We start from the raw sequence: 43,223 nt of genomic DNA, 5'->3' as shown, positions 1-43,223 counted from the left end.
GGGACATCCATGTCCCGGTGGCGCACGGCGTGCATCCTGCACGCCGCCCTTCGGGTGTGCTGTTGCTAACGCGAGTTCGATGCCTCGCAGCGCTGGATGAACTGCGCGGCTTCCAGCCCAAGCGGAAGCTACAAGCCTACCTGTAGGAGCGGCGCAAGCCGCGACCACGCCACAGCGGCTACGACGAGCCTAACGCCACCCTCAAGCCGTCATCCCCGCGAAGGCGGGGATCCATGGCTCCATCGCGGCATTCCTATGAAGTCGAGCGCACGCATGAACACGCGGCGTGCATGCATTCGCAACCATATTCATCACGGCCGAACGAAAACCCAAACCCCAAAACGAAACAGCCCTCCCTCGCTTGCGCGAGAGAGGGCCGCATAGGCAAAGCAACCCGACCCTCAACGCCCGTCGAGCAACACGTTCAACGTCGTCGCATCCAACGCACCCCGCTTCTGCCCGAGCTTGAGCAACATCGCCTCCAGATCGCCCGCCGCCGCCGAAGTGCGCGTCGACGCCGTTGCCGACTTCAGCTCGGTCGCCGGCGCGGTGTCGATACGCACCTGCCGGCCCTTGATCACCAGCGGCTGCGGCTTGGCCTTGGCACTCGAACCGCCGACATGCTCGATCAGGATGCCGTTGTAGCCCAGCACCGGGTCGGGCGCGGCGCCGGACTGCGCGGGCGCGGCCATCGCATTCGCCAAACGGGTTTCGATCGCGCGTAGCGAGGCTGCGTCGGTCACGGTGATGGTCGGGTCGGGGCGACCGGAATAGACCAGGTAGGTGATCTTCACCCCGGGCGCGTCGGCGGCCAGGGCGAAGGCGGGCGCGGCCAGCAACAACAGGCCGGCGAACAGGGTCTTGAACGAGCGCTGGGACATGGATCCTCCGTGAGCCGCGAACTGGGATGAGGCGCGTGCAGTCGGTCGACGCTTAGTTGATCTGTTCATGGCCGCTGCCCTCGATGCTGTCGGACCACACGCGGAAGAATCCGCAGAAATCCGTGTAGGCACCGCGATTGGCGGTGCGCGGGTCGGTGATCTCGTTGCCGGAATTGTCGCGGTTGGTCGCCGCGGTGCCGCCGGGTTTGTGGGTCCACTTGTTGTTGGCATCGCGCCGGTACCAGTGATAGTCGTAATTCGGTCCGACCACCAGCGCGGCGATGTTCTTGTAGCTGCTGGCGTTGATCAGCGTGTCGGCGACCGGTTCCAGGCCGTCGCGCACCGCCGCGGCGTGCACTGCGGCGCAGGTGATCGAGCTGTACATCGAACCGGCGGCGCGGCCGGGCTGGGCGAAGGTGTTGGTGGCGCGCGCGTTGGCGTAGTTGTAGCAGTTGTTGTTGCGCTGGCGGGTGCTGCCGTCGTTCCAGTACGTCGGCTGGAAGGTGGTGCGGCCCGGGGCCATGATGTCGCCCAGGCCGCCGCTGGCGTCGGCCGGCAGCGCGCGGTTGTAGACCAGCACCTCGTCGGCGCGGTCGTTGAAGCGGTAGGACGGGAGGTTCATGTGCCCGCCGATCTGGAACGGCAGGGCCGTGTTGTCGATGTTGGCCAACATCGGCGAGGGCTGCGTGGTGGCGCGGCGGCCGTCGATGTAGAACGAGATGGTGTACGGCGCGCTGCTGCGATTGACCACCGCGGCGACGTGATGCCAGCGGTTCGGCGACATCGTCAGGCTGCCGTCGGAGACGTAGTTGGCCCAGGTGGTGCCGTCGTTGAGTTGCAGCAACACATTGCGACCCTGGTCGACACCGAACGCATAACCGCGACCGCTGCCGCCGCCGCGGTTTTCGATCAGGGTCTTGACGCCCGATGACGTCGGCGCGGCCATACGGATCCACGCGGCGAGGGTGAAGCTGCCGGTGCCGAAGTTGAGGTTCGACGAATTAGGCACTTCCACATACTTGCCACCGCTCAGATCGGCCGACGTGCCCAGCCATCCCCACGACGACGCGGTACCGCCGAGCACCGTGCCGTTGCGGCCGTAGCCGCTGGTGTCGTAGGCGGTGTTGCCCGACAGGTCCAGATGCCACTCGCCGACCAGGCCGTTGGTCACCCGCGGTGGCGCCGCCTGGGCGGCGAGCGAAGGCGCGAGCGCGAGGCTCAGCGCCAGGAACCATGACGATCGATTCATACCGACTCCCTGGTGATCGCCCACGTCGGGCGTGGCGGGAATCTAGAAGCCGGATCGGGCCGCGACCGTGACTGCGCGCGCGGATCGCGCCGGTGTCATCGCTTCCGCTTATTGCGCTTCGCGCTTATGTGAGCGGCGGCGGCTTTGGAGCGGACCTGCGGGGTGAATGGTCCCGGGCGGTTTAGTTTTTTTGCTGCAGCCGAATTGCGCCCGTCAGGCGGCATCTGCGACATTCAGCGGCGGCGCCTTCCGATCGTTTCAAATCTGCCGGCGCTACGCCGATAACGAAGTATCTAGGCGGAACATCCCCCGCCAATAGACCTTGCGAATTCCGCAGTGGCGGAGAAGGACGCGCCCGGGATCGCCCGGCTTCGTGCATTTGTCGCGATGAAGCCCTGGATCCCCGCCTTCGCGGGGATGACGGTCAGGGAGAAATTTTCGTCGTAGTCGCGGCGGCGCGGTCGCGGCTCGCGCCGCTCCTACAGGTAGGCCATGCGGCTTTCGAGGTCAGGTTTCATTTCCAGCGCTGCGAAGCCAGTGACTTGCGAGAACAAAAGCACACCCGAAGGGCGGCGCACAGGGATGTGCGCCGTGCGTCACCGGGACAGGATGTCCCGTGTGGCGCATGCCTGCGGAAGCATTGATCGTGCGGGCCCTTGAGAGTGCAGTTAGCTTTCTTTTGTTGCTTTTGATCCTGCTTCAAGCTTTGAAAGCCTCAACATCCGCAAGGCCCGATTGTCTTCAACAAAAAACGAAACCGGAAAACCCAACGAATTGCCCGGCAATGGATGGCGGCACTTCCGCGAAAGCAGCCGCGCCAATAAGTCGCAGACCGCCAAACCCAGCCCGACTACACAACAGCTCGATGAAAAGCGGGCCGGCGTCCGAGGGATTACGCCGGCCCGCTCATTCAATGGTCGACCGCCGCCGCAGCGACAGTCACCGTCCCCAAGCTCAAACGTCCACTGGTGTCGCGCCCCACGTTCTGCGGCGCGATGCCCGGCCGCTCGCGCCAACTGTCGGCGAACGCCAGACGCAACGAATAACTGCCCGGCGCCAACGAAGCCGGCACCGTGGTCGCGCTGACCTGAGTGCTGGCCGCGGCGCCCGGCAACAACGCATTCAACGGAAAATCGAACGCCGCGCGAGCGCGCGTCGCGCCGCCCGCATCGACCCAGTGCAGTTCGGTCTGATAGACGTGATACAGCGGCGCCGAACCGGTGTTCTCGACGCTCAGCGTGACCGAGATCGGTGCGCCCGCGCGCATCGCATCGGGCCACACCGCTTGGCGCACGGTGAATTCGTAACCGAGCGCGCGCTTGATCGTGCGCATCTTGGCCGGAAACCCGCTGCCGGTGTTTTCGTGCTGACCGGCCGGGCCGAGCCAGCTGAAGTGATAACGCTTGAGCAGATCGACGATGTCGGCGGTGCGCGAGGTCCAGGTCTTCTTCTGATCCGCGTACGGGCTTTCGCCGCCGATCGGGTTGTGCTTCCAGTTTTCGCGCGCGGCCGGCACTTCGTTGCGCAAACCCCATTCCAGATTCCACCAACCGGTGTCGTCGCAGCGCGGCAGCTTCGGGCTGTAGGCGTTGCACATCGCGGTGAACGACGGAAAGAAGTCTTCGCTGATGCCGAAGTTCGTCCCGTCCAGATCGCTGCTGCGCGCGTAGCGGGTATGCACCGGCGTGAGCGTGAACGCGGCCGCGTAGGCGTTGCGCACCAGCGCGCGCGTGGTCGCGTCGGGCTCCCAGGCTTCGCAGCCGGAGGTATGCCATTCGCCCCAGAAACCGAGCAGGCCGACGTGGATCGCGGTGATGCGCGGGTCGCCGTCGTAGCGGCGGCCGAAGGCCTGGACGAACTGCTGCAACTGCTGGCGCATCGCCGGCGAATTGTATTCCGGCGCGCGTCCGGGACCGTCGCCGCCGCAACTGGTGTAGTCGTGCGCGGCGATGTTGAGCGGCGCGAGCTCCAGGAACTTCGGATAATCGCGTTCGAGCTGCCCTTCGGCCTGGTCGAAGTAATAGCTGATGTTGTTGGACGCGCCGTCGGGATAGTCGGCGACCGGGCGCAGCACGAAGGTCGCGTTCGGGTTTTCCTTGAGGATCGGTTCGAGATGGCGCTTCTCGAAACCGGCCCAGTCGTACTGTTCGTCGGCGGTTTCGATTTCGCGCCACGGCACGTAGATCTGGTACATCGACGCGCCGTAGTGATTGTCGGGCAGGCCGCCGTCGGCGCCGACGGTGGTGCCCCACAACAGGAAACCGCGATGCGGGTTGGACAGGTCGTCGTTGCTTTGCGGGGGCCGCAGTTCGCCGCAATGCGCGGGCATCATCGGCGACATCGAGGCCGCGGCGAGCAACGCCGCGGCCAGGATGCCGACGTGAGGCGGGGCAGGGGATCGCAGGCGCATGTTCGGTCCGCGAAACAGGGGGGAGGTGGCGCGCATCCTGGAGCGCGATCGCAACGCAGAGTTGGCGCGTGATCACATTCCCACGTGTCGAATGTTTTTATGTTCGGCTTCGGCGATGCGCATCACTTTTTGCTCTGGATAAACATTTCCAAAGGGCTTTGCCGGTTTCAGTTGCTGCCAATTTTCGGCGAGTCGCGTGCGTGCGATCCGTTGTCGCGATCGGCGGCGCGGACACGATGCGCGCCTGTGCGCCGATCCGATTCGCTTGATCCGATTCACGAGAACACCGTGTCGCCGCCGGTCGCACGCGTCGTCGCGCGCCGCCTCAGCCGCGATCGCAACCTGACCGGCGCTTGAAGTCGCGGCCCCCTCGACCGCGCGGGTCGCTTGGATCGCAAGCGCGCGGCCCGATGTCTATGCTGGATCGAACGGACGCGAGAGATGCAGATGGCAAAACCGACCGACACCCGCAAAGTGTTGCTGCTGCACGGCATCTGGATGCCGGGCGTGTCGATGGCTTGGCTCGGCGCGCGGCTGGCCGCGGCCGGCTTCGAGCCCGAGGTGTTCGCCTACGCCGGGGCCGGCGGCGGCCCGGAGGCGACTCTGCCGCGGCTGGTCGAACGGCTGCGGCGCGAACCGGCCCACGTGCTCGCCCACAGCCTGGGCGGGTTGATCACCCTGACCGCATTGCGCGAACACCCCGAGCTGCCGGTGAAACGGGTGGTCTGCCTGGGCTCGCCGCTGTGCGGCAGTTCCGCCGCCGACGGCCTGGCCCGGCATGCCTGGAGCGCGCCGATGCTCGGCCGCGCCGCGCAACTGCTGCAGGCCGGTTGCCCGCCGTGGCAGGGCGCGGCGCAGATCGGCCTGATCGCCGGCTGCAGCCCGCGCGGCCTGGGCCGCTATTTCGGCCGTTTCGACGGCGACAGCGACGGCACCGTGGCGGTGTCGGAGACGCGCCTGCCCGGTCTGGCCGCGCACGAGGTGATCGAGGCCAGCCACAGTGGGTTGCTGTTTTCGGCTCAGGCCGCGCGCATGGCCGAGACCTTCTTCCGCCGCGGCCGCTTCGCCGACTGAGGCGGGGCGGGCCTTCGCGGCCGATCCGGTCGCCCGGCGGACGGCGGACGGCGGCTTTCGGCCCGGCGCGAGCCCGGTTTGGCGGCCCGACCGGGACAAACCCAAACCCGCCGAGCGAAAACCGCATTCCAAGCCCCGGCGGACAGGCCCGATCGAGTAAAATCGCCGGCTTGTTCACACGACACGTCCGGTCACGCCATGGGTAGAGGTCCTTCGATCGAAGCACGCAAGAACGCCGAAGACGCGCGTCGCGGCAAGATCTTCACCAAGATCATCCGCGAAATCAGCGTCGCGGCGCGTTCCGGCGGCGGCGATCCCAACAGCAACCCGCGGCTGCGCAGCGCCATCGACAAGGGCCTGTCGGCGAACATGACCAAGGACGTGATCGAGCGCGCGGTCAAGAAAGCCACCGGCGCGCTGGAAGGCGTGGAATACGAGGAAATCCGCTACGAGGGCTACGCCCCGGGCGGCGTGGCGGTGATCGTCGACTGCCTGACCGACAACAAGGTCCGCACCGTCGCCGACGTGCGCCATGCGTTCGGCAAGTTCGGCGGCAACCTCGGCACCGACGGCTCGGTGTCCTTCATGTTCGCCAAACGCGGCGTGCTGTGGTTCGACGCTGGTTCGGACGAGGAAAAGATCACCGAAGTGGCGATCGAGGCCGGCGCCGACGACGTGGTGGTCTACCCCGAGGACGGTTCGATCGACGTGCTGACCGCGCCCGACGCGTTCGAGGCGGTCAAGGCGGCGATGGAGGCAGCCGGGCTGAGCCCGGGCGAGGCCCAGGTCACCCTGCGCGCCGACAACAACATCGCCGTCGCCGGCGAAACCGGCCAGCAGGTGGTCAAGCTGCTGAACTGGCTGGAAGACATCGACGACGTGCAGAACGTGTATTCGAACGCGGATCTGGCTGAAGACGCATATGTCTGAGGCCGGGATTCGGGAGTCGGGATTCGGGAATCGGGCAAAGCAACGGCTTTGGCTCGCCGATGACCGGCCGATTGCGATGGGTTCCTGAAGCCCGCGATGTCGATTCCCGATTCGCCATTCCCGATTCCCGCTGGCGCCACCCGCATCCTCGGCATCGATCCGGGTTCGCAGCGCACCGGTCTGGGCGTGATCGACGTGGGCGGCGACGGGCGCTGCGCGTTCGTGCATGCGCGCGCGCTCAAGCTGCTCGACGCCGATGACTTTCCGTCGCGGCTGGGCTTGCTGTGCGAGGGGCTGGAAGCGGCGCTGGACGAATTCCAGCCGCAGCAGGTCGCGATCGAAACCGTGTTCATGGACAAGTCCGCGATGTCGGCGCTCAAGCTGGGCCATGCCCGCGGCGCGGCGCTGGCGACGGTGGTGCGGCGGCGGATTCCGATCAGCGAGTACGCGCCGCGAGTCATCAAGCAGTCGCTGGTCGGGCGCGGCGCGGCCGACAAGCAACAGGTCCAGCACATGGTGCGGCTGTTGCTGAATATTCCCGAAGTGAAGCTGCAGGCCGACGCCGCCGACGCGCTTGCGGTGGCGCTGACCCATGCCCACATGAGTGCTACCGCGCGACGTACCGGCATTTCCACCCTCGACCTGCGCAGGCGCGGGACCTGAGTGAGCGCCGCCTTGCGCCAGCTCGCCACCGTTGCCGTCGCCGTCCGATGCGATGCGGTCGCGCCGTCGCCGCGACGGGTAGGGACTCGCGGCCGCGTTCGCGTTGTGGCTGACGTCACCGGGCGTTTGGTCGCTGTGCGTTTGGTCGGCGGGTATTTCGTTTCTTGCGTGCGACGCGCCGTCCTGCGGGCCGGCGGGTCGCCGATCCTATTGGGAGTTCGCGCGTGATCGGTCGTCTCAAAGGCATCATCGTGCACAAGCAGCCGCCGTGGCTGGTGGTCGACGTCCATGGCGTGGGCTACGAGCTGGAAGCGCCGATGAGCACGTTCTACGATCTGCCCGAACTCGGCCGCGAAGTGGCCTTGTTCACTCACTACGCGCAGAAGGAAGACAGCGTGTCGCTGTACGGCTTCCTGCGCGAGGCCGAGCGGCGCCTGTTCCGCGATGTGCAGCGGGTCAGCGGCATCGGCGCGAAGATCGCGCTGGCGGTGTTGTCGGGCGTGCCGGTCGAGGAGTTCGCGCGCCTGGTCCAGGCCGGCGACGTGACCGCGCTGACCCGCATTCCCGGCATCGGCAAGAAGACCGCCGAACGCATGGTGGTCGAACTGCGCGACCGCGCCGCCGACCTGGCCGGCTCCGGCGCCACCTTCACCAGCGCCGGCGTGCCGGCCGATCCGCAGAGCGAAGCCACCGTCGCCCTGCAGCAACTGGGCTACAAACCGGTCGAAGCCGCGCGCATGGCGCGCGAAGCGACCGCCGCCGGCGACGATGCCGCCGCCATCATCCGCAAAGCGCTAAAGTCCGCGCTTCGTTGAGCCAAGGCGGGTCTCCGCCCCGGAACCACGCGAAATGTCCTCCACTGTTCCCTCCAGTCCGAAAGACGCTCACGGCCACAAGGCCGCGAACGGACATGATTCAGGCCACCACGGCTCCAAGAAGGGGCTACCCGGATTGGTCGTGGGCGCGATCGGCGTCGTCTTCGGCGACATCGGCACCAGCCCGCTGTACACGCTCAAGGAAGCGTTCTCGCCGCACTTCGGCCTGACCGGCAACCACGACACCGTGCTGGGCATCCTGTCGCTGGTGTTCTGGGCGCTGATGATCGTGGTCACGCTGAAGTACGTGACCATCATCATGCGCGCCGACAACGACGGCGAAGGCGGGATCATGGCGCTGATGACCCTGGCCCAGCGCACCCTGGCCAAGGGCGGGCGCTCGGCCTATGTGGTCGGCATCCTCGGCATCTTCGGCGCGTCGCTGTTCTTCGGCGACAGCGTCATCACTCCGGCGATCTCGGTGCTCGGCGCGGTCGAGGGCCTGGAGGTCGCCGCGCCCGGCCTGCATCGCTTCATCGTGCCGATCACCGTGGCGATTCTGGTCATGGTGTTCATGGCCCAGCGTTTCGGCACCGAGAAGGTCGGCAAGGTGTTCGGGCCGATCACGATGGTCTGGTTCGTCTCGCTGGCGGCGATCGGCATCTACAACATCGTCCAGAGCCCGGAAGTGTTCAAGGCGCTGAACCCGTTGTGGGCGATGCGTTTCTTCATGGAGCACGGCTCGCATTCGGTGCTCATCCTCGGCGCAGTGGTGCTGGCGGTGACCGGCGGCGAGGCGCTGTACGCCGACATGGGCCACTTCGGCCCGCGGCCGATCCGCTACGCCTGGTACACGATGGTGCTGCCCTGTCTGATGCTGAATTACCTCGGCCAGGGCGCGTTCGTGCTGAACCACCCCGAGGCGGTCAAGAACCCCTTCTTCGAAGCGGTGCCGGCATGGGCGCTGTATCCGATGATCGTGTTGGCGACGATGGCCGCGGTAATCGCCTCGCAGGCGGTGATCACCGGCGCGTATTCGGTCGCGCGTCAGGCCATGCAGCTGGGCTACATCCCGCGCATGCAGATCAAGCACACCTCCAGCGACACCATCGGCCAGATCTACGTGCCCTACATCAACTGGGTGCTGGCGATCACCGTGATCGGCGTGGTCCTGGCGTTCCGCAGCTCGACCGCGTTGGCGACCGCGTACGGCATCTCGGTGTCGGCGACGATGCTGATCGATACCCTGCTGCTGGCCCTGGTCGCGCGCGCGCTGTGGCCGCGCTGGCGCAAGTGGGTGCTGCCGGCGTGCGTGGTGTTCTTCGCCGTCGATGTCGGCTTCGTCATCGCCAACGGCGCCAAGTTCTTCCAGGGCGCGTGGTTCCCGGTGGTGCTGGGCCTGGTGGTGTTCACCCTGCTGCGCACCTGGCGCCGCGGCCGCGAGCTGCTGCACGAGGAAGTGCGCAAGGAAGGCATCCAGCTCGACAGCTTCCTGCCCGGCCTGATGCTGGCGCCGCCGGCGCGCGTGCCCGGCACCGCGGTGTTCATGACCGCCGACAAGGGCGTGGTGCCGCATGCGCTGCTGCACAACCTCAAGCACAACAAGGTCCTGCACGAACGCAACGTGTTCCTGACCGTGGAAACCCTCGGCGTGCCGTACGCGCCCAAGGACAAGCGGCTCAAGATCGAGGCGATCGGCAACGATTTCTATCGCGTGCTGATCCGCTTCGGCTTCATGGAAGTGCCCGACGTGCCGCTGGCGCTGATGCGCTCGTGCGACGCCGGCGGCATTTATTTCGACCCGATGGACACGACCTACTTCGCCAGCCGCGAAACCGTGGTCGCCAGCCGCCATCGCGGCATGCCGATCTGGCGCGACCGCCTGTTCGCCTTCATGCACCGCAACGCGGCGCCGGCGACCGGGTTCTTCCGGATTCCGGGCAACCGGCTGGTCGAGCTGGGCGCGCAGGTCGAGATCTGAACCATGGCGCGCGCGTCGTCGCCGCGGTGGATGGTGTACGGTCGCGCGCCGTCGTTGGACACGTTCTGGGACGAAGAACTCAACCTCGGCCGGGTGCCGGCGACGGATGAGGCGATCGCCGCCGTGCAGGCCCGGTTGGACATCGTCCTGCCGTCCTGGCTGCGCCGCCTGTACGCCCGCTACGACGGCGGCGCGGTGCGGATGGCGCGCGCCGCCAGCCTGGACGCCCCCGACGATTGGATGAAGGCCGATTGGCTGGTGCCGCGCGCGCGCCTGCTGCCGTTGGGCGAATGGTTTTCCTTCGCCGGATTGCGCCTGCGCGAGGAGTATCGCGACGATGCCTACGCCGCCCTGGCCGCCGACGACCGCCGCCTGATCGCCATCGCGATCGACGAGCACAACAAGACCTTGTGCCTGGACTACTCCGCCGATGGCGAACCGGCGATCGTATGGACCGATCACCGGCGACGCCTGCGCGAGTACGCCGATGTCGCGCACTGGCTCGCCGATCTGGTCGACCTGCAGTTCTGGAGCTCGGCGCTGCAGGCGCGGCACGATCCGGCGATGACGCTGGACTGGCGGCCCGAACCGCCGAGCCTGGGCACGTTCTGGAGCGGTCCGGGCTTTTGGACCGACGCCAGCGGCGCGCCCGCGCCCGAGGATGCGATCGCCGCCGCCGAAGCACGACTGGGCGTGCGCCTGCCGGCGTTGCTGCGCGCGCTGTACCGGCGCCAGGACGGCGGCTACACCCGCTTCGAATGGGCGCCGCTGAGCCGCCATCCTTCGCGCAATCACTACGATTGGGAAAGCGTCGTGCCCGATCGCTATCTCTGCTCGCTCGGCCGTCTGCGCACGCTGGCGGAGGTGGCCAGCGACTTCCAGGACGGCACCGAGTTGCACAGCTTCGCCCGCATGCACGCGCGGTGCGAGCGGATCGTGGTGCTGGCGATGCACAACATCAACTGGATGTTGTGCCTGGACTACCGCGAGCGCGGCCCCACGCAGGAGCCGGACGTGGTGTATTTCGAGTACTTCGACGAGCTCGTTCCGCTTTACCGCGCGCGCGATTTCGAGCGCTTCTTCGCCGCTCTGCGCCAGGCCGAGTTGGAATAACCGCCCCGTTGCACGCAGGCAAGCCGCTTCGCGGAACGCTGCGGTGCATTCGCGCCGGCCGGGAATAACCGTTCCACCGGCGGCGGCGACGCGCGCGACGCGCTTGCCTAGCCTCGTGCCGACTCCTATCGATCCCGAGGCCAGACATGTCCGACCCGCGCGCATTCGTCATCCAGCAGGCCGACGCCGAAACCATGGCCGGCAACGGCACCCAGTTGTGGTTGTTGGCCGACGCCAGCGATTGCTGCGGCGCGCTCGGCGCCAACCGGCTGCGCCTGCAGCCGGGCGCGGCCGGGGCCCGGCCGCATCTGCACAAACGCTCCAGCGAAGCGTTCTATGTACTGGAAGGCACCCTGGAGATGGTGATCGACGGCGAAACCGTGCGGGTGGAGCAGGGCGGCTATGCGGTGATTCCGCCCGGCGTGGTCCATTCCTTCGCCGCCACCGCCGGCGAGGTCGCCGATGTCTTCATCACGCTGACCCCGGGCGTGGAACGATTCGAATACTTCCGCATGCTGCCGGCGATTCTGCGCGGCGAGGTCGATGCGCAGACGCTGGCGCAGGTCCACGAGCGCTTCGACGTGCATTTCGTCTGAGCCGGGCGGCCCCCAGGCGGGCCATCGGGTATCGCAGCGCACGCGAGGCCGGCCAGACCGCGAAATCCGCGCCGCGCCGCGATCGGCGCGCGCCAAACCTAGGTGCGCGCGCCGTCCCATGCGAACATATCGGCATGAACGATCCGCGCATCATCGCCCCAGGCGCCACCCGCGAGGACGACGCCATCGAGGCGTCGATCCGGCCCAAGCGCCTGGACGAATACCTCGGCCAGCAACCGGTGCGCGAGCAGCTCAAGATCTACATCGAAGCGGCCAAGCAGCGCGGCGAGGCGATGGATCACGTGCTGATCTTCGGCCCGCCCGGCCTGGGCAAGACCACGCTGAGCCACGTCATCGCCAACGAACTGGGCGTCAACCTGCGCCAGACCTCCGGCCCGGTGATCGAAAAGGCCGGCGATCTGGCCGCGCTGCTGACCAACCTGCAGCCGCACGATGTGCTGTTCGTCGACGAAATCCATCGGCTTTCGCCGGTGGTCGAGGAAATCCTCTACCCGGCGATGGAGGACTACCAGATCGACATCATGATCGGCGAAGGCCCCGCCGCGCGTTCGATCAAGCTCGACCTGCCGCCGTTCACCCTGATCGGCGCGACCACCCGCGCCGGCCTGCTGACCGCGCCGCTGCGCGACCGCTTCGGCATCACCCAGCGGCTGGAGTTCTACAACGCCGAGGAGCTGACCCGGATCGTGCGCCGCTCCTCGCAGATCCTCGGCATCGCCTGCGCGCCCGAGGGCGCGGCTGAAATCGCCCGGCGTTCGCGCGGCACCCCGCGCATCGCCAACCGCCTGCTGCGGCGGGTGCGCGATTACGCCCAGGTCCGCGCCGGCGGTTTCATCGACCGCGACGTCGCCGATGCGGCGATGCTGATGCTCAAGATCGATCCGGAGGGGTTCGACGACCTCGACCGGCGCCTGCTGCGGACCATCATCGAATCCTTCGACGGCGGCCCGGTCGGGGTGGAATCGCTGGCCGCCGCGCTCAGCGAGGAGCGCGGCACGCTCGAAGACGTGATCGAACCGTTCCTGATCCAGCAGGGCTATCTGATCCGCACCGCGCGCGGCCGCATGGCCACGCCCAAGGCCTACCGTCTGATGGGCCTGAAACCGCGGGTGGAAAACGTCAGCCTGTTCGACCAGGAGCCCGAGGCATGAGCTTCGCGGCGATGGCGCAAGGAGCTCGCTCTTGACCTGCGAATCCCCAATCCCCAATCCCGAATCCCGGCTATTCAGTTGGCCGACACGCGTGTATTGGGAAGATACCGACGCGGGCGGTCTGGTCTATCACGCCCAGTACCTGGCGTTCCTGGAGCGCGCGCGGACCGAATGGGTGCGCGCGCTCGGATACGGCCAAGATGGTCTGCGCCGCGATCACGGATTGCTGTTCGTGGTCGCCGGCATGCAGATCGGCTTCCTCAAACCGGCGCGACTGGACGATGCGCTGGAGGTCACGGTGGAACTGCGGCGTTGCCGCCGCGCCAGCCTGATCTTCGCGCAGAGCGTGCTGCGCGGGCCGGATCGGCTGATCAGCGCGGAGGTCCGGGTCGCCGCGGTGGACGCGCAGCATCAGCGTCCCTGCGCGATCCCGCCGGCGCTTTACGCGCAGTTGCTGGCGCGGCAGGTTGCCGACAACGGGGCCTGAGCCTCGCTCATCGGCGCGCGCCGCATCGGCGTCGCCGGCCGGCCACCGCTGCTTCACTGCGATGATTCATACCGACAATTCACGAAAATTGCCAAGAACATTGCTGAAATAGACTCATACGCTGCAACCCCACCACCTCCCGCGGCTCGTTACTCCCCACGGACCGCGCAGCCCCACCACAGGCCCGCGCATCGGGCTACGGAGAACCAAGCATGACGTCATCGCTGATCGCGCTTCTGGCCACCACGGTACAAGCCCTGCCGGAGGAAGCCGTGCAGGCGGTGACCGATGGCGCTCAAGCCGCGGGCAAGGCCACCACCGAATTCAGCCTGTGGCCGCTGATCGCCAACGCCAGCATCCCGGTCCAGCTCATCATGGGCCTGCTGGTGATCGCCTCGATCACCTCGTGGGTGATCATCTTCCGCAAATGGCGGGTGATCCGCCGCGCGCGCATCGAAGCCGATCATTTCGAAGAACGCTTCTGGTCCGGCGCCGAGTTGTCCAAGCTGTATGCCGGCACCACCGAGCGCAGCCGCAGCGTCGGCGGCCTGGAAGCGATCTTCGAAGCCGGTTTCCGCGAATTCAACCGCATCCGCCAGCGTCGCGGCGTCGACGCGCGCGCCCAGCTCGAAGGCGCGCAGCGGGCGATGCGCGCGACCGGTTCGCGCGAACTCGACGGCCTGGAACACAACCTCGAACTGCTGGCCAACATCGGCTCGACCTCGCCCTACATCGGCCTGGTCGGCACCGTGTTCGGCATCATGGTGACCATGCATTCGCTGGTGTCGGCGTCCAAGCAGGTCGGCATCGCCGACGTCGCGCCGGGCATTTCCGAGGCGCTGCTGGCGACCGCGATGGGCCTGTTCGTGGCGATCCCGGCGGTGTGGGCCTACAACCGCTACGCCACCAGCGTGGAGCGCCTGGCGGTGCGTTACGACGCGTTCTCCGAAGAGTTCTCCTCGATCCTGCAGCGCCAGACCCATCTGGACGAGTGATGCGGCCCGCGTCAACTCACCCGCACTGCCGCCCGCGCTCAGCGCGACCGCTGCGTTCCGCCCCGTGCGAACGCGACGCGTAACCGAGGAACCCCGTCATGTCCGGCACTGTCGTCCGCCGCCGCAAGCGTAAGCTCAAGTCCGAGATCAACGTCGTTCCGTACATCGACGTGATGCTCGTGCTGTTGATCATCTTCATGGTGACCGCGCCGTTGCTCACCCTGGGCATCGACGTCGATCTGCCCAAGTCCAACGCCAAGTCGATCGAGACCAAGAACGACCCGGTGGTGGTGCAGATCGACGACAAGGGCAACTTCTTCCTCGCGGTCAAGGCCGGCAGCAACGAAGCGGTGAGCAAGGAAACCCTGGCGACCAAGGTCGGCGCGCTGGTCAAGCAGAACGGCAAGGAAAAGCTGCAGGTCTACATCGCCGGCGATGGCCGTTCGAACTATCAGCCGATCATGGATGCGATGAACATCCTCAAGGACGCCGGCGTGGAGAAAGTCGGCCTGATGAGCCAGCCCGAGAAGGGCGCGAAGAAATGAGGGAAACCCGCGCCGACACCGTGCAGGCGATCGGGCTGGCCTTGCTGTTGCACGGCCTGCTGATCGCCGCCATTTTCCTGGGCATGCTCTGGAACTGGAACAGCAAGCAGGTGTCCGCGGCGGGCTCGCCGATGTCCTCGGAACTGGCCGATGTCAGCGACCTGTCGGCGGCGATGCAGCGCACCTTGCGCAACCGCCCCAAGCCGGTCGATCCGCTGCCGCAGCCCGAGCCCGAAGACAGCGCGCCGTTGCCGCAGCCGATTCCCGAGCCCAAGCCGCAGGACGCGCCCGCGCCGCAGCAGCAATCGCCGCAGGATTTCATTCCGGTGCCGGATGAGACGACGCAGGAGCAGGTGGTCGACACGCCGACCGCGAACCCCAGCGAAGAACAGAGGATCCAGGAAGCCAAGGCCAAGCAGGAACAGGTCGACCTGACCGAGCAGAAGCGCCAGGAAGAGGCGCAGCAGCAAAAGCGCCTGGCCGAGGAGCAGCAGGAGCGCGACAAGGCGCTGGAGAAGATCCGCGCCGAACGCGCCAGGCTGCAGAAGCAGAGCGAACTGGCCGAACAGAAGCTGCAGCAGCTCGCCGACGCGCGCGCCAGCCGCGCCAGCCAGAACGTCGCCGCCGCCACGCCGACGCCGGGCCCTACCGGCAATCAAGGCGTCGATGCCGGCCTGATGGCGCGTTATCAGGCCGCGATCCAGGAAGCGGTGCTGTCGAAATGGTCGCGTCCCGATACCGTGCCGCTGGGCGCGCGCTGTCGCTTGATCATTCGCCAGTTGCCCGGCGGCCGGGTCAATTCAGCCGAAGTGGTCGAACCCTGCGCCTATGACGAACAAGGCCGGCGTTCGATCGAAGCGGCGGTGCTCAAGGCGCAGCCCTTGCCGTATGCCGGATTCGAGTCGGTGTTCAGCCGTCAGCTCAACATCAACTTCACCGCGCAGGATCGCTGAGCATGGACTTATCCGTGGTCGGTCGAAGGGACAGCGCGCGCGCGATCGTCGGCCGGCGCCGCGCGATGGCATTGAGCCTGCTGATCGCGCTGCCGTGGTCCGCGCAGGCGGCCAAGCCATCGAGCCAGACCGCCGAACAGATCTCGCGGCAGGGTCAGGCCAGCCAGAGCGCGCAGTTTTGCCAGGCCTATCCCGAGCGCTGCGTCGCGCAGAACAACCTGCGCTACGCCGAAGTGCTGCGCGACGCGATCCTGGCCAAGTGGAGCCCGCCGGCCGGCCTGGCCGCGGACACGAGCTGCATCCTCGACCTGCGCCAGACCTCGGGCGGGCGGGTGACATCGGTGCAGGCGGTCGAGCCCTGCGGTTTCGATGCGGCCGCTCGCGACTCCATCGAAGCCGCGGTCCTCAAGGCCCAGCCGCTGCCGTACGAGGGATATGAGCAGGTGTTCCGCCCGCAGTTGCGGTTGCAGATCAATGCGCCGGACCCGGACGGCGACGCCAAACCCAGCCGCTGGCGCCGGCTCCGCGACCGCATGGACGCAATCCGCGACCGTTGAGCGCGATCGCGGTCCGCGCAGAAAGTGGATTCAAAACGACTTTTAGGGTCGATTTCGTCACCTGATCCGAACATTTGCGACCGTTTGGCCGAATTTTCGCATCCGGACCGCAAATTGACCCCGGGTTTTGAGCCCACGTTCACCCAGCAGCGTTAACAATGCCGAACCTGAACAAACCCCCGTTGAACCCCACGGAGTGCCGATGAAACGACCCCTGCGCTGGCTGGCTTGTCTGCTGGCAGTCCTGCTTCCCTTCGCCGCCGCGGCCCAGCAGCAAGGGTTGGAGATCGATGTCGTCGGCGGCAACGCCTCGGCCCTGCCGATCGCCGTGGTGCCCATGCCCTACCAGGGCGGCGGCGCCGCGCCGCCCACCGACATCGCCGAAGTGGTGCGCAACGACCTCAACCGTTCCGGCCAGTTCCGCGGCCTGCCGGTCGAGCAGATGACCGCCAAGCCGACCAAGGGCAGCGAGATCAGCTATCCGGATTGGCGCGCGCTCAACCAGGACTATCTGGTGGTCGGCCGCGTCGCCGATGCCGGCGCCGGCACCTATCGGGTCGAGTACGAGCTGTTCGACGTGGCCAAGCAGCAGCGCCTGCTCGGGTTCGCGTTGACCGCGCGTTCCAACGCGATGCGCGACGTGGCGCACCAGATCGCCGACGCGGTCTACGAGAAGATCACCGGCGTGCGCGGCGCGTTCTTCACCCGCATCGCCTACGTCACCGCGACCGGGTTGGGCCGTGGCAGCAACTACGCGCTCATGGTCGCCGACTCCGACGGCTACAACCCGCAGACCGTGGTGCGCTCGCCCGAGCCGCTGCTGTCGCCGTCGTGGAGCCCGGACGGCAACCGCCTGGCTTACGTCAGCTTCGAAGGCGGCAATTCGTCGATCTACATCCAGAACATCGGCACCGGTAGCCGCGAGCTGATCGCCAAGTTCCGCGGCATCAACGGCGCCCCGGCGTTCTCGCCGGATGGCCGTCGCCTGGCCCTGACCCTGTCGCGCAGCGGCAATCCGGAGATCTACGTGATGGATCTGGGCAGCAAGGCGCTGACCCAGCTGACCAACCACTTCGGCATCGACACCGAGCCGACCTGGTCGGCCGACGCCAGCAAGATCTATTTCACCTCCGACCGCGGCGGCAAGCCGCAGATCTACCAGGTCTCGGCCAGCGGCGGCGGCGCCACCCGGGTCACCTTCCAGGGCAGCTACAACGCCAGCGCCAGCGTCTCGTTCGACGGCAAGAAGATCGCCACCGCGCAGGGCGCCGGAAACAACTACCGGATCGCGATGATGGACTCCAGCCTGGGCTCGCCGCGCTGGAGCACCTTGTCGCCCGGTTCGCTGGACGAGTCGCCGAGCTTTGCCCCGAATGCCTCCATGATCATTTATGCTGCGCGCGAAGGACGCCGTGGCGTGCTCTATGCCGTTTCCGCCGATGCCCGGGTGCGCCAGCGCCTGGTGCTGGCCGACGGCGATGTGCGCGAACCGGCCTGGGGGCCGTACAGGCTGCCGCGCTAAGGCGCCGGCCACACCCCAACGCGCAGATTCGCGCCACCCAACGCGCCAGACCCCCGAACAACTCCTGCCCCACCTGACGAGGAATACCCCATGAACAACGCTGCCCGCATCCTGCTCGTCGCCGTGCTCTGCACCGCGGCCGTCGCCTGCTCGAAGAAGGTCAAGGAAACCATCCCGACCGACAACGGCCCGGGTTCCACCACGACCCAGCCCGGCGGCGACACCGGTCCGGTCGCCTCCGGCGCCTACGGCCCGAACGATCTGGACACCGACGCCTGCCTGCGTCAGCGCGTGGTCTACTTCGACCTCGACCAGGATTCGCTCAAGCCCGAGTTCCAGGCCATCGTCGGCTGCCACGCCAAGTACCTGCGCGACCGTCCGTCCTCGCGCATGACCCTGGAAGGCAACGCCGACGAACGCGGCAGCCGCGAGTACAACCTCGGCCTGGGCGAGCGTCGCGGCAACGCGGTGTCCTCGGCGGTCCAGGCCAACGGCGGTTCGGGCAGCCAGATCACCGTGACTTCCTACGGCGAAGAGCGTCCGGTCTGCACCGAGTCCAACGAAGATTGCTGGGCCAAGAACCGTCGCGTCGAAATCGTCTACACCGCCAAGTAATAGGCTGGCGATGAAGTGACCGCGGCGATGCGAATCGCCGCGGCACGACGGGCCGGGGCTCACGCTTCGGCAAGCAGGCATGACCGATAGAACAACGAAGGCTGACCCAGCGATGCGTAAATTCGCACTAGCCTTGGCGATCGTGGCGGCCACAACGGCCGCCACGCCCGCATTTGCCCAGCGCGCCAGCCTCGCCGACCGCGTCGCGGTCCTCGAACAGCGCGCCTCGGACAACCAGGCCAATCTCGATCTGCTCAACCAGGTCAACCAGCTCAAGAGCGAGCTGCAGTCCTTGCGCGCCCAGGTCGAGGAATTGCAGCAACAGCACAAGCAACTGCAAGACAGCAGCAAAGCCGAATATCTGGACACCGACAACCGCTTGAACCGCCTCGAAGGCGGAGTCGGCGCGCCGGTGCCCGGAGCCGCGCCGCAGCCGCAAGCGTCCGTTCCCGCGCCGCCGCCTCCGGCGGTCCGGGACAGCGCGCCGGTGGTGCACGGCGACGCCGGACTGGTCGCCCAGAGCGGCGACGAACGCGCTGCCTACGACGCCGCGTTCAACGTGCTCAAGTCCGGTCAGTACGCCGAATCGGCGCGGCTGTTCCAGGAATTCCTGAGCGTCCACCCGAGCGGCACCTATGCGCCGAACGCGTTGTACTGGCTCGGCGAAAGCTATTACGTCACCCAGAATTATCAGCTCGCGCAGGAGCAGTTCCAGACCCTGCTCGATCGCTATCCGACCCATGACAAGGCCGCCGGCGCCCTGCTCAAGGTCGGCCTGGCCCAGTTCGGCCTGAAACAGATCGATGCCGCCGAGCGCACGCTCGCCGATGTCGCCAACCGCTATCCCGGCACCGACGCCGCCCGCACAGCCGTCGATCGCCTCAACGCGATCCAGCTGAGCCGGCTGCGCAACTAAGGCTCCCATGAACGCCGTTGTCACCCAGACGGCCGATGCGCCGTCCGAGCGCCTGCGGCTGACCGAAATCTTCTTGTCGCTGCAGGGCGAGTCCAACAGCATCGGCTGGCCGACCGTGTTCGTGCGCCTGACCGGCTGCCCGCTGCGCTGCCAGTACTGCGACACCGCCTACGCCTTCCACGGCGGCCAGTGGTGGGACTTCGACGCGATCCTGGCCGAAGTCGCCCAACACGGCGCGCGCCACGTCTGCGTGACCGGCGGCGAGCCGCTGTCGCAAAAGCGCTGCATCCAGTTGCTGGAAAAACTCTGCGACGCCGGCTATGCAGTGTCGCTGGAGACCTCCGGCGCGATCGACATCGGCCCGGTCGACCCGCGCGTATCGCGCATCGTCGACATCAAGACCCCCGATTCCATGGAGGTCCACCGCAACCTGTGGAGCAACCTGCCGCTGCTGACCGCGCACGACCAGATCAAGTTCGTGATCTGCAGCCGCGAGGATTACGAGTGGTCGAAGGCCATCGTCGCCGAGCACGGCCTGACCGCGATCTGCGACGTGCTGTTCTCGCCGAGTTTCACCCAGATCAAACCCAGCGACCTGGCCGACTGGATCGTCGCCGATCGCCTGCCGGTGCGGTTCCAGTTGCAGTTGCATAAGATTCTTTGGAATGACGAGCCGGGGCGGTGAGGGGCCGGGAATTGGGAGTTGGGAATCGGGAATCGTAAAAGCGGTTTCGTCGAGGTTTGACTGACTACCTCGATCCACGATCTACGATCCGCTATCCAATATCTGTCCTGGCGTCATGCCTCACACCGCTTCATATTCGCGGCCTAATCGTCCCCAGTCCCGCGTCACTCCGCTCGTCATTCCCGCGAAGGCGGGAATCCAGAGACTTTAGGTCTTTTGCACGAAGGCTATGCATGTTCGGCTCCACCGGATATCGGGGACTGCTTGGGATGTGGCGCTAAAGTCTCTGGATGTTCGGCTCCGCCGAAGTAAAGCAGAGCCCGCCTTCGCGGGAATGACGTTCTGGATGGGAGCGCGCTGAAGTCTTGAAGTCTTCAGGCCTCCGACTTGATCGAAGCAGGGCAGAACCCGTTTTCGCCAGAATAACGAGCAAAAACGTCAGCCCGCTGGTTTAGCCTTACCCGATTCCCGATTCCCGATTCCCGATTCCCGATTCCCGATTCCCGATTCCCGATTCCCGATTCCCGATTCCCGATTCCCCAATCCAGCGTCCCCGATCCAGAGCCCCGCACCCATGAAAAAAGCCGTCGTCCTCGTTTCCGGAGGCATGGACTCCGCCGTCGTCATCGCCATCGCGCGCGAGCAGGGCTTCGCCGTGCATGCGCTGAGCGTGCGCTACGGCCAGCGCCATACCTCCGAACTCGACGCCGCCGCATTGGTGGCGCAATCGCTCGGCGCGGTCGCGCACAAGACCGTCAGCGTCGACCTGCGCAGCATCGGCGGCTCGGCCCTGACCGACGAAAGCATCTCGGTGCCGCTCGACAACGACGGCCACGCGATCGGCGCGGCCGCGGCCAAGGACGACATCCCGGTCACCTACGTGCCGGCGCGCAACACCATCATGCTGTCGATCGCGCTGGGCTGGGCCGAAGTGCTCGGCGCCAACGACATCTTCTGCGGCGTCAACGCGGTCGACTACTCCGGCTACCCCGACTGCCGCTCCGAATTCGTCGAAGCCTTCGAGCGCCTGGCCAACCTGGCGACCAAGGCCGGCGTCGAAGGCGCCGGGCTGCGCGTGCAGGCCCCGCTGCAGTTCATGAGCAAGGCCGACATCGTCCGCGAGGGTGAGCGCCTGGGCGTGGATTTCAGCCAGACCGTCTCGTGCTACCAGGCCGACGACGCCGGCCGTGCCTGCGGCCACTGCGACGCCTGCCGCCTGCGCGCCGAAGGCTTCAGCGCCGCCGGCGTGGCCGACCCGACCCGTTACGTCTGATCGGCGCTTATCCCGCCGTCTGAACGAGCCCGGTCACCCGGGGCATGACGCCGCACCGCAGGCTTTGTTAGAATGCCCGACCCGGCGCAGGTCGGGACCGAATCACCCCGCATTCGGGCCGTTAGCTCAGTCGGTAGAGCAGAAGACTTTTAATCTTTTGGTCGAAGGTTCGAATCCTTCACGGCCCACCACACTTCAAAGGGTTTCCCGCGAAACCCCGATTTCCGCAATCCGGAAGTCGTTCCGCAATTCACTTCCTCGGCGTGATCTTGTCGTTGCGGCGATTTCGAATGTGCTGCCCCGTCATCGTGGCGGACGCGTGTCCTACTGCTTGTGCGCTTGGCGTGCATCGCCGGCCGATTCCGCCTTCTCGGTGGCCGCCTTCGTGCGCAGATCGCGCACTTGGAATGGTGACTTGTCGGGCATCAAATGCCCCAACTGATTTCATCTCAGCCCAGCGCCTCGCCGCTTCTGGGTACGCCTTGCCCAGTGATACCTCTGCGAACTTCTTCGGGCGCTGGTCGTAGCAGTAATACGTGATCTTGCCGCAAACACGGGCGAGCATACGCGATGGCAGGCTGTGGAATCTGGACCGCTTGCGGCCATCGTCAGCCGCCTTCGAGAGCACTCGCGTGTCCACGTCGGTGCCTTCAATCGCGGAAACTAAAACAACAGGCCATCCTGGCGTGTTGATGGATTGGCGCAATTTGCTTGATAGGGCGGGATAGTTCACTTGGCCGGCGCGTGTCGCGCCATGCGAAGAGCATGGCGCGACTGTTGACGCTGATCAGATTGCACCATGCAACGTGTGTCAGTCGGTGACAATGACTCGATTGATTCGCTTTGGTTCGCCGCTCGGACGTTCCTTCAGCGACCCGACCGGTCTAGTGCATGTGCTCGTATGCTCCACCGCGTTTGTTACGACGCCATTGGCGTCGACCAAGGTTGTGCTCCACTTAAATGTGGCTGTAGGCATTGGATCACCCGGGGTGCACTTGAAATTGAACGTCAGTGGGGAAGGGGCGCTGGTTGAGTAGCTTCCATTGTAATCAGCGCATGTCCATCCGCTCGCGCACTGAATGATCTTCGTCTTCCGTTGCACTGGGAATGCTGGAGTACCGGCGTAGTAAACTTTGGCGGGAATATTGACTTGCTGCGGCCCTGATACATTCGGAATGCTTGTGATCCGAAGGGCCTTGTAATTGTCTATGTATGCCTGTTTCTCGTCTGCGCATAGCGTGCGTTGCATCGCGCCCGGCAGTCCATATTGGTACATCGCGCAACCCGCGCTTGCGTCATGCTCAAAGCCGACAGCGTGCCCGAATTCGTGGAGAATCGCGGATTCCCAGTCAACTTGGTCAATCGCAGGGGGTAGCGTCGAGCAAGATAGCTGCTCGACGGACGGGTCGTGATTCCACACACGTCTATCGTCTACCCTGATATCGGCGTTAGTTATGATTTTGGTTGTAGGGTTGAGGGACCTCTTCGTTCCCATGATGCCGCGAGGGTCCGAGAAGAGTCCGGTGTCGATGGTGATATTCGCGTCGTTGTACTCGGCCGTTTGCTCATCGGGCCGAGGTGTAGAGACGGCGAAGTCCGGCAAAATAGAGAAGTTCGCACCCACTGTGTTCCAAGTTGTAATGGCGTTAGTAGTGGCCTGGACGCAGTTCGGCGGAACTGAGTTGTGCATGCCAGAGATCACAGAGGCGCGGACATAATGTCCCGCCGCGGTGGGGGCTACGGCCTGAGCCAGTCCCGCCCAGGCCATTGTTCCCGCAACAAGAAAAATTCGCAGCGGGATGAGATTCATTGCGCGCCCACCATCTTGCCCTTGGTTCGGGAGAGATTGCTCAGATCTATCTCAACAGATCGAAGGTCCTTGGGGCCGGCGCCAGATTGCATTGAATGTGAGCGACGCAGCAGAGTGCCGTTGTCAGCGACTTCGTAGGCGTCGTAGGGCAGCGCGGTGAAATTGCTTTCGGAACGCTTATCACTCAGGGCGACGAACTGCTCATACCAGTTCTTCGACAGAATCAACAGGTACTTTTTCCCGGCCGTGAAGTTCGTCTCAGAGGAATCACTCTGATAGTTGCCATTCGGCAGAGGACCGGAGTTGCTCGGGACGAGAACTACGTCACTCGGTGCGCGAGAGCCTTTCAGAGATTTCACGACAGTGAAAGGCGTTTCGGATAAGAACCCGTCGCTGCGACTCCGCCCTGCACGTATTTCGCCCGCCGTTGCAACCACGACGGTATCGGCCATTAGCATCGCCTCAGATGAGGAAGTCACACCCTCGAAAAATCTGTGGGCTACATCGAAAAGATTGATGTTTTTCTTCTTATAAGCCTGGACGTCGGCCGCCGTGAACCCCAATGCTGCCAAGTCAATCGCTGCGCTGCGCGATGCTGTCTCGCTAGCGCTCGCGGAAGACGCAATCCGTACTTTACTTGTACCGAGTAGCTGCTCGTAGGTGGTAAGTCGGCCGCGTCGCGTGATCGCTTGAAGACGCTTTTGTTGATTCTTTTCTACCGCTTGTTGCCTGGCCTCTAACGTGGCTTTGTTGGCCTGTGCAAATGTCGGAGTGGACACGCAAAGTCCGACCGTTAAGGCCGAAAATAATAAAGCTCGTAACATTTCACTATTCTCCATGTGAGGTGTGTCACCCAATGCCCAATCACTTCGCGTCCGCCTTGGAGCTCAAGGCTGGAACCGCTTGGCGTTGGCTGTATTCGCGATGGCGTGCCGTCTGAACACGCTTTCGCGAATCCTTTCTATCATTACCTAGTGCCATCGCTGGGGGCGAGACCGAGCGCGTACTTTTCCAAATGAGCGATACCGGGTCGTAATCGCGTCGCGCGGCCCTCTTGGCGCCGATCCTGCGCATGGCGTTGCCGGCACTGCCTTGGTCGATGAGGAATGGGAGCCCGACGACTGGGGCGACCCTGGCCGCTGCGTGCGGCGTCGGGCGCTGGTACAGCTACGCGGTGACGATGGCGGGTGTTACCTCGACCGCTTGCGTGGCCGCTCGGGCTTCTGGCGCATCACGCGGGCAAAGATTGATGGTCCCGTTCGTTGGGCCGGCACTGTTACGCCCGATTGCGACCAGGCTTGATCCGGGTGTAACCCTTTGATTGGCCGACAAATTGTAGTCATTTGGACTTTGCGAATTGTACTTCGGTCGAAAAATTGTCGCTAGCAGACGAAATGATGTTGACTGTGAGCGAACAACGGAGTAGTGTGGGCTCCGGTGATCAGGTACAGGGAGATATCCGGCAGTTGTACCCGGGGCGTCAAAAGCGCCTGTGGAGGCTTCGGCCTCTAACCCCAGCAAAGCACGCGTCTCGGTCCGTCCGTCTTCGGCGAACGTCGAATGATCATGACGAGGTGTGTTGTGATGCGACATAGACCGTCTTCCGACAGAAAGACGGGGTTGGTAATGAAGGGGAAAAGCTCGCAGTTACCCCTGTTATTCGTGGTCCTTAAGGCAATGCCGACAACGGTTAGTAGTCCTTCGAATGGTCGGAGGAGGAAACCCGTCAATGCCGAAAAGGAAACGCTCCACTATGAATAACGACTGCAAAACTGATCCCAACTGTAAGCCGTCCACTACCAGTAGGCATCGACCGAAGAAGAAGTATGTTCTGAAGTTCGTGCTGAACGCGGCATCTCGGATTTACGCCTGTTACAAGGTATTGTCCAAGATGTATGACTTCTATAAGGAGTTCTTGGACTAACCCTTCATCTCCATTCATTTCTTTTTAACTTATTACGGAGGTTGCCATGTTCGGTGAAGCCCTCCGATTGGTACGGGCGTTTCACGACGTAAATCAAACCGATTTAGCGGATGCATTGGGTATTTCGCGTTCGTACCTGTCGGAAATTGAATCAGGAAAGAAGGTTCCGAGTTTAGATTTGCTTCAACGCTATTCGGAACACTTTAATATTCCGCTGTCCTCGCTTGTGTTGTTCTCTGAAAATTCGAACGAATCGCAGCGGGATTTAAGCGTGAAGTCAATGCTGGGGTCGAAAGCCATCGCGATACTTCAGTGGATTGAAAACAAGTCCAGCAAGCGAAGTGCGGCCTAACTAATGAAGCGCCTTCCCAGCTATCCGCTAAATCAGTCCCCTTTGTTTCGCACGACTTCGAAGCGGAAGCTGGCTGAGACACTTCAAATGTCCCTAACGGACCTGCTGTTTCTCGCCTCTCTGGCGGACAGCAACTACCAGATGTGGCCTTTGCCGCAGAAGCGAAGGGATATCCTTGCTGGGTTTCCGCCTTCAAAGCCGCGTGAGATTCAGCGGCCGCTTCCGCTGTTGCGTGAAGTCCATGAACGACTCGCGGCCCTGTTGGCGAAGATTGAGAAACCAGACTTCGTTTACTCCGCAACTAAGGGCCGTTCTTATTTAGAGAACGCGCGCCAGCACATGAATTGTCACGCCGCATTCAAGGTAGATATCAAGAATTTTTACCCATCTGTTAGTTTGAAGTGGATGAAAAGATTCTTTGAACAGGATCTGGAATGCCCAACAGATGTGGCGGTCTTTTTGGCGAAACTCTGTTGCGTCTGCCGGGTGCTACCTACTGGAAGCGCTATCAGCCCGGTACTCTCTTACTTGGCATGCGCGCCCCTGTTCCAGGCTATGCATAAGTTGGCTACCGATAATGGGCTGAAATTTACGCTCTACGTTGATGATATGGTTTTTTCAGGTCCGGGTGCCGATCGTTCCATTTCAAGGAAAGTACTCGCTGAGCTCACGCGCAACGGCTTTGTCGGGCACAAGGTGGCTCATTTCGCGCCCGGTCAAGTCAAGGTCATCACGGGTGTAGCCATCACAGAGAATTCCATCTCGATCCCATTCAAGCGGCAAAAGCGCATTCGACTGTTTGAACGAGCATTTGCCAGAACAACGTTGCCAGAAGATGCGGAGATACTTGGCCGAACCTTGCTTGGGCAATACCGAGAAGGTGAGCGGTTGCAGAAGGGCTCCCGGGAGCGCGCCAAGCCCATTCTTGAGCGCTTAGACGCCATCGGCGCAGCGGTGTTTGCCGATCTAACTCAAGTTAGACCGAAAAAGCGCAGGCGAAGGGCCAAGCGAAATCCTGTCCGCACCGCCGAACGAATCGCTCAACTGAGAGAGAAACGTTCCAAGGTAAACGCGGAACAGTTCGGGGAAAATTGATGGGCCGGTCTAACGGTTCCAGGTGTTCCACGGACGATCTTCGGGAAATTTGGATGCCGCAAGGTGCTGATTTTTAAGAAAACTAGTACTAACTTTTAATCTTTTGGTCGAAGGTTCGAATCCTTCACGGCCCACCAAACAAGACAGGCGCTTAGGTGAAAACCTGGGCGCTTTTTCTATTTGCTCCTGACAATTGCGGCGCGGACGTCGGTTCTGCCGTCCTCATTTCGTAGCAGCCTTTGCCGCGCCCGCCGCTACGCGCTCATATTCTTTCAGGCCAATGTCGCGCGGTCGCGTGGTGCGGCCCTGTCTGCGTGCGAACAAGGCCCTTGCGTGAGCGCTGCGCTGCGTCGACTGGCGATCGAGAGCTGCGTCGCTGCCAAGCCCGCCACTGTCGGTATCGCGCAAGCAGCGCGTGCGAGGGCTTCGGTATAGTGCTCGGCCGCGTCCATCGCCACTCAATACGGCCACGCGGCCCACGCGCGCTGGACGCTCACCGCAAGTTCAAGGAACGATATGGCTTCGATTATAGGAATGGCGATTTTTGGCGCCTTTTGCGGGCTCGTTCTTCTCAATGTCATGGCGCTGATCGCCAAGAACGGGAAGAACCAGTTCGACTACGTGGAATTCGCTTCGGACAAAGACGTCTATGCGATGGTCGATTCCTGGGCGACCAGCAACGGCTACGTGCTCAAGCGCAGCGAAGGCGATGCGCGCAAGTATCAGAAGGGTTCGGGCTTCCTGACCGCGCCGATGTTCCTGGAGCTCGACCGGGTCGGCGCGAGGTACTCGATCAAGAGCTACGTGCGCGTCAATGGTTTGATCCTGCAGGGCGACGTCGGCCTGGCCGGCGACGGCTTTCTGGTGAAGCTGCCGCGTTCGATCGCCAAGAAGGCGCAGAACCAGTTGTTCCAGTCGCTGGAGCTGCAGCCGCTGCAGTGAGCGATGCGCCGATGCGGCGGCCGGTGTGAATCGCCGACGTCGATGCGAACGCAAGGCCGGATGCTCAGCATCCGGCCTTTGTTTTTTCGGGCCGGCGTTCAGCGCGCTGTGCGCGAGCGGATTCACAACCCCGCCGCGGTCGCGTCCAAGACAGGCGAAGGGCCGGCAGTGGTTGCCGGTCGGATGCTTGTGACGGAGGCGAATGCGATGTTGATCAGAGTCGGGTTGGATCAGTGGATCATGGTCAATGGCCAGCATCGCGATGGTCCCGGCCAGCCGGTGCAGCAGGTCGGTCTGAATACCGCGGGCTTGTCGGGCTGCGTGGCGATCGGCATGGGCTGGGGCGAGATGATGTCGTTGGCGCATGTGTACTCCGACTGCACGGCGGCGACCTGGACGCCCGCGGACGGCTCGGCTGGATACCTGCAGGCGCTCGATCAGGCCTTCGCCGGCTCGCATGCGTTGGTGCCGCAAGCCAAGCCGCAGGCGGTGCTGTACTGGTCGGAAGGCACGCCGCGCTGGCTGCCGCGGCAGTTGTACAACTGGCTAGACGCGCGCGATATCGAGGTCTACGAGGAAGAGGCGCCGAGCTGCCGGATCTGGATCGACGAGGGCCGCTTGAAGTGGTCGAAGGATCTCGCCGCGCATCCGTCCGACGTCAACAACTACACCACCTCCGACAACGCGGCCACCACGATCCAGTTCTACAAGGCCTTGTCGGCCAATGCGGCGGCGGCTTCGCCACCGCAGGGCGAATGAAGGACGAATTGCAGACCTGTCCGCAGCGGCGCCCGGCGCATTAGTCTGGCGTTTCCGGGGCCGCGACGTTCCCGTATTCGCGGGGTGACGCGTGCCCAAGCCGATGCCTTGCCCGATCATCGCCGCGATGCTGCTCAGCATCGCGGCCGTCGTTGTTTTCGCTGCGCCGAAAAACCAATTGCCGCGGTGTGCGCAGCCATTGGATCCGATCGCGATCGTGCCGCCGAAGTTGCCGGCGCGGCTGCACAACGAGTACGAGGGCTCGGCCGTGGTCGCGTTCGAGCTCGATCGTGCCGGACACGTGCATGCGCCGATCATCGTATCGGAACAGTGGCATCCGGTCGGACATGGCGGCCGCGTGCCGATCGGTTATCGCGAAGCGATCCTGGCCGCGGTATCGAAGTGGCGGTTCGCGTCGCAAGCCACGGCCTGCAAGGGCCGCACCGTTGTTTCGCTGCAGGTGGACTCCGAGGTCTCGCCTCAGGCGATGCCGCCAAAGTGATGGCGGCGCGCATCGACCCAGCTGTCGCCGGGGCTAGGGATAAATCCGCCGTTCCACCACGCGGTAGCTGTGCTTGGCGATGAGGTATCCGTAAGCGCCACCGCGGTAACCGCGCTGCGCGGGAGCGAACTCCACCCGGTAGTGATCGGCGTCCTGGGTGATCGTGATATCGAAGTCGTCGGCTTGGCGTGCGTCGTTGTTATCGGCCGAATCCGGGCCGGCTTCCAGCGCCAGGCGCTTGACGAATTCGGCGCGCGCTACTGCCAGGGCGCGCACGCTGCCGGGTTCGGCCGAGCGCAGGGAGAACGGCGATTCGCCCAGCTCGGTGGCGCGAGCGCCGACGGCGGCGGCGAGCGACATGGTCATGACGAATGCGATGAGTAGCCGTGGACGCGGCATGGCTTTCCCTGCTCGAAGCGCTGGATGGGATGGGCGACTGCGTTGGCTAATCTACATCGTCGCCGTCGCATGCTGCCGTTCGGCGATGTCGAGTGTCGGCGCGAAGACTCGGCGGCCCGGCCACGATATCGACAAGCGCTCCAGCCGCCGCGCGCGGTCGTTATCGCGACCGCGTCAATCGGCCTGAAGCCACTGTCGGTGGCGCCGGCAATCGGTACGATCCGGCCTCATGACCTTGCGCCGCTACCTGCAACTGGATGTGTTCGCCCATCGCATCGGCGCCGGTAATCCGCTGGCGGTGGTGTTCGATGCGCAGGACATGGACGCCGAGGCGATGCAGTCGTTCGCGGCCTGGATGCATCTGCCCGAGACGATCTTCCTGCTGCCGCCGCAAGCCGGAGGCGACTATCGCGTGCGCATCTTCACGCCGCGTCAGGAACTCGCCTTCGCCGGCCATCCGAGCCTCGGCGCGGCGTGGGCGGCGATCGACGCGCGACGGGTGCCGGCCGAGAGCGAGTCGCTGGTGCAGGAATGCGCGGCCGGTCTGTTGCCGGTGCGGATCGTCCACGACAGCACCGGCATGCGGGTCAGCGTGCGCGCGCCGCGCGCGCGGCGTTGCGATCGCGATCGCGCCACCGCGCTGCGTCTGGACGCGGCGCTCGCCGGTCTGCCGCGCGGTGCGCTGACGCCGGCGCTGTGGGACAACGGCCCGCGCTGGTGGGTGGTCGAACTGGATGCCGCGCCCGATCAACCCGACCAGCCCGATTCGGTGCGCAGCCTGCGGCCCGACCTCAACGCCATCCTCGCCCTGGCCGGCGAGGACGCGTTGGGGCTGGCGGTGTTCGCGCGCAGCCGCGATCCCGGATACGACTACGTGGTGCGCGCGTTCTGCCCGGGCGACGGCATCGCCGAGGACCCGGTGACCGGCAGCGCCAACGCGGCGATCGCAGCGGCCTTGCTCGAGGCCGGCCGGCTCAAGCCCGGCGATCGCTACAGCGTCAGCCAGGGTCGCGAAGTCGGCCGCGACGGCTGTGTCGAGGTCGGCATCGACGAGGACGGCGAGGTCTGGATCGGCGGGCGGGTCCAGGCGGTGATCCGCGGCACGGTCGAGTGGTAAGACGCCCGGCGGGTCCGAGCTTTCCGGCGCGGCGCCGAATTTAGATTGCGTTGAGAAAATTTACGTCGATCCCGCATTTACGTAAAAAATGCCAAATGGCTGCGTAAAGACCGCGGCGGGCCGGTCAGCAAGTGCGTGGATTCCCGCTTGATCGGCGGATGCACGGCGATCCGCGCCGCTGCCGCGCCACCGCAGTCGCCGGGCTCGGGTGAAGTGCACATTCAAGTGGCGGATTGAAATTCTTTTTCCGTATCGCGAAATCGCCCGCGGCCCGCGCTGCCCGGAGCTGCCCGGTATGTCGACAACGTCGCGTTTCAGCCGCCGGCGGTGAACGAAAATCACGCTTTCTCACGAGAATTACCGATTATCGGAAATATCGCATTGGTCGCTCGCCTGGACCGGTTTTATCACTTGTCCTAGACCGTAAACAGGAGCAGCCTCAGTCCGTACACACTCAAATGACACTTTGAATGTGTGGTATCGGCGCTCGGCCGGTGTCGCCCCCGCGAACGCAGGCGCAGCGATAAACCCCAGGCACGGAGCAGCGCAACGCTGCGCTCGGAGGACGTGATGGACACTCGTGGCATTCGCAAAGCCCTTTCCTATAGCTTGCTGGCGGCGTGCATTTTGACGATCACCGTATCGACGACCGGTTGTTCGGGCTCGGGCGGGGTCAAATCCAGCTTCAATCCCAATCCGGGCGGTCCCGGTGGCCCCGGCGATCCGGGCGGCCCCGGTGGTCCGGGCGATCCCGGCGGTCCGGGTGGCCCCGGCGGTCCCGGCAATCCGGGCGGTCCTGGTGGTCCCGGTAATCCGGGCGGTCCAGGCGGTCCGGGTGGCCCCGGCAATCCGGGTGGCCCGGGTGGCCCTGGCGGTCCGGGTAATCCGGGCGGTCCCGGTGGTCCGGGCGGCACCAGCGTGCCTGGCAGTGCGTTGGGCGCGATCGTGACCGTGGCCGGTAACTTGGTCACCGGCATCGGTGGCGGGGTCAGCACGCTCGGCGCGCAGATTCCCAATCAGGCCTTGCTCGGCGGCAGCAACCCGACCACGCAGGGCCTGGCCCAGGTCGTCGACGACCTGGGCAAGACGATCAGCGGGCTGGGCCTGTCGACCAGCAGCGGCCTGGGCCAGATCGGCAATATCAGCGATCCGGTCGGCACCACCGTTGGTGGGGTCGACAATCTGGTGGTCAATGTCGGCACCACGGTCGACGACCTGGGCAAGACGGTCGCCACGGTCGGCGCGTTCCAGGGCTCACCGATCCAGCCGCTGACCAGCGCGGCCGGCGGGCTGGTCTCGGGCGTCGGCGGCGGGGTCAAGGACGTCGGCGGCAAGCTCGGCGGCGTGCTCGAAGGCTCCGCCGGCAAGTCGCTGACCGGCGCGGTCAGTTCGGTGCTCACGCCGATCGCGGGGCTGGGCCAGACCAACGGCGGTAGCACCGGCGGCAGCGGCGGCGGCAATCTGGTCGCCAACGTGTCGCAGGGCGCGGGCGGCGTGGTCGGCGGCGTGGCCTCGGCCGGCGCGGCGCTCGGCGGCGCGCTCAGCGGCGCTCCGGTTCCGGGCGGCGCGGCCGGGCTGGTCGGCGGCGCGGTCACCGGCGTCAGCAACAATCTCGGTACGGTCGGCGCGGGCATCACCGCGGGGCTGGGCAACGCCGGCAGCATCGCCAACCCGGTCGGGGTGACCGCGGCGGGTGTGACCAGCGGCGTCGCCGGTCTCGGCGGTACGGTCGGCGGCGTGGGTGCGGGCGTGGCCAGCGTGGGCGGCTCGACGCCGTTGGCGCCGGTCACCGGCCTGGTCGGCGGCGCGCTCGCCGGCGTGGGCGGTGGCGTGACCACGGTCGGCACGACCGCGACCGCGGCGGTCAACGGACCGCTGCAGCCGGTGACTCAGGGGTTGAGCACGGTCGTCAACGGCGTAGCCGGGGCGACCGGGCTCAATAACACCAACGGCGGCCTGCTGGGCGGCGCGCTCGGCACCGACAGCGGCAAGGGTGGCCTGCTCGGCACCGGCCTGCTGGGCAAAAAGGGCGGTAAGCCCTGATCGGATGTGATCTGGCGCGCGGGAACGGCATCGCGCCGTTCCCGTCGCGCGCTCAGGTCGTAGAGTCGAATCCATGGTGTGCGGATGCGTTTTCGGCCCAGGCCGCGCGCATCCGGGGCCGCGCCGCAAACGGGAGTCCAGGCAGGCACCCAAAAACAGGAACCATCGTTCGCCCGAGTCAAACCAAAACAACAACAACGACAGCCGGCCCGGCGTAGTGAAGGCGAAAGCCATCGCCGAGGCATAAGGGGTTACGCATGGATACAGGGCTTTGGGGGAAGCGCTATCCACTGGCGCTGGCGATCACCGCGATGCTCGCGGCGACCACGGCGCATTCTCAGACTCAGCCACGATTGCCGACCACCGGCAATCCCTTGCAAACCCTGCCGCAGGCGCCGCTGCCCAAGGCCGAGCCGAAGGTCAGCACCACCGTCGCGCCGCAGCAGAATCCGGAAATGGCCGCGTTGCTCGCGGTGCCGCTGACGCCGATCCGGTTCGAAGTGTCCGGGGTCAAGTCGGTGCCGTTCGAACAGGTCACCGGCTTGTTCATTCCCTTGATCGGCCGGCAGATCACCGTCGCCGACCTGCTCGGCGCCGCCGAGACCTGCACCAAGCTGTATCGCGAACGCGGCTACGCGCTGTCGTTCTGCTACGTGCCGACCCAGGATTTCGCCGACGGCACCGTGCGCGTGGTCGCGGTCGAGGGCTATGTCGCCCAGGTCCGCATCGGCGGCAAGCCCGGCAAGATGGAACGCAAGATCCGCGCGATCGCCCAGCACATCATCGACGACCGGCCGCTGCGCCAGAGCACCTTCGAACGCTATTCGCAGATCCTGGGCTTCCTGCCGGGCGCGAAGATGACCATCAACGTGCCGGCGCCGACCACCACCGACGGCGCGACCTCGCTCGATCTCAATGTCGGCGGCAAACGCTACGACGCCAGCTGGGCGCTGGAATTCAATCATCCCGGTACCCAGGGCCTGGTGACGCTCAACCTCAATGCGCTGACCTCGCTGGCCGAGCAATGGAGCCTGGCCGCGCTGTATCCCGACGGCCGCGGCAACGAGCGCTTCTACAGCGCCGGCTATTCGCAGTTGATCGGCAGCGACGGCTGGATCGGCCGGGTCGACGGTTCGCGCTATCGCGGCGTGCCGGTCACCCAGACGCCGCTGCCGGCGTTCCTCGATCACCGGGTCGAACAGGACCGGGTCTCGATCAGCGCGCGCTATCCGCTGCTGTTGCGCAACGAGCGATCGTTGTTCGTGTCGGCCGGCGTGTATGCGGCCGATCAGTCCGATCGCTACTTCAATACGATCAACGGCGCCTTGCTCGATCAGCGCTCCAAGACCCGGGTGGTGACCGCGGGACTGGACTACGCCGAGGCCAGGAAGAATCACGCGCGCCAGGCCAGTCTTTCGATCGCGCGCGGGCTCGATACCTGGGGCGCGTCGGCCGACACCATCACCAACATCGACGGCATCGACGTGGCCGGCGCCAGCGACGTGTCGTTCACCCGCTACAACCTGGGTTACGCGCAAAGCCGTACCTGGAAGGAGCAACGCTACGCCGCGGTGCTGCGCGCGACCGCGCAGTACAGCCGCCAGCGTCTGCCGTCGTCGGAGCAGATCAGCTTCGGCGGTACCCGTTTCGCCCTGGCTTACGACCCCGGCGAAACCTCGGGCGACAGGGGCTGGGGCGCGGCGCTGGAACTGAGCCGCAATTTCCGTCCGAAAGCCAAATGGCTCAAGTCGGTGACCCCGTACCTGGCCGTGCAGCACGCGCGGGTTTCATTGACCCAGGGCCGTCCGCCGATCGACGACCTGGGCAGCGTCGCGCTGGGGCTGCGCCTATCCGATAACCGTCATTTCAATATCGACTTCGCCTACGCCAAGCCGACCGCGGATATTCCGCTGGAGACCGACGACCGCAAGCCGCGGTGGAATTTGAATTTCTCGTATCAGGTGCAGTAGGGCGGTGTTACTGCCGTCGTTTTCGTTTTCGTTGTGGCCGTCGTCGTCGTCGTTGTGGCCGTCGTTATTGGTGAGGGTTACGGCGTAGCAGTTTTGTCGCGACCGCGTCACCGCGCTTGCGTCGTGGCCGAGAGGTCGCGGTCGCGACTTACGGCGCTCCTACAGCCTGAAACGAAGCCGCGGTTGCTTCCTGTAGGAGCGGCGTGAGCCGCGACCGCGTCACCGCGCCTGCGTCGCGGCCGTGAGGTCGCGGTCGCGACTCGCGGCGCTCCTACAGCCTGAAACGAAGCTTCGGCGGCTCACTGTAGGAGCGGCGCGAGCCGCGACCGCGTCACCGCGCTTGCGTCGTGGCTGTGAGGTCGCGGTCGCGACTTGCGGCGCTCCTACAGTCTGAAACGAAGCCGCGGTTGCGCCCTGTAGGAGCGGCGTGAGCCGCGACCGCGTCACCGCGCTTGCGTCGCGGCCATGAGGTCGCGGTCGCGACTTACGGCGCTCCTACGGTCTGAAACGAAGCTGCGGTCGCTCCCTGTAGGAGCGGCGTGAGCCGCGACCGCGTCACCGCGCCTGCGTCGCGGCCGTGAGGTCGCGGTCGCGACTTACGGCGCTCCTACAGCCTGAAACGAAGCTTCGGCGGCTCACTGTAGGAGCGGCGTGAGCCGCGACCGCGTCACCGCGCCTGCGTCGTGGCTGTGAGGTCGCGATCGCGACTTACGGCGCTCCTACAGTCTGAAACGAAGCCGCGGTTGCGCCCTATAGGAGCGGCGTGAGCCGCGACCGCGTCACCGCGCTTGCGTCGCGGCCGTGAGGTCGCGGTCGCGACTTACGGCGCTCCTACAGCCTGAAACGAAGCTTCGGCGGCTCACTGTAGGAGCGGCGTGAGCCGCGACCGCGTCACCCCGCTTGCGTCGTGGCTGTGAGGTCGCGGTCGCGACTTACGGCGCTCCTACAGTCTGAAACGAAGCTGCGGTCGCTCCCTGTAGGAGCGGCGTGAGCCGCGACCGCGGCACCGCGCTTGCGTCGTGGCTGTGAGGTCGCGGTCGCGACTTACGGCGCTCCTACAGCCTGAAACGAAGCTGCGGTTGCTTCCTGTAGGAGCGGCGCGAGCCGCGACCGCGTCACCGCGCGTGCGTCGTGGCCGTGAGGTCGCGGTCGCGACTTACGGCGCTCCTACAGTCTGAGACGAAGCCGCTCTCGCAGCCGCTTCTTCACGGCCATGCGACGGCCAATCCGCGATCTCAACCGTGATCGAGCAAATGCTGCAACACCGCCTCGCCATAGCGATCGAGCTTGCTCACGCCGATGCCGGGGATGCGGCCCAGGTCGTCGAGGTCGTCGGGGGCCTGTTCGGCGATCGCGCGCAAGGTGCTGTCGTGGAAGATCACGTAAGCCGGCACGTTCTGTTCGCGCGCGGTGGTCGAGCGCCATTCGCGCAGGGCGTTGAAGCGCAGCAGCGAGGCCGGGTCCATGTCGATCATCGGCGCCGCGCCCGCGCCGCCGCGGGTCTTGCGGGTGCTCGCGCGCGCGGCCTTGGGCGCTTCGGTGCGAAAGCGCAGTTCGCGCTCGCCGCGCAGCACCGGCGCGCTGTCGGCGGTCAGGCGCAACGCGCCGTGGCGTTCGATGTCGGCTTCCAGCAGGCCGGCCGCGACCAGTTGCCGGAACACGCTGCTCCACTGTTTGACGTCCAGGTCGCTGCCGATGCCGAAGGTGCTCAGCGCTTCGTGACCGAAGCGGGTGACCTTCTCGGTCGCGGTGCCGCGCAACACGTCGATCACGTGACCGGCGCCGAAGCGCTGGCCGGTGCGGTACACGCACGACAGCGCCTTGCGCGCGGCGGTGGTGCCGTCCCAGCTCTGCGGCGGCTCCATGCAGTTGTCGCAGTTGCCGCAGTTGCCCGGATGCGGCTCGCCGAACCACCCGAGCAGCGCCTTGCGCCGGCATTCGGTGGATTCGCAGAAGCCCAACAGAGAATCCAGCTTGCGCAGCTCAAGCCGCTTGCGTTCTTCGCCGGCTTCGCCTTGTTGAATGAGCTGACGCAGGTTGACCACATCGCCCAGGCCGTAGCACAGCCAGGCTTCGGCGGGTTCGCCGTCGCGGCCGGCGCGGCCGGTCTCTTGGTAATAGCCTTCGATCGACTTGGGCAGGTCGATGTGGGCGACGAAACGCACGTCGGGTTTGTCGATGCCCATGCCGAAGGCGATCGTCGCGACCATCACCACACCGTCTTCCTGCAGGAAACGGCGCTGGTTGGCGGCGCGCACGCCTGCGTCGATACCGGCGTGGTAGGGCAGGGCCTTGATTCCGGCGGCGGCCAATTGCTCGGCCACCGATTCAACCCGCTTGCGCGAGAACGCATACACGATGCCGCTTTCGTCGCGGTGCCCGGCGAGGAAATCGAGCAGCTGGCGGGTGCCGTTGTCCTTGTGCACCACGCGGTAGCGCACGTTGGGGCGATCGAACGAGCTGACGAAGCGGCGCGCATCCTCCAGGGTCAACCGCTCGGCGATCTCGCGCTGGGTCGGCTCGTCGGCGGTGGCGGTCAGGGCGATGCGCGGGATGTCGGGCCAGCGCTCGTGCAGGATGGTCAGTTCGCGGTATTCGGGGCGGAAGTCGTGGCCCCATTGCGATACGCAGTGCGCTTCGTCGATTGCGAACAGGGCGATCTTGGCGCGGTCGATCAGGTTCAGGCAGCGGCCGCTGAGCAGGCGCTCGGGCGCGACGTACAGCAGGTCCAGTTCGCCGGCCAGCAGCTGGCGTTCGACCTCGGCCGCGTCCTCGCTGCTCAGGGTGGAGTTGAGATAGGCCGCGCGCACGCCGAGCTGGCGCATCGCCTCGACCTGGTCCTGCATCAGCGCGATCAGCGGCGAGACCACCAGGCCGCAGCCTTCGCGGATCAGCGAGGGAATCTGGTAGCACAGCGACTTGCCGCCGCCGGTGGGCATCAGCACCAGGGCGTCTCCGCCGTCGATCACGTGCTGGACGATCTGCGCCTGTTCGCCGCGGAATGCGGTATGGCCGAAAACGCGGTGCAGTAACTCGAGTGCGGGGGAAGGCATGAGGCTAGTTTAACCGGGCCGGTTCGCGGACCGGTCGGAAACCGGCGGCGCGGGTGGTCGGCGATTGCAGTGTCGGGGGATCGGAGCTTGGCTTGCGCCGGGGTCGGGGTTGTGCCGGGCTTGGGGCTTCGGGTGGGGTTGTCGGGTCGGAGAGGAGAGCGTCGGGGCTGAAGCCCCTCCCACAAAAGACCTCGGGGCCTAATCCCTCACTCAATTAGCTTCGGTACTCAAGCACCTCTAACAAAAGTGGCCGTGGCACCACGGTCTTTTGTGGGAGGGGCTTCAGCCCCGACGCTTTTCGGTCGGATCGCCCGAATGTCCGAGCTCCATCCATTGGCACCAGCCTCGGCAGCCCGCAGCCTCGACAACCCCCGCAAACGCAGCGGGCGCGGCCATCGCCGCGCCCGCCGGGTTACCGCCAAATCGCGATTACTGCAGCAGCGAACGCAGCATCCACGCATACTTCTCGTGGGTCTGCAGGCGCTGGGTCAGCAGGTCCTCGGTCGGCGCGTCATCGACGTCGTCGGCCTGGTCGAGTACCTTGCGCGCAGTGCGGCATACCGCTTCGTTGCCGACCACCAGCTGACGGACCATTTCGCGCCAATCGGCGGCTTCGGTCAGGCCGGCTTCTTCCGGGATCGAGCTGAGCTTGACGAATTCGGCGTACGAGCCCGGCGCGTTGAAGCCCAGCGCGCGGATCCGCTCGGCGATGTCGTCCAGCGCGGTCCACTGCTCGGTGTACTGGGTTTCGAACATGACGTGCAGGGCGTTGAACATCGGCCCGGTCACGTTCCAATGGAAATTGTGGGTCTTCAGGTACAAGGTGTAGCTGTCGGCGAGAAAACGCGACAGACCTTCGGCGATCTTCTTGCGATCGCCCGGCGAAATCCCAATATCGATCGAGGGCGCGCTGCTGCTGGCGGCGGGCGACGCGGCCGGGCTGTTCGACGACGACGGGGACGCGGACTTCTTGGACGAGGATTTGTCCGGTTTTCCGGGCTTGCTGACCTTGGCCATGGGGGACTCCTTACTCCAGTGCGGGATGGTGAGGCGGGACGGTTGCAAAACGCTCCGGCGCGCGCGCCGAAGTTCAATACGTTTCGACGCGGGCCCCGGATTTCAAGCGCGCTCCGGATGGGCCGGCATCGAATCGAAAGGGTTCCGACGCTCGCGTCGGACACTGCGGCGACAATAGGCGCTGTCGACCGCGATGTGAAATGGTTTGTTCCTTGCGCTGCGATGCAAACGATCTATCGATGAACACCAGCAATTCCAAACACCAGTCTAGCCACGCGGATGCTAGCGCCGCGTTACGGCAGGCGCGCAACGCGATCGACGGCGCATTGAGCCGCGACCGCGGCCGCCTGCACGGCCTGTGGTCGCGCTGGAGCGGCAAGCCCGCCGACGCGCAGGCGCAGGCCGCGTTCGCGCAGGCCCTGGCGGCCTCGGTCGCGCAGCGCGAAGCGCGCGCGTCGTCGCTGCCGCGGGTGCCGGCCGACCCGGCGCTGCCGATCGCGGCCGAGGCCGAGCGCATCGTCGAGCTGATCCGCAAGCACCCGGTGGTGGTGATCGCCGGCGAGACCGGTTCGGGCAAGACCACCCAGTTGCCCAAGCTGTGCCTGGCCGCCGGCCGCGGCGCCGCCGGCATGATCGGCTGCACCCAGCCGCGCCGCATCGCCGCGCGCGCGGTCGCGCGGCGCGTGGCCGAGGAGCTCAACACCCCGCTCGGCGAAGTGGTCGGCTATCAGGTCCGCTTCAACGACAACGTCGGCGAGCGCACCGCGGTCAAGTTCATGACCGACGGCATCCTGCTGGCCGAAATCCAGTCCGATCGCTGGCTGTCGGCCTACGACACGATCCTGATCGACGAGGCGCACGAACGCAGCCTCAACATCGACTTCCTGCTCGGCTATCTCAAGCAACTGCTGAAAAAGCGCAGCGACCTGAAGATCATCGTCACTTCGGCGACCATCGACACCGAGCGTTTCGCCGCGCATTTCGATGGCGCGCCGGTGGTCAGCGTCGAGGGGCGCGGGTATCCGGTCAACGTTCGGTATCGTCCGTTGGACGATACGGGAATGGGGAATGGGGAATCGGGAATCGGAAAGGCCGCGGGTCGCGAGGTTGGCGGCGCTCATCGTGCTGGGTTCGCGAATCCCGAATCCCGAATCTCGAATCCCGCGCGCAGCGTGAACGACGGCATCGTCGCCGCCTGCGACGAAATCACCCGCGAAGATCCGCGCGGCGACGTGCTGATCTTCCTGTCGGGCGAGCGCGAGATCCGCGACGCGCACCAGGCGCTGGAACGGCGCAAATACCGCGAAACCGAGGTGCTGCCGCTGTACGCGCGGCTGTCGGTGCGCGATCAGGACCGGGTGTTCAATCCCGGCCCCAAGCGCCGCATCGTGCTGGCGACCAACGTCGCCGAAACCTCGCTGACCGTGCCGCGCATCCGTTACGTGGTCGACCCCGGCCTGGCGCGGGTCAAGCGCTACAGCCCGCGCGGCAAGCTCGACCGGCTGCACATCGAACCGGTCTCGCAGGCCAGCGCCGACCAGCGCAAGGGCCGCTGCGGGCGCATCAGCGAGGGCACCTGTTATCGCCTCTACAGCGAGCCGGATTTCGAATCGCGGCCGCGCTACACCGATCCGGAGATCCGCCGCGCCGCCCTGGCCGGGGTGATCCTGCGCATGCTGTCGCTGGGCCTGGGCAGCGTCGATGGCGGCGGCCACAAGCGGCGCGGGCCGCGCGGCGCCGCGGCGGTTGCCGAGCAGGACGCGGCGACCGCGCACGGCGCGTCGGCGCGGATCATCGAGGACTTCCCGTTCCTCGATCCGCCCGACAGCCGCGCGATCGCCGACGGCTGGCAGCAACTGGCCGAACTCGGCGCGGTCGACGAACAGCGCCGGCTCACCGCGATCGGCCGGACCATGGCGCGCATGCCGGTGGACGTGAAGCTCGCGCGCATGCTGGTCGCAGCCAACGCCCACGGCTGCCTGCGCGAGATGATCGCGATCACCGCATTTCTCGGCATCCAGGACCCGCGCGAGCGCCCGGCCGACCAGCGCGGCGCGGCCGATGCGGCGCATGCGCTGTTCGCCGATCCGCGTTCGGAATTCGTCGGCATCCTCAAGCTGTGGGACGCGTATCAGACCGCCCACGAAGACCTCACCCAATCCAAGCTGCGTGGCTGGTGCGAGAAGAACTTTCTCGGCTTCCTGCGCATGCGCGAATGGCGCGAGCTGCATCGGCAGCTGAAATTGCTGTGCGATGAACTGGGTTGGCAGGCGCAGAAGAATTCCGGCGAACTCGATGCCTCGGCCTACGCGATCTTGCACCGCGCGCTCATCGCCGGCCTGCCGACCCAGATCGGTTTTCGCGGTGACAAGGGACTGTACGACGGCCCGCGCGGGCGCAAATACCAATTGTTCCCGGGCTCGCCGCTGGCGAAGAAGCCGCCGCCGTGGCTGTTGTCGGCGACCTTGCTCGACACCGAGCGGGTGTGGTCGATGACCAATGCCACGATCGAGCCGGACTGGGCGATCCAGGAACTGCCGCATCTGCTCGCGCGCCGTCATCACGATCCGCGCTGGGCGCGTTCGCAGGGCCGCGTGGTCGGCAGCGAGCAGATCAGTCTGTTTGGTCTGGTGCTGGCGCCGAAGCGGCCGATCCATTACGGCGCGTTGTATCCGGAAGAGAGCCGGATCATTTTCGCCCGCGATGCCTTGGTGACTGGCGAGATCAACACCCGCGCCGCGTTCGTCGCGCGCAACCTCGCCACCTTGGCGAAGGCGCACGAGGAAGAAGCCAAGCAGCGCCGCGCCGGCCTGGTCGTGGACGAGGAATGGATGGCGCAGTGGTATCTCGACCGTCTGCCGGCGCATATCCACAACGTGCAGGCGATGGATGCGTGGTACGCCAAGCTGCCGGCCGACGAGAAACGCGCGCTGGAATGGTCGAACAACGATCTGATGGTCGGCGGCGAGACCGAGGCGTCGCGGTTCCCGCCGTACCTGCAACTGGGCAATGCACGGCTGGCGGTGCGCTATCGCTTCGAACCCGGCGCGGTCGACGACGGCATGACCGTGGCGGTGCCGCTGCATCTGCTCAACGCGCTCGATCCGGCGCAGCTGTCGTGGCTGGCGCCCGGCTTCGTCGCCGACAAGGCCGCGGCGCTGATCAAGTCGCTGCCCAAGACCCTGCGCCGCAACTTCGTGCCGGCGCCGGATTTCGCCAAGGCCTTCCATGAGGCGCATCGCCAGCCCGAGGCCGACGATTTTGTGAGTGTGCTGGCGCGGTTCCTGCGCAAACTCACCGGCACCGAAGTGGCCGCGACCGATTTCGATCCGAGTACGATCGAGCCGCATCTGCGCATCAACCTGCGCCTGCTCGACGCGGCCGATCCGCGCGGCGGCAAGGATGCCGAACGCAAGGTGCTGGCCGAGTCGCGCGATCTCGATGAGTTACGCCAACGTTTCGGCGAGCGCGCCGCGCGTGCGTTCGCGGCGCAGGCCGCCGATGGATTGGGCCAGCAGGGCTTGACCGCGTTTCCGGATCAGCCGATCCCGCTGTCGGTGCCCGGCGCGGCCGGCGTGCCGGCGTTTCCGGCCTTGCATGACGACGGCGACACGGTGTCGCTGCGCGTGCACGCCGAACGCGAGGCTGCGTTGCGCGCGCATCCGGGCGGGGTGCGCCGGCTGCTCGCCATCGCGATGGCCGAGAAGCTCAAGCAAGCGCGCAAGCAGATGCCGATCCAGGCCAAGACCGGATTGCTGTACGCGGCGATCGAGTCGGCGGCGCCGCGCAAGGAGCGAGTGTCGCCCACACGCGCGGCGCAGGACCGCGCCTCGCATGATCGACCGCGCGACAGCGATCGCTTGCGCGAGGACTTGGTCGACGGTGCCTTGCAGTCGCTGCTCGGTGACGACGCCGACCTGGTCGCGGTACGCGATCCGGCCGGTTTCGAACTTCGCCGCGAGACCGTCGCGCGCAAGCTGTTTCCCGAGGCGATGGAGCGCTTGCGTCAGGCCGAGACGATTCTCGGCGCGGTCGCCGAGGCGCGCGCGCGGTTGGAGTCGTCGTTGATGGGCTGGGCCAGCGGCAACCTCGACGACATGCGCGCGCAGTTGGCGCGGCTGACCCCACCGGGTTTCCTGCGCGATGTCGCGACTTCGGCGTTGGCCGAGTACCCGCGCTATCTCAAAGCGCTGTCGGTGCGCAGCGAACGCGCTTTGCGCGACCCGGTGCGCGATCAGGCGCGGATGCTGGAACTCAAGCCGTTCGTCGACGCCTTCGATGCGGCGCAGGCGGCTGGGTTGGCCGAGGATGCGGGCTGGCAGGCTTTGCGCTGGGAGATCGAGGAGTTGCGGGTGTCGTTGTTCGCGCAGGAACTGGGTGTGCGCGGTGGGGTGTCGCCCAAGAAGGTGGCGCAGCGGTTGGCGGGGTTGCGGGGGTGAGGTCCGCGCGGGCGAGGGGTGGCGCCGTTGCGTGTATGTCTGGTCGGTTGCGGGTGCTGGCGTCGTAAGCGAGGTGGCGCGGTCGCGGCTCGCGCCGCTCCTACAGGGAGGCCATGTGGCTTTCGCCTCATTTCAGGCATCGCACCCAGCGCTGCGAGGCTTGTAACTCGCGTTAGCAACAGGACACCCGAAGGGCGGCGCACATGGATGTGGGCCGTGCGCCACCGAGACAGGATGTCTCGTGTGGCGCATGCCCGCGTATGCACCGCACGCGCGGGCCCTTGATTCAAAGAAAAGCGTTTTTCTTTGGTTTGCACTGACTACCCTCAAGTGCATCACCCGCCTTGAGTCCAATCCGATGGGAACGCA

General features: G+C 65.6%; 37 protein-coding genes and 1 tRNA gene. 29 read left to right on the top strand and 9 right to left on the bottom strand.

The features are described from left to right. Nucleotides 1-401: 401 nt before the first annotated feature. The 3 genes from AC3A4T_RS24090 to AC3A4T_RS24080 form a co-directional block, all read right to left on the bottom strand. Nucleotides 402-881 (bottom strand): hypothetical protein, encoded by a 480-nt coding sequence (locus tag AC3A4T_RS24090; protein ID WP_487677692.1) that lies wholly within the window; start codon nt 879-881, stop codon nt 402-404. 52 nt (nt 882-933) lie between these two features. Then, a complete protein-coding gene (locus AC3A4T_RS24085) occupies nt 934-2,130 on the bottom strand; it encodes a LamG domain-containing protein (RefSeq protein WP_487677691.1) in 1,197 nt (398 codons plus the stop codon). 910 nt (nt 2,131-3,040) lie between these two features. After that, nucleotides 3,041-4,540, bottom strand: a complete 1,500-nt coding sequence (locus AC3A4T_RS24080) for a DUF4832 domain-containing protein (RefSeq protein WP_487677690.1) — start codon at nt 4,538-4,540, stop codon at nt 3,041-3,043. A 99-nt stretch (nt 4,541-4,639) separates the two neighbouring features. Between AC3A4T_RS24080 and AC3A4T_RS24075 the strand changes: the two genes are divergently transcribed. The 20 genes from AC3A4T_RS24075 (at nt 4,640) to AC3A4T_RS23980 (ending at nt 21,623) form a co-directional block, all read left to right on the top strand. Continuing rightward, nucleotides 4,640-4,897 (top strand): hypothetical protein, encoded by a 258-nt coding sequence (locus AC3A4T_RS24075; protein WP_487677689.1) that lies wholly within the window; start codon nt 4,640-4,642, stop codon nt 4,895-4,897. 84 nt (nt 4,898-4,981) lie between these two features. After that, nucleotides 4,982-5,614 (top strand): esterase/lipase family protein, encoded by a 633-nt coding sequence (locus AC3A4T_RS24070; protein ID WP_487677688.1) that lies wholly within the window; start codon nt 4,982-4,984, stop codon nt 5,612-5,614. Nucleotides 5,615-5,812: 198 nt separating this feature from the next. Further along, on the top strand, nt 5,813-6,544 hold the full coding sequence (locus tag AC3A4T_RS24065) for a YebC/PmpR family DNA-binding transcriptional regulator (protein WP_056105699.1): 732 nt from the start codon (nt 5,813-5,815) through the stop codon (nt 6,542-6,544). Between the two features lie 96 nt (nt 6,545-6,640). Continuing rightward, entirely contained in the window at nt 6,641-7,207 is a 567-nt protein-coding gene (gene ruvC, locus AC3A4T_RS24060) for a crossover junction endodeoxyribonuclease RuvC (RefSeq protein ID WP_487677687.1), read from the top strand. A gap of 224 nt (nt 7,208-7,431) precedes the next feature. Next, nucleotides 7,432-8,022 carry a Holliday junction branch migration protein RuvA gene (gene ruvA / locus AC3A4T_RS24055; protein ID WP_036107722.1) on the top strand — a complete coding sequence of 197 codons (591 nt, stop codon included), beginning with the start codon at nt 7,432-7,434 and terminating at the stop codon, nt 8,020-8,022. Between the two features lie 34 nt (nt 8,023-8,056). Continuing rightward, the gene (locus AC3A4T_RS24050) at nt 8,057-10,003 is read left to right on the top strand and encodes a potassium transporter Kup (protein WP_487677686.1); all 1,947 of its coding nucleotides are present in this window, start codon (nt 8,057-8,059) and stop codon (nt 10,001-10,003) included. Between the two features lie 3 nt (nt 10,004-10,006). Continuing rightward, nucleotides 10,007-11,116 (top strand): SMI1/KNR4 family protein, encoded by a 1,110-nt coding sequence (locus AC3A4T_RS24045; protein WP_487677685.1) that lies wholly within the window; start codon nt 10,007-10,009, stop codon nt 11,114-11,116. 146 nt (nt 11,117-11,262) lie between these two features. Beyond that, entirely contained in the window at nt 11,263-11,712 is a 450-nt protein-coding gene (locus AC3A4T_RS24040) for a cupin domain-containing protein (RefSeq protein ID WP_487677684.1), read from the top strand. Nucleotides 11,713-11,846: 134 nt separating this feature from the next. Further along, nucleotides 11,847-12,884 (top strand): Holliday junction branch migration DNA helicase RuvB, encoded by a 1,038-nt coding sequence (ruvB, locus tag AC3A4T_RS24035; protein ID WP_056105689.1) that lies wholly within the window; start codon nt 11,847-11,849, stop codon nt 12,882-12,884. A 31-nt stretch (nt 12,885-12,915) separates the two neighbouring features. After that, nucleotides 12,916-13,371, top strand: a complete 456-nt coding sequence (ybgC, locus tag AC3A4T_RS24030) for a tol-pal system-associated acyl-CoA thioesterase (protein WP_487677683.1) — start codon at nt 12,916-12,918, stop codon at nt 13,369-13,371. A gap of 212 nt (nt 13,372-13,583) precedes the next feature. Then, entirely contained in the window at nt 13,584-14,366 is a 783-nt protein-coding gene (tolQ, locus tag AC3A4T_RS24025) for a protein TolQ (RefSeq protein WP_036107730.1), read from the top strand. 98 nt (nt 14,367-14,464) lie between these two features. Next, nucleotides 14,465-14,911, top strand: a complete 447-nt coding sequence (tolR, locus tag AC3A4T_RS24020) for a protein TolR (RefSeq protein WP_487677682.1) — start codon at nt 14,465-14,467, stop codon at nt 14,909-14,911. Then, nucleotides 14,908-15,864, top strand: a complete 957-nt coding sequence (gene tolA, locus AC3A4T_RS24015; RefSeq protein ID WP_487677681.1) for a cell envelope integrity protein TolA — start codon at nt 14,908-14,910, stop codon at nt 15,862-15,864. Before tolR ends, tolA begins: the two co-directional genes overlap by 4 nt. Before the next feature lie 2 nt (nt 15,865-15,866). Next, nucleotides 15,867-16,421, top strand: a complete 555-nt coding sequence (locus AC3A4T_RS24010; RefSeq protein ID WP_487677680.1) for a hypothetical protein — start codon at nt 15,867-15,869, stop codon at nt 16,419-16,421. A 202-nt stretch (nt 16,422-16,623) separates the two neighbouring features. Continuing rightward, on the top strand, nt 16,624-17,943 hold the full coding sequence (tolB, locus tag AC3A4T_RS24005) for a Tol-Pal system beta propeller repeat protein TolB (RefSeq protein ID WP_215495524.1): 1,320 nt from the start codon (nt 16,624-16,626) through the stop codon (nt 17,941-17,943). Between the two features lie 90 nt (nt 17,944-18,033). Then, nucleotides 18,034-18,558, top strand: coding sequence for a peptidoglycan-associated lipoprotein Pal (gene pal / locus AC3A4T_RS24000; RefSeq protein WP_487677679.1), 525 nt, complete (start codon nt 18,034-18,036; stop codon nt 18,556-18,558). A gap of 112 nt (nt 18,559-18,670) precedes the next feature. Beyond that, the gene (gene ybgF / locus AC3A4T_RS23995) at nt 18,671-19,474 is read left to right on the top strand and encodes a tol-pal system protein YbgF (RefSeq protein WP_487677678.1); all 804 of its coding nucleotides are present in this window, start codon (nt 18,671-18,673) and stop codon (nt 19,472-19,474) included. Nucleotides 19,475-19,481: 7 nt separating this feature from the next. Then, nucleotides 19,482-20,159, top strand: coding sequence for a 7-carboxy-7-deazaguanine synthase QueE (gene queE, locus AC3A4T_RS23990; protein WP_487677677.1), 678 nt, complete (start codon nt 19,482-19,484; stop codon nt 20,157-20,159). A gap of 574 nt (nt 20,160-20,733) precedes the next feature. Further along, complete coding sequence (gene queC / locus AC3A4T_RS23985) at nt 20,734-21,432, top strand: 7-cyano-7-deazaguanine synthase QueC (RefSeq protein WP_487677676.1); 699 nt, start codon at nt 20,734-20,736, stop codon at nt 21,430-21,432. A 115-nt stretch (nt 21,433-21,547) separates the two neighbouring features. After that, nucleotides 21,548-21,623: transfer RNA gene (locus AC3A4T_RS23980), tRNA-Lys, on the top strand. Nucleotides 21,624-21,682: 59 nt separating this feature from the next. On the opposite strand, the gene AC3A4T_RS23975 is transcribed toward AC3A4T_RS23980, so the two are convergent. The 3 genes from AC3A4T_RS23975 to AC3A4T_RS23965 all read right to left on the bottom strand — a co-directional run bounded on the left by AC3A4T_RS23975 (nt 21,683) and on the right by AC3A4T_RS23965 (nt 24,021). Further along, on the bottom strand, nt 21,683-22,165 hold the full coding sequence (locus AC3A4T_RS23975) for a hypothetical protein (RefSeq protein WP_487677675.1): 483 nt from the start codon (nt 22,163-22,165) through the stop codon (nt 21,683-21,685). A 78-nt stretch (nt 22,166-22,243) separates the two neighbouring features. Next, a complete protein-coding gene (locus tag AC3A4T_RS23970; protein ID WP_487677674.1) occupies nt 22,244-23,242 on the bottom strand; it encodes a matrixin family metalloprotease in 999 nt (332 codons plus the stop codon). After that, entirely contained in the window at nt 23,239-24,021 is a 783-nt protein-coding gene (locus AC3A4T_RS23965) for a hypothetical protein (RefSeq protein ID WP_487677673.1), read from the bottom strand. Before AC3A4T_RS23965 ends, AC3A4T_RS23970 begins: the two co-directional genes overlap by 4 nt. Nucleotides 24,022-25,212: 1,191 nt before the next feature. Between AC3A4T_RS23965 and AC3A4T_RS23960 the strand changes: the two genes are divergently transcribed. The 5 genes from AC3A4T_RS23960 to AC3A4T_RS23940 all read left to right on the top strand — a co-directional run bounded on the left by AC3A4T_RS23960 (nt 25,213) and on the right by AC3A4T_RS23940 (nt 28,816). Continuing rightward, complete coding sequence (locus AC3A4T_RS23960; protein WP_487677672.1) at nt 25,213-25,518, top strand: helix-turn-helix transcriptional regulator; 306 nt, start codon at nt 25,213-25,215, stop codon at nt 25,516-25,518. A gap of 87 nt (nt 25,519-25,605) precedes the next feature. Beyond that, a complete protein-coding gene (locus AC3A4T_RS23955; protein WP_487677671.1) occupies nt 25,606-26,613 on the top strand; it encodes a reverse transcriptase family protein in 1,008 nt (335 codons plus the stop codon). 579 nt (nt 26,614-27,192) lie between these two features. Further along, on the top strand, nt 27,193-27,555 hold the full coding sequence (locus AC3A4T_RS23950; protein WP_487677670.1) for a hypothetical protein: 363 nt from the start codon (nt 27,193-27,195) through the stop codon (nt 27,553-27,555). 207 nt (nt 27,556-27,762) lie between these two features. Then, nucleotides 27,763-28,314: a hypothetical protein gene (locus tag AC3A4T_RS23945; RefSeq protein ID WP_487677669.1), complete on the top strand. Its 552-nt coding sequence runs from the start codon at nt 27,763-27,765 to the stop codon at nt 28,312-28,314. 127 nt (nt 28,315-28,441) lie between these two features. Further along, entirely contained in the window at nt 28,442-28,816 is a 375-nt protein-coding gene (locus AC3A4T_RS23940) for a hypothetical protein (RefSeq protein WP_487677668.1), read from the top strand. Between the two features lie 33 nt (nt 28,817-28,849). Here the strand turns inward: AC3A4T_RS23940 and AC3A4T_RS23935 are convergent, their stop codons facing one another. Then, on the bottom strand, nt 28,850-29,182 hold the full coding sequence (locus AC3A4T_RS23935; RefSeq protein ID WP_487677667.1) for a hypothetical protein: 333 nt from the start codon (nt 29,180-29,182) through the stop codon (nt 28,850-28,852). A 262-nt stretch (nt 29,183-29,444) separates the two neighbouring features. Here AC3A4T_RS23935 and AC3A4T_RS23930 point away from each other — a divergent pair, with 262 nt between their 5' ends. From AC3A4T_RS23930 to AC3A4T_RS23920, 3 genes are all read left to right on the top strand, one after another. Next, nucleotides 29,445-30,332 (top strand): PhzF family phenazine biosynthesis protein, encoded by an 888-nt coding sequence (locus AC3A4T_RS23930; RefSeq protein ID WP_487677666.1) that lies wholly within the window; start codon nt 29,445-29,447, stop codon nt 30,330-30,332. Nucleotides 30,333-30,959: 627 nt separating this feature from the next. Then, entirely contained in the window at nt 30,960-32,375 is a 1,416-nt protein-coding gene (locus AC3A4T_RS23925) for a collagen-like triple helix repeat-containing protein (RefSeq protein WP_487677665.1), read from the top strand. Nucleotides 32,376-32,632: 257 nt separating this feature from the next. After that, nucleotides 32,633-34,345 (top strand): ShlB/FhaC/HecB family hemolysin secretion/activation protein, encoded by a 1,713-nt coding sequence (locus AC3A4T_RS23920; RefSeq protein WP_487677664.1) that lies wholly within the window; start codon nt 32,633-32,635, stop codon nt 34,343-34,345. Between the two features lie 1,235 nt (nt 34,346-35,580). On the opposite strand, the gene recQ is transcribed toward AC3A4T_RS23920, so the two are convergent. Both recQ and AC3A4T_RS23910 read right to left on the bottom strand, forming a co-directional pair. Continuing rightward, nucleotides 35,581-37,398 carry a DNA helicase RecQ gene (gene recQ / locus AC3A4T_RS23915; RefSeq protein WP_057922401.1) on the bottom strand — a complete coding sequence of 606 codons (1,818 nt, stop codon included), beginning with the start codon at nt 37,396-37,398 and terminating at the stop codon, nt 35,581-35,583. A gap of 429 nt (nt 37,399-37,827) precedes the next feature. Then, nucleotides 37,828-38,415 carry a Dps family protein gene (locus AC3A4T_RS23910; RefSeq protein WP_487677663.1) on the bottom strand — a complete coding sequence of 196 codons (588 nt, stop codon included), beginning with the start codon at nt 38,413-38,415 and terminating at the stop codon, nt 37,828-37,830. A 239-nt stretch (nt 38,416-38,654) separates the two neighbouring features. On the opposite strand from AC3A4T_RS23910, the gene AC3A4T_RS23905 reads away from it, so the two are divergent. Further along, nucleotides 38,655-42,854 (top strand): DUF3418 domain-containing protein, encoded by a 4,200-nt coding sequence (locus AC3A4T_RS23905; RefSeq protein WP_487677662.1) that lies wholly within the window; start codon nt 38,655-38,657, stop codon nt 42,852-42,854. The last annotated feature ends 369 nt before the right edge of the window (nt 42,855-43,223 follow it).

This window comes from Lysobacter sp. Soil_N_51 (genome assembly GCF_057655755.1).
Note: the sequence above shows the minus strand (reverse complement) of the source record. Positions and strands in the feature narration are given on the sequence as shown.

Bases quoted from the DNA above. Each gene is read 5' to 3' on its own strand.
- AC3A4T_RS23930 (WP_487677666.1), top strand. From the start codon at position 29,445: ATGACCTTGCGCCGCTACCTGCAACTGGATGTGTTCGCCCATCGCATC.
- AC3A4T_RS24040 (WP_487677684.1), top strand. From the start codon at position 11,263: ATGTCCGACCCGCGCGCATTCGTCATCCAGCAGGCCGACGCCGAAACC.
- AC3A4T_RS23970 (WP_487677674.1), bottom strand. From the start codon at position 23,242: ATGAATCTCATCCCGCTGCGAATTTTTCTTGTTGCGGGAACAATGGCC.
- AC3A4T_RS23905 (WP_487677662.1), top strand. From the start codon at position 38,655: ATGAACACCAGCAATTCCAAACACCAGTCTAGCCACGCGGATGCTAGC.
- AC3A4T_RS24085 (WP_487677691.1), bottom strand. From the start codon at position 2,130: ATGAATCGATCGTCATGGTTCCTGGCGCTGAGCCTCGCGCTCGCGCCT.
- AC3A4T_RS24065 (WP_056105699.1), top strand. From the start codon at position 5,813: ATGGGTAGAGGTCCTTCGATCGAAGCACGCAAGAACGCCGAAGACGCG.
- AC3A4T_RS23910 (WP_487677663.1), bottom strand. From the start codon at position 38,415: ATGGCCAAGGTCAGCAAGCCCGGAAAACCGGACAAATCCTCGTCCAAG.
- AC3A4T_RS23935 (WP_487677667.1), bottom strand. From the start codon at position 29,182: ATGACCATGTCGCTCGCCGCCGCCGTCGGCGCTCGCGCCACCGAGCTG.
- tolR (WP_487677682.1), top strand. From the start codon at position 14,465: ATGTCCGGCACTGTCGTCCGCCGCCGCAAGCGTAAGCTCAAGTCCGAG.
- AC3A4T_RS24010 (WP_487677680.1), top strand. From the start codon at position 15,867: ATGGACTTATCCGTGGTCGGTCGAAGGGACAGCGCGCGCGCGATCGTC.
- tolB (WP_215495524.1), top strand. From the start codon at position 16,624: ATGAAACGACCCCTGCGCTGGCTGGCTTGTCTGCTGGCAGTCCTGCTT.
- ruvB (WP_056105689.1), top strand. From the start codon at position 11,847: ATGAACGATCCGCGCATCATCGCCCCAGGCGCCACCCGCGAGGACGAC.
- AC3A4T_RS24075 (WP_487677689.1), top strand. From the start codon at position 4,640: ATGTTCGGCTTCGGCGATGCGCATCACTTTTTGCTCTGGATAAACATT.
- AC3A4T_RS24090 (WP_487677692.1), bottom strand. From the start codon at position 881: ATGTCCCAGCGCTCGTTCAAGACCCTGTTCGCCGGCCTGTTGTTGCTG.
- AC3A4T_RS23920 (WP_487677664.1), top strand. From the start codon at position 32,633: ATGGATACAGGGCTTTGGGGGAAGCGCTATCCACTGGCGCTGGCGATC.
- AC3A4T_RS24080 (WP_487677690.1), bottom strand. From the start codon at position 4,540: ATGCGCCTGCGATCCCCTGCCCCGCCTCACGTCGGCATCCTGGCCGCG.
- AC3A4T_RS24070 (WP_487677688.1), top strand. From the start codon at position 4,982: ATGCAGATGGCAAAACCGACCGACACCCGCAAAGTGTTGCTGCTGCAC.
- AC3A4T_RS24045 (WP_487677685.1), top strand. From the start codon at position 10,007: ATGGCGCGCGCGTCGTCGCCGCGGTGGATGGTGTACGGTCGCGCGCCG.
- pal (WP_487677679.1), top strand. From the start codon at position 18,034: ATGAACAACGCTGCCCGCATCCTGCTCGTCGCCGTGCTCTGCACCGCG.
- AC3A4T_RS23950 (WP_487677670.1), top strand. From the start codon at position 27,193: ATGGCGCTGATCGCCAAGAACGGGAAGAACCAGTTCGACTACGTGGAA.
- AC3A4T_RS24050 (WP_487677686.1), top strand. From the start codon at position 8,057: ATGTCCTCCACTGTTCCCTCCAGTCCGAAAGACGCTCACGGCCACAAG.
- ruvC (WP_487677687.1), top strand. From the start codon at position 6,641: ATGTCGATTCCCGATTCGCCATTCCCGATTCCCGCTGGCGCCACCCGC.
- queE (WP_487677677.1), top strand. From the start codon at position 19,482: ATGAACGCCGTTGTCACCCAGACGGCCGATGCGCCGTCCGAGCGCCTG.
- AC3A4T_RS23960 (WP_487677672.1), top strand. From the start codon at position 25,213: ATGTTCGGTGAAGCCCTCCGATTGGTACGGGCGTTTCACGACGTAAAT.
- AC3A4T_RS23955 (WP_487677671.1), top strand. From the start codon at position 25,606: ATGTCCCTAACGGACCTGCTGTTTCTCGCCTCTCTGGCGGACAGCAAC.
- ybgF (WP_487677678.1), top strand. From the start codon at position 18,671: ATGCGTAAATTCGCACTAGCCTTGGCGATCGTGGCGGCCACAACGGCC.
- recQ (WP_057922401.1), bottom strand. From the start codon at position 37,398: ATGCCTTCCCCCGCACTCGAGTTACTGCACCGCGTTTTCGGCCATACC.
- tolQ (WP_036107730.1), top strand. From the start codon at position 13,584: ATGACGTCATCGCTGATCGCGCTTCTGGCCACCACGGTACAAGCCCTG.
- queC (WP_487677676.1), top strand. From the start codon at position 20,734: ATGAAAAAAGCCGTCGTCCTCGTTTCCGGAGGCATGGACTCCGCCGTC.
- AC3A4T_RS23945 (WP_487677669.1), top strand. From the start codon at position 27,763: ATGTTGATCAGAGTCGGGTTGGATCAGTGGATCATGGTCAATGGCCAG.
- tolA (WP_487677681.1), top strand. From the start codon at position 14,908: ATGAGGGAAACCCGCGCCGACACCGTGCAGGCGATCGGGCTGGCCTTG.
- AC3A4T_RS23940 (WP_487677668.1), top strand. From the start codon at position 28,442: ATGCTGCTCAGCATCGCGGCCGTCGTTGTTTTCGCTGCGCCGAAAAAC.